42 protein-coding genes, 4 tRNA genes and 1 pseudogene (1 of these 47 only partly in view) are annotated in these 49067 nt (G+C 45.5%); 25 read left to right on the top strand and 22 right to left on the bottom strand.

The window, feature by feature from the left end; translation table 11 throughout:
* Positions 1 to 206: 206 nt before the first annotated feature.
* The 12 genes from A3CS_RS0106620 (at position 207) to A3CS_RS0106565 (ending at position 6364) form a co-directional block, all read left to right on the top strand.
* The gene (locus A3CS_RS0106620) at positions 207 to 863 is read left to right on the top strand and encodes a P22AR C-terminal domain-containing protein (protein ID WP_015971219.1); all 657 of its coding nucleotides are present in this window, start codon (positions 207 to 209) and stop codon (positions 861 to 863) included.
* An 86-nt stretch (positions 864 to 949) separates the two neighbouring features.
* Complete coding sequence (locus A3CS_RS0106615; RefSeq protein ID WP_015971218.1) at positions 950 to 1225, top strand: hypothetical protein; 276 nt, start codon at positions 950 to 952, stop codon at positions 1223 to 1225.
* Positions 1215 to 1469, top strand: coding sequence for a hypothetical protein (locus A3CS_RS0106610; RefSeq protein ID WP_015971217.1), 255 nt, complete (start codon positions 1215 to 1217; stop codon positions 1467 to 1469). Before A3CS_RS0106615 ends, A3CS_RS0106610 begins: the two co-directional genes overlap by 11 nt.
* Before the next feature lie 2 nt (positions 1470 to 1471).
* Positions 1472 to 1771, top strand: a complete 300-nt coding sequence (locus tag A3CS_RS0106605; protein WP_015971216.1) for a hypothetical protein — start codon at positions 1472 to 1474, stop codon at positions 1769 to 1771.
* 11 nt (positions 1772 to 1782) lie between these two features.
* Positions 1783 to 2676 (top strand): ATP-binding protein, encoded by an 894-nt coding sequence (locus A3CS_RS0106600; RefSeq protein WP_015971215.1) that lies wholly within the window; start codon positions 1783 to 1785, stop codon positions 2674 to 2676.
* Positions 2673 to 3296, top strand: coding sequence for a hypothetical protein (locus A3CS_RS0106595; RefSeq protein WP_015971214.1), 624 nt, complete (start codon positions 2673 to 2675; stop codon positions 3294 to 3296). Before A3CS_RS0106600 ends, A3CS_RS0106595 begins: the two co-directional genes overlap by 4 nt.
* A complete protein-coding gene (locus A3CS_RS0106590; RefSeq protein ID WP_015971213.1) occupies positions 3289 to 3471 on the top strand; it encodes a hypothetical protein in 183 nt (60 codons plus the stop codon). The genes A3CS_RS0106595 and A3CS_RS0106590 overlap by 8 nt, the downstream gene beginning before the upstream one ends.
* 32 nt (positions 3472 to 3503) lie before the next feature.
* Positions 3504 to 3989, top strand: a complete 486-nt coding sequence (locus A3CS_RS0106585) for a hypothetical protein (protein ID WP_015971212.1) — start codon at positions 3504 to 3506, stop codon at positions 3987 to 3989.
* Between the two features lie 66 nt (positions 3990 to 4055).
* Positions 4056 to 4712 carry a hypothetical protein gene (locus A3CS_RS0106580; RefSeq protein WP_019518340.1) on the top strand — a complete coding sequence of 219 codons (657 nt, stop codon included), beginning with the start codon at positions 4056 to 4058 and terminating at the stop codon, positions 4710 to 4712.
* Between the two features lie 54 nt (positions 4713 to 4766).
* Positions 4767 to 5081 (top strand): hypothetical protein, encoded by a 315-nt coding sequence (locus tag A3CS_RS0106575; protein ID WP_015971210.1) that lies wholly within the window; start codon positions 4767 to 4769, stop codon positions 5079 to 5081.
* A 15-nt stretch (positions 5082 to 5096) separates the two neighbouring features.
* Positions 5097 to 5444, top strand: a complete 348-nt coding sequence (locus tag A3CS_RS1000000112270) for a helix-turn-helix domain-containing protein (protein ID WP_015971209.1) — start codon at positions 5097 to 5099, stop codon at positions 5442 to 5444.
* On the top strand, positions 5330 to 6364 hold the full coding sequence (locus A3CS_RS0106565) for a tyrosine-type recombinase/integrase (protein ID WP_233112506.1): 1035 nt from the start codon (positions 5330 to 5332) through the stop codon (positions 6362 to 6364). Before A3CS_RS1000000112270 ends, A3CS_RS0106565 begins: the two co-directional genes overlap by 115 nt.
* Before the next feature lie 23 nt (positions 6365 to 6387).
* On the opposite strand, the gene A3CS_RS0106560 is transcribed toward A3CS_RS0106565, so the two are convergent.
* A tRNA-Ala gene (locus tag A3CS_RS0106560) sits at positions 6388 to 6463 on the bottom strand.
* 78 nt (positions 6464 to 6541) lie between these two features.
* Positions 6542 to 7987: a glutamate--tRNA ligase gene (gene gltX / locus A3CS_RS0106555; RefSeq protein ID WP_005547624.1), complete on the bottom strand. Its 1446-nt coding sequence runs from the start codon at positions 7985 to 7987 to the stop codon at positions 6542 to 6544.
* Between the two features lie 285 nt (positions 7988 to 8272).
* On the opposite strand from gltX, the gene A3CS_RS0106550 reads away from it, so the two are divergent.
* From A3CS_RS0106550 to A3CS_RS0106520, 7 genes are all read left to right on the top strand, one after another.
* Positions 8273 to 8348, top strand: a tRNA-Val gene (locus tag A3CS_RS0106550).
* 38 nt (positions 8349 to 8386) lie between these two features.
* Positions 8387 to 8462: transfer RNA gene (locus A3CS_RS0106545), tRNA-Val, on the top strand.
* A 27-nt stretch (positions 8463 to 8489) separates the two neighbouring features.
* A tRNA-Val gene (locus A3CS_RS0106540) sits at positions 8490 to 8565 on the top strand.
* A gap of 109 nt (positions 8566 to 8674) precedes the next feature.
* Positions 8675 to 9463: a glycosyltransferase family 32 protein gene (locus A3CS_RS0106535; protein WP_005547626.1), complete on the top strand. Its 789-nt coding sequence runs from the start codon at positions 8675 to 8677 to the stop codon at positions 9461 to 9463.
* Positions 9464 to 9575: 112 nt separating this feature from the next.
* Positions 9576 to 10952 carry an argininosuccinate lyase gene (gene argH / locus A3CS_RS0106530; RefSeq protein WP_005547628.1) on the top strand — a complete coding sequence of 459 codons (1377 nt, stop codon included), beginning with the start codon at positions 9576 to 9578 and terminating at the stop codon, positions 10950 to 10952.
* A 301-nt stretch (positions 10953 to 11253) separates the two neighbouring features.
* Positions 11254 to 12603, top strand: coding sequence for an NADP-specific glutamate dehydrogenase (gdhA, locus tag A3CS_RS0106525; RefSeq protein ID WP_005547630.1), 1350 nt, complete (start codon positions 11254 to 11256; stop codon positions 12601 to 12603).
* A 488-nt stretch (positions 12604 to 13091) separates the two neighbouring features.
* Positions 13092 to 14546 carry a catalase gene (locus tag A3CS_RS0106520; RefSeq protein WP_019518339.1) on the top strand — a complete coding sequence of 485 codons (1455 nt, stop codon included), beginning with the start codon at positions 13092 to 13094 and terminating at the stop codon, positions 14544 to 14546.
* 672 nt (positions 14547 to 15218) lie between these two features.
* On the opposite strand, the pseudogene A3CS_RS1000000112265 reads toward A3CS_RS0106520, so the two are convergent.
* Both A3CS_RS1000000112265 and dnaE read right to left on the bottom strand, forming a co-directional pair.
* A pseudogene (locus A3CS_RS1000000112265) lies at positions 15219 to 15509 on the bottom strand (transposase).
* Positions 15510 to 15674: 165 nt separating this feature from the next.
* Entirely contained in the window at positions 15675 to 19151 is a 3477-nt protein-coding gene (dnaE, locus tag A3CS_RS0106515; protein WP_005547640.1) for a DNA polymerase III subunit alpha, read from the bottom strand.
* Positions 19152 to 19349: 198 nt separating this feature from the next.
* Here dnaE and A3CS_RS0106510 point away from each other — a divergent pair, with 198 nt between their 5' ends.
* From A3CS_RS0106510 to nrdG, 4 genes are all read left to right on the top strand, one after another.
* Positions 19350 to 21137 (top strand): AMP-dependent synthetase/ligase, encoded by a 1788-nt coding sequence (locus tag A3CS_RS0106510; protein ID WP_005547641.1) that lies wholly within the window; start codon positions 19350 to 19352, stop codon positions 21135 to 21137.
* A 344-nt stretch (positions 21138 to 21481) separates the two neighbouring features.
* Positions 21482 to 27379 carry a trimeric autotransporter adhesin EmaA gene (gene emaA / locus A3CS_RS0106505; RefSeq protein WP_080630362.1) on the top strand — a complete coding sequence of 1966 codons (5898 nt, stop codon included), beginning with the start codon at positions 21482 to 21484 and terminating at the stop codon, positions 27377 to 27379.
* Between the two features lie 253 nt (positions 27380 to 27632).
* Entirely contained in the window at positions 27633 to 29759 is a 2127-nt protein-coding gene (nrdD, locus tag A3CS_RS0106500) for an anaerobic ribonucleoside-triphosphate reductase (protein WP_005547649.1), read from the top strand.
* Positions 29760 to 30360: 601 nt separating this feature from the next.
* On the top strand, positions 30361 to 30828 hold the full coding sequence (gene nrdG, locus A3CS_RS0106495) for an anaerobic ribonucleoside-triphosphate reductase-activating protein (protein ID WP_005547651.1): 468 nt from the start codon (positions 30361 to 30363) through the stop codon (positions 30826 to 30828).
* A 26-nt stretch (positions 30829 to 30854) separates the two neighbouring features.
* Here nrdG and A3CS_RS0106490 read toward each other — a convergent pair whose 3' ends face one another.
* The 4 genes from A3CS_RS0106490 to A3CS_RS0106475 form a co-directional block, all read right to left on the bottom strand.
* On the bottom strand, positions 30855 to 31643 hold the full coding sequence (locus tag A3CS_RS0106490; protein WP_005547653.1) for a TatD family hydrolase: 789 nt from the start codon (positions 31641 to 31643) through the stop codon (positions 30855 to 30857).
* A 2-nt stretch (positions 31644 to 31645) separates the two neighbouring features.
* Positions 31646 to 31927, bottom strand: a complete 282-nt coding sequence (locus tag A3CS_RS0106485; protein WP_005547656.1) for a type II toxin-antitoxin system RelE/ParE family toxin — start codon at positions 31925 to 31927, stop codon at positions 31646 to 31648.
* Positions 31920 to 32078, bottom strand: coding sequence for a hypothetical protein (locus tag A3CS_RS1000000112040; protein WP_005547658.1), 159 nt, complete (start codon positions 32076 to 32078; stop codon positions 31920 to 31922). Before A3CS_RS1000000112040 ends, A3CS_RS0106485 begins: the two co-directional genes overlap by 8 nt.
* 90 nt (positions 32079 to 32168) lie before the next feature.
* The gene (locus A3CS_RS0106475) at positions 32169 to 32681 is read right to left on the bottom strand and encodes a peptidylprolyl isomerase (protein ID WP_005543917.1); all 513 of its coding nucleotides are present in this window, start codon (positions 32679 to 32681) and stop codon (positions 32169 to 32171) included.
* A 99-nt stretch (positions 32682 to 32780) separates the two neighbouring features.
* Here A3CS_RS0106475 and cysS point away from each other — a divergent pair, with 99 nt between their 5' ends.
* Positions 32781 to 34160: a cysteine--tRNA ligase gene (cysS, locus tag A3CS_RS0106470; protein ID WP_025298090.1), complete on the top strand. Its 1380-nt coding sequence runs from the start codon at positions 32781 to 32783 to the stop codon at positions 34158 to 34160.
* 147 nt (positions 34161 to 34307) lie between these two features.
* On the opposite strand, the gene lipA is transcribed toward cysS, so the two are convergent.
* The 10 genes from lipA to rhlB all read right to left on the bottom strand — a co-directional run bounded on the left by lipA (position 34308) and on the right by rhlB (position 43758).
* Positions 34308 to 35270: a lipoyl synthase gene (gene lipA / locus A3CS_RS0106465; protein WP_005547662.1), complete on the bottom strand. Its 963-nt coding sequence runs from the start codon at positions 35268 to 35270 to the stop codon at positions 34308 to 34310.
* Positions 35271 to 35334: 64 nt separating this feature from the next.
* Positions 35335 to 35973, bottom strand: a complete 639-nt coding sequence (gene lipB, locus A3CS_RS0106460) for a lipoyl(octanoyl) transferase LipB (RefSeq protein ID WP_005547664.1) — start codon at positions 35971 to 35973, stop codon at positions 35335 to 35337.
* A gap of 45 nt (positions 35974 to 36018) precedes the next feature.
* On the bottom strand, positions 36019 to 36318 hold the full coding sequence (gene ybeD, locus A3CS_RS0106455; protein ID WP_005544448.1) for a DUF493 family protein YbeD: 300 nt from the start codon (positions 36316 to 36318) through the stop codon (positions 36019 to 36021).
* A gap of 72 nt (positions 36319 to 36390) precedes the next feature.
* A complete protein-coding gene (locus tag A3CS_RS0106450; protein WP_005544450.1) occupies positions 36391 to 37581 on the bottom strand; it encodes a serine hydrolase in 1191 nt (396 codons plus the stop codon).
* 30 nt (positions 37582 to 37611) lie between these two features.
* The gene (locus A3CS_RS0106445; RefSeq protein ID WP_005547666.1) at positions 37612 to 38469 is read right to left on the bottom strand and encodes a septal ring lytic transglycosylase RlpA family protein; all 858 of its coding nucleotides are present in this window, start codon (positions 38467 to 38469) and stop codon (positions 37612 to 37614) included.
* 48 nt (positions 38470 to 38517) lie between these two features.
* Positions 38518 to 39639 (bottom strand): rod shape-determining protein RodA, encoded by a 1122-nt coding sequence (rodA, locus tag A3CS_RS0106440; RefSeq protein ID WP_005547668.1) that lies wholly within the window; start codon positions 39637 to 39639, stop codon positions 38518 to 38520.
* Complete coding sequence (gene mrdA, locus A3CS_RS0106435; RefSeq protein ID WP_005547670.1) at positions 39626 to 41587, bottom strand: penicillin-binding protein 2; 1962 nt, start codon at positions 41585 to 41587, stop codon at positions 39626 to 39628. The genes rodA and mrdA overlap by 14 nt, the downstream gene beginning before the upstream one ends.
* 12 nt (positions 41588 to 41599) lie before the next feature.
* The gene (gene rlmH / locus A3CS_RS0106430) at positions 41600 to 42067 is read right to left on the bottom strand and encodes a 23S rRNA (pseudouridine(1915)-N(3))-methyltransferase RlmH (RefSeq protein WP_005566841.1); all 468 of its coding nucleotides are present in this window, start codon (positions 42065 to 42067) and stop codon (positions 41600 to 41602) included.
* Between the two features lie 59 nt (positions 42068 to 42126).
* On the bottom strand, positions 42127 to 42435 hold the full coding sequence (gene rsfS, locus A3CS_RS0106425; protein WP_005547673.1) for a ribosome silencing factor: 309 nt from the start codon (positions 42433 to 42435) through the stop codon (positions 42127 to 42129).
* Between the two features lie 66 nt (positions 42436 to 42501).
* On the bottom strand, positions 42502 to 43758 hold the full coding sequence (gene rhlB / locus A3CS_RS0106420; RefSeq protein ID WP_019518337.1) for an ATP-dependent RNA helicase RhlB: 1257 nt from the start codon (positions 43756 to 43758) through the stop codon (positions 42502 to 42504).
* 300 nt (positions 43759 to 44058) lie between these two features.
* Here rhlB and rho point away from each other — a divergent pair, with 300 nt between their 5' ends.
* Positions 44059 to 45321: a transcription termination factor Rho gene (gene rho, locus A3CS_RS0106415; RefSeq protein WP_005544463.1), complete on the top strand. Its 1263-nt coding sequence runs from the start codon at positions 44059 to 44061 to the stop codon at positions 45319 to 45321.
* A 124-nt stretch (positions 45322 to 45445) separates the two neighbouring features.
* On the opposite strand, the gene A3CS_RS0106410 is transcribed toward rho, so the two are convergent.
* The 4 genes from A3CS_RS0106410 to fabD form a co-directional block, all read right to left on the bottom strand.
* Positions 45446 to 46681 (bottom strand): MFS transporter, encoded by a 1236-nt coding sequence (locus A3CS_RS0106410; protein WP_005547679.1) that lies wholly within the window; start codon positions 46679 to 46681, stop codon positions 45446 to 45448.
* 234 nt (positions 46682 to 46915) lie between these two features.
* Positions 46916 to 47146, bottom strand: coding sequence for an acyl carrier protein (gene acpP / locus A3CS_RS0106405; RefSeq protein WP_005544465.1), 231 nt, complete (start codon positions 47144 to 47146; stop codon positions 46916 to 46918).
* Between the two features lie 273 nt (positions 47147 to 47419).
* Positions 47420 to 48148: a 3-oxoacyl-ACP reductase FabG gene (gene fabG, locus A3CS_RS0106400; protein ID WP_005547683.1), complete on the bottom strand. Its 729-nt coding sequence runs from the start codon at positions 48146 to 48148 to the stop codon at positions 47420 to 47422.
* A 24-nt stretch (positions 48149 to 48172) separates the two neighbouring features.
* Positions 48173 to 49067: the 3' portion of an ACP S-malonyltransferase gene (fabD, locus tag A3CS_RS0106395; protein ID WP_005547685.1), read on the bottom strand. Its footprint extends 44 nt past the window's final position; 895 of the gene's 939 nt are visible here — the last part of the coding sequence; its start codon lies beyond the right edge, outside the window; the stop codon is at positions 48173 to 48175.

Below are 49067 nucleotides of genomic sequence, written 5' to 3'. Positions count from 1 at the left end.
TAGCCGAAAATCAGCAAATCAAACCCTTTAAAGGGGTACATCAATTTGATACCCCCCTTTCAAAAGTAGTCAATGATGAACTGGTTGAGGGATCGAAAGATCGCCGTTTACACCGTGTTACGGTACGCCAACCTTGATCAGTTCATCACCAGTAATTGGCGTTACTCGTGATGAAGTTTTAAAACTTAAACACGGAGACAGTCAGAATGACTACATTAACTTTTCAAAGCACAACTCTTTCGGCTATTCATCAAAACAATCAAATTTGGCTAACGGTTACAGAGATTGGAAAAGCATTAGGCTATTCAGATCCTTTTAAGTCGGTCAAAAATATCTACGACCGCCACGCCGACGAATTCACCCCACAAATGACCGCACTTATTGATATGCGGACAAATGGCGGAATCCAAAAAGTGCGCATCTTCTCCTTGCGCGGCGCACACCTCATCGGCATGTTAAGCCACACCAAAGTAGCCAAAGACTTCCGCCGCTGGGTGCTGGATATTTTAGACCGCGAAGCCCAACAGCCGAAACAACTTGCCCTGCCGCAACCGGAGAAGACATATACCGTCACGCTAACGGAATATGAACTGCAAACCGTCGCTTGGGCGTGCTTCGCATTCCGACGCAACAACAACCTGCTGCACGAGCTTTACAGCCCGCTTGCTGCCATCGGTTCAAAATTCGCCGTCGAAGCAAGAGATAATGCTGTTGAATATCGCAACACACTACGCCGCTTCAACGAAGTCGTGAAACGTATCACCGTCGACATTGAAGCAGATCCAGAAACAAACTGGCGCGTACTGAAGCATATCCGCAGCTTTAACGAAAAAATCTTCGGCAGGGTCGATACCGACATTTAAAACAACACAAAATCCGACCGCACTTTTTAAGCCTGCGGCGGATTTTCACACCTCAAATTCAGCTTTTAACTAACAAGGAAACTACTATGAAACAAATTATTACAACCGCACTTATAGCAATTATCACCGGCGTGATGATGTTATACGCCGTTGCATTAATCACTATAACCGCTCACGCAGATAACACAACAGATTATTGCGATAACGGTATGGGTCAGCAAATCTCCACCGATTGGGAGGCTAAGGCCAAAGCCGAATGGATAGCCGAATATGGAGACGCCCAGCCGAATTTAACAACCGAAAGTCTAATTTATTTAGAGAAACATACCGAACTTTTACAGGAGAAACGAAATGGCAAATAAGTATATGTTAGAAGTTTTACCAAATGACGGCGGATTTAGAGGCTTAATTATCGACACAAAAACAAAAATTGTGGAACGGCGAACGAGAATTCAAAAAACGAAAACGGATGCGTTTAATGCACTCTCCGAATTAGTAGAAGCGTTTTTAACGTCTTATCCCAAAGCTGATATTTTAGGAGTGTCGATGATAAACCAAGAAACCGCGATTAGTGCCTGCATGGTGCGCGGATTGTTTGAGGGTTAACTATGAACGGATTACAAACGGCATGGGAAAATCGACGTGAGGCTGAATATCATGCACGAATTGAAGCAGGCGAACGTTACGAAGCCGAACTTGAAGCCGAAAAAGCACGAATCGACGAACAAGCCCGCAACGGCGATGAAGTGCTGATTGACGCAATCAACAACGCAATCTCCACTAGCGACGATGATTTAAACCTCCAATGGTTAGCTATCGGCGCCGGCGCGTGGGATAAGTTAGAAACCTTACGCGATAATGCGATTGAGTTTGTGGCAAGAAAACAGTTAGAAAATAAAGTTTATTAGGAGAAGTCAATATGGCACTGAAAATTATTTCATCAGCACAACCGATCGAGGTTAAAAATATTATTGTTTGTTTATACGCTCCCCCGGGGGCAGGCAAAACCTCAACCGCATTTACAGCTTCAAGACCATTACTACTCGACTTTGATCACGGATCTTATCGCTCACAATTCCGCAAAGATACCGTGCAGGTTGATAGTTGGTCTGATGTAACAAACATTACCGAAGACGACTTAGCAACTTACGACACAATTATTGTTGATACCGTGGGGCGCGCGCTGGATATTTTAACGGCAGATATTGTTCGGCGTAATGTTAAAGGAACAACGCGCGGCGGTGGTGAGTTAACGCAACAAGGTTACGGCGCACTAAAACACGCATTCAGTTCATGGCTAACACAATTGCGCAGTTTTGGTAAAGATGTTGTTCTATTGTCTCACATGACAGAACAGCAGCAAAAAGATGAATTCGTAGAACGCTTGGATATACAAGGTAGCTCAAAAACGGAAATTTACAAAGTGGCGGATTTGATGGGGCGATTGCGCTTTGATGACACAAACAAAAGAGTTTTGGATTTTAACCCAAGCTCTACCGGGTTCGGTAAAAATCCAGTGCAATTTGACGCAATTCCGGTACCAAATTTCAAAGCCGAACCCAAATTCCTTGATGGCGTCATTAATAGGGTAAAAGACGGATTAAACAAACAATCCGCCGAAGCTGTACAGTCGCAAAAGGAATTAGATGATATTCACGCAAAATTTAGCGAGCTGATGACAATCGAGCAGTTTAATTCTGCAATCGATCCAAATATGTCGAACCTTCACAAAAAACTGCTATTGGACTATGCGCGGAAAAGCGGATTTAAATTCAACGCCGAAACAAAAGAATTTGAGGAAATTGAATCATGATCCGCATATCTGCTACACAACTTGAATCCTATCGGCGGTGGCTTGAGAACGAGGAAGCGACTATTGAAGAAATGATTGCTTATCTCGAAAAGAAAGTGATACCAAATGAAGCTATGCTTGCCGGTTCCGCCTTTCATAAGGTCTTGGAAGATTATGAAAATATGACACTAGCTTTTGTTGAGAAAGATGGCTTTAAATTCGATTTTAGCGAAATTGATACCGAAATTCACATCCCGCGAATAAAAGAATTCAAATTTGAAATCGCTAAACGCATAAATGATGAACTGGTTACATTCGTTGGCGTAGTTGATGCAATGGAAAGCGACTGTGTTTTTGATCACAAGCTCACTGCATACATTGACGCGGAAAATTACACCGACTCAATGCAGTGGCGGTGTTACTTATCTTGGCTGGGTATGAGTAAGTTTACTTATAACTTATTCCAAAAATACACCCCGGCAGCGGAACCGGATAAGTGCGTCATCAAGAGCGTTACACAGATTTCATTTTACCGCTATCCGGAGATGGAAAACGACGTGCTGCTATTAGCGACGCAGTTAGTGGATTTCATCAAGGCAAACGCTCCACATTTAATACAAATTGAGGTTAAAAATGGCTAACTTTATCAAGTTATCAACAATAAACAGCGTCATATTCATAAACATGGATTTAATTGAAGGCATGTCAAGAGACGACAGCATGACAAGTTTACATTGTTCCGGGGATGCTAATTCATATTACCGAGTGACGGAAACTCCAGAAGAAATTTTAGAAACTATGAAAGCCGCTGAATAAGTGGCTTTTTTATTAAAAATTAAGGTGGAAAAATGAAACTAAGTAAACAAGTAAAAGAAAACATATATAGCAAAATCATTAAAGCTCTTGATATTAAAAATGCGCATCAAATAGGCAAGGAGTTACAGGACGAAATAGACAAAGAGCAGCCGCGATGGTTTGTTGAATGGTACAAATCAACGCTTGAAAAAGCAACCGGACAAAAATTAAATTTTTACACCTATGTTAGCGTAACTATTGGATATTCCAGCGTTTCTTTATGGGTTGAGGTAGATTTCTTAAAAAGCAAAGGATGCAAGGCATTAATAGATAAAGCCAGATCAACTGCCGACGAAATCATTAGAGACCTAAAAAATTTAAAAGATACTATTTTGTCCGTTGATACAGACAAAGCGTTTCTAATAATTTTCCCACAGTGGGAATCGCAGCTACTGGAAAGTTTGCCGCCCCGTAAAGCGGGACTACCTGCTACTCCCGCCGATGTATCGTATCTAGACAAATACAAGCCAAAGAAATAAACAACCCTAACCAACCCCAAGCCCTCCACGTGAGGGCCTTTTTATTACTCAAAAAAGGACAATAAAATGTTGAATGAACAAGAAAAACACGCGTTTTTAAATGGCAATTACGGTATGACGCAATCGGGGGATAAGTGTAAACTGGTGTTAGTGGGCGAAACTCACCGAGATAATCCGTATTTGGTTATTATCACCAGAGGTGACGATTGGTCGTTGCAGTGGACTGACCAGGACCTATCATGTGTTGTCTCGCTTTGGCAAGACAAGCCCGAACAGTTTGATTTAGATCGGGCGCTGGGAGGCGAAGCTTTTGTGCTCGAAGGCGGAAACAAAGCTTTTTTGCTTAAAAAATTAAAAACGTTCAAATGTCATGATTTACTTGGTTATTATGAGTCCGAACCAGACTTAGAGATTGCGGCCGCATGGGATTATAAAGGTAATTTTGACGGTAGTCGTAGAGATTTAGACATTGTCGGCATGTGGCGAGAACCCAAGCCAATTAAGGCGCCTTTACGTGAATTGCCTAAGCCAATCTACGAGATACCGGATGGTGCAGAATATTTATACTATTTGGGGTCGGGTCTAAACCAAAAGCTGCTCGTAAAAAGCGTAAGAGCCAAAGAGCATTATCACTCGGCACTAGAGCATGGCAGATATTACAAATCAAAAGACGACGTAATCCAAGTTATTGAGATGTTAACTGGTAAACGGTATCAAGAGTAACAACAGACCGCGAAAGTGCGGTTTTTTATTTTTATCAAAACAGGAGAAATTCAAATGTTAAAATATTTTATATCTTGGTTATGTTCTTTTATCTATCCACTTAACGGTGTATATCTTGAGCTATGCACTAGCCTTTCTAAGCATAGTGAAGAATGGGATTTTGATGGTTATTACCTTCAGCATAAATCAAAAGAATTAACAATTCGTGGGTTCCAATATTTCTACGAAATGGAAATATCAATTAAAAACGGTCCAAGCACAAATATACCTCTTAAATACAAATGGCGATTGTATAAAGTGATAAATGATTTCATTCAGCAGAAATCAGGTGACAAGATAAGCGAAATATTAAACCGTGATATTGATTAGATAATAAGCGCACAAATGGGCTTTATTTTTGGAGAAATTATGGAATTAATAGGCACAGATAAAGCGGCAAGAATCCTTGATATGCACCCCGTCACACTACGGGAGATGGCAAACAAAGAAGAAATACCCGCTTACAAGATCGGCAGAAAATGGAAATTTGATGTTGAAGAGCTTGAAAAATTCTTGAAAAAGGATAAAGATCACCCCGAGCAAGAGGCGGGGCATAAGGAGAATATATGTCACGTCAAATCATCTCCCTCAAGAAAAGAGGGGAAATCTGGCATTACTCGTTCACGTCGCCAAATGGTGAGCGCGTACGCCGAAGCGCTAGGACTTCAGACAAAAATCAAGCGCAGCAATTAGCCTCAAAGGAATATAACGAATGCTGGCGAGTATTTAAACTTGGTGAGCGCCCAAATTATTCCTGGCAGGAAGCCGTAGTACAATGGCTTGATGAAAAGCCAAAGCGCAAACAAGATAGAAACATGCTTTACGGGTTAGTATGGCTTGATAAATATCTTGGTGATAAAAAACTCAACGAAATTGACCGCACTTTAATAAAATTCATCCAATATGAAAAAGCGAAGGAAGGCGTTAAGGCAAGAACAATTAATGCCGTTTTGCAGCAGATAAGAGTGATATTAAGAGCGGCGGTTGAGTGGGATTGGTTGGATAAATGCCCAGCAATAAAATTCTTACCTGAACCCAAACGACGTGTACGATGGTTGACCCAACACGAAGAAATAAGGCTCATAGAAGAATTGCCGGAGCACTTAAAGCCAATTGTTCAATTTGCTATTTTGACTGGGTTAAGAATGTCGAACATCACCCAGCTAAAATGGTCGCAAATTGACTTATCCAAAAGACAGGCTTGGATAAATTCGGAACAATCAAAAACAGGTAATAGCATTGGCGTACCGTTAAACGACAAAGCTATTGAAGTGATTGTATCACAATTTGGCAAGCACAAAGAAAACGTGTTCACATATAAAGGCAAGCCGGTTCGCATTGCAAACACTAAAGCGTTCCGTGCGGCATTACAACGAGCTGGAATCAAAGACTTCCGTTTTCACGACTTGCGCCATACTTGGGCGACAAGACACATTATGTCGGGAACGCCGTTATATGTGCTGCAAGAGTTGGGCGGGTGGAGTAAATCAGACACCGTGAGAAAATATGCGCATTTATCTGTTGAGCATTTACAAAACCACGCCAACAATGTTCAACTTTTTGCCACAAAATTGGCACAAACACAAAGAGGAAAAAACCTTATCAATAACTAACTAATTGATAAAGCTATAAAATTTGGTGGAGATAATCGGGATCGAACCGACGACCTCTTGAATGCCATTCAAGCGCTCTCCCAACTGAGCTATATCCCCGTAGGTGGCGGCTATAATAGATTCCGCCCCTTTGTCTGTCAATATTAAATTTTCAATTCAATGTTATCAGATTAAATATTAAGCGTTTTGCGCTTTAATAAAATCAATGGCACGTTGAATGCGGTTTAATACGCGTTCGCGTCCGATGCCGACCAGGGTGACATCCATTGACGGCGATTGTCCCGCACCGGTAACGGCAACACGCAAAGGCATCCCCACTTTGCCCATGCCGACCTCTAATTCGGCGGCGGTTTGTTCAATGGCTTCATGAGTGGAATGTAAATCCCAGCCGGAAAGTGCGGTCAGTTTTTCTTTTACTTTTTCGAGGGCCTCTACGGAACCGGCTTTGAAATGTTTTTTAGCCGCTGCTTCATCAAATTCGTCGAATTCTTCAAAGAAATAACGGCTTGCCAGCGCCATTTCCCGTAAAGTTTTGCAGCGATCCGCCAACATGGCAACAATTTCCGTTAATGCCGGACCGTTGGCGGTGTCAATACCAAGATCCTGATATTGCCATGCCAGATGTTTCGCTACATAGTCTGCCGGTAATTCACGAATATAATGATGGTTCAACCACAATAATTTTTCCGTATTAAACGCACTGGCGGATTTGCTGACGGAATGCAAATCGAACAATTCAATCATTTCTTCACGGGTGAAGATTTCCTGATCGCCGTGTCCCCAGCCTAAGCGTACCAAATAGTTGATGAGCGCTTCCGGCAGATAACCTTCGTCGCGATATTGCATGACGCTCACCGCGCCATGGCGTTTGGAAAGTTTTTGCCCGTCATCGCCGTTAATCATGGAAACGTGGGCATACACCGGAATCGGTGCATCGAGCGCTTTTAAGATGTTAATTTGACGTGGGGTGTTGTTAATGTGGTCTTCGCCCCGCACAACATGGGTAATGCCCATGTCCCAGTCATCCACCACCACGCAGAAATTGTAGGTCGGTGATCCGTCGGTGCGACGGATAATCAAATCGTCCAATTCGCTGTTGCTGATTTCAATGCGTCCGCGCACAGCGTCATCAAAAACCACGGAACCTTCCGTCGGATTTTTAAAACGCACAACGTGCGGTTCGTCAGCAGAGTGATAGGCGTGATCATGCAAGCAATGACGGTCATAACGCGGTTTTTCTTTATTTTTCTCTTGTGTATGACGCAACGCATCCAAGCGTTCTTTAGTGCAGTAGCAACGGTATGCCAAGCCTTGTTCAATCATTTGATCAATCACCTGATTGTAACGATCAAAACGTTTGGTTTGATAATACGGACCATGTTCCCATGCCAAATCCAGCCATTCCATCGCTTCTAAAATAGCTTGCGTCGCTTCTGGGGTGGAGCGTTCCAAATCAGTATCTTCGATACGCAACACAAATTCACCATGGTTATGTTTTGCATATAACCAAGAATAAAGTGCGGTTCTGGCACCGCCGACATGTAAATAACCGGTCGGGCTTGGCGCAAAACGGGTACGCACTTTCACATTTGGATCCAAATCAAATAATGCCTCTAATTTCATTTTATAACCCTTTTTCTAATGCAAATAATTGTGCGGTATTGTACTACGGGTTCATTGAATTCATAAGGAAAAATCGTGTTTTATGCCTATTTTTGAAACAACCGACGGATTTTTGGCAAAAATTTGTTGACTGAAATCATTGAGCAATTATAATGCTCGCTCACAACGCTGAGGGCAGTTACGGTTAGCTTAGGTAGGAGAATTCTTGATAGGAAAAGCGCCAAGAGTTCGAAACCGATGTTCTCACCACTTCAAAGTTTCTCAATGTTGTCAATGTAACGACGTGGGCGATTAGCTCAGTTGGGAGAGCACCTCCCTTACAAGGAGGGGGTCACTGGTTCGAGACCGGTATCGCCCACCACTTCTTTACATACTTCCCTAATTTTAAGATTCTAACGTGGGCGATTAGCTCAGTTGGGAGAGCACCTCCCTTACAAGGAGGAGGTCACTGGTTCGAGACCGGTATCGCCCACCACTTAAAATCTTAAAGTGCCGATTCGTCGGGCGATTAGCTCAGTTGGGAGAGCACCTCCCTTACAAGGAGGGGGTCACTGGTTCGAGACCGGTATCGCCCACCACTCACTTCCCCTTTAATTATTTTATTTCAACAGGTTCAGAACATTTATTCTTTTAGCGTAAAGTGATAAAGTACGCCCAATTTTTCAGTTGCATCAACGGATTCATTGAATGAATAAACCAATTAAAAATCAGACCGCACTTTTCATTTCTAACGGCTTGTTACGTTTAGCCGGCAATATTGTCAAAATCCTAAGTTACCCGTTCCACGCGATTTTTCCGAAAAAGCGCTTTACCATTCCGGAATTCAGCCCGGCAAGACACCCAACCAATAAGCCCGGCAAAATCAATAAAGTCATCTGGCAAACCAACTACAGCAACCAAGTTACCTTACCGATTTATTGTAACTATTTGGTCAATCGCCTGTTTTCGCCCGGTTATGATTACCGTTATGTGAGCACCGAAGCGCGCGGCGATTATATTGAAAAAAATGCCGATGCCCGCACATTCGCCGCGTATAGCAAACTTACCGACGGCGCGGCGCAGGCGGATTTCTGGCGTTTATTCACGCTCTACCACGACGGTGGTATTTACATGGACATCGACGGCCATTTGGTCGGCAATTTGGATAAGATGATTGATCCCGAAGACAACGAAGTGCTCATTACGCGCCGTGGTCGTTACACCAATTTCTTTTTAGCCAGTCGCAAAAGCAATCCGTTTTTGAAAGAAACTCTGGACATTATTATTGATAATATCGAAAACCGTCGTATTGACGGCGGCGTGTTTGTCCTCACCGGTCCCGATACGCTCAATAAAGCGCTGGAAAACAAAGATGTCAACACCCGCCGCGATAAATTGACCTGCGCACAAGGCACCTTTGCCAACGAATATTTTCAATATATGGATAAAAAACGCGGCAAATGGATTCACGCGAAAAACGAAGATTTATTAAAATAACCGTCAATTAAGCAAAAAGTGCGGTCACAAAAAGCAGATTTTTGTTGATCGCCTTTTTTGTTTCTGTGATATATTTTTTAACCGATTTCACAAATAACAATCAGAGGGTTCTATGGCACTTTGGGGTGGACGCTTCACGCAAGCTGCGGATAAGCGTTTTAAAAACTTTAACGATTCATTACGCTTTGACTACCGTTTGGCAGAGCAAGACATCGAAGGCTCAATCGGCTGGTCGAAAGCGTTGGTATCCGTGGGCATTTTAGATGTGCAGGAACAACAACAATTAGAACAGGCATTGCACGAATTATTAGTTGAAGTGCGGTCAAATCCGCAAGCGATTTTACAAGATGACGCGGAAGACATCCACAGCTGGGTGGAAAGTAAGCTCATTGATAAGGTAGGCAATTTAGGCAAAAAACTGCACACCGGGCGCAGCCGCAACGACCAAGTGGCACTCGACATCAAAATGTGGTGTAAACAACGGGTTGCCGAATTGCAGCATTCTATCCGTGACTTACAGCGTAAATTGGTGCTCACCGCAGAAAACAATCAGGATGCCGTGATGCCAGGCTACACCCACCTGCAACGCGCCCAACCGATCACCTTTGCCCATTGGTGCATGGCGTATGTGGAAATGCTGGATCGCGATTATTCCCGTTTAGCTGATGCCTACCGTCGCATGAACAGCTGCCCGCTCGGTAGCGGCGCCCTTGCCGGCACGGCATATCCTATCGATCGCGAACGGCTCGCCAAGGATCTGGATTTCGCCTTCGCCACCCGTAACAGCTTGGACAGCGTATCCGATCGCGATCACATTGTGGAACTGCTCTCCGCCGCGTCCCTTAGCATGGTGCATTTATCCCGTTTCGCCGAAGACATGATTATTTTCAACAGCGGCGAATCCAACTTTGTGGAACTCTCCGATCGCGTAACGTCCGGTTCTTCCCTGATGCCGCAAAAGAAAAATCCCGATGCCTGCGAATTGATTCGCGGTAAAGCGGGGCGCGTAATCGGCGCCCTAAACGGCATGCTGATGACACTGAAAGGTTTGCCGTTAGCCTACAACAAAGATATGCAGGAAGACAAAGAAGGCATTTTCGATGCGTTGGATACTTGGCAAGATTGCTTAGATATGGCGTCTTTGGTGTTGGATGATATTAAAGTGAACGTGGAACGCACCCGCGAATCCGCGCTAAAAGGCTACTCTAACGCCACCGAATTGGCAGATTACTTGGTCGCTAAAGGCGTGCCGTTCCGCGATTCCCACCACATTGTGGGCGAGACCGTGGTATATGCCATTAAGCAACACAAGGCGTTAGAAGAATTGACTATTCCGGAATTCCGTCAATTCTGCGAAAAAGTGTCGGACGATGTGTACGATATTCTGTCTCTGCAATCCTGTTTAGACAAACGTGCCGCCAAAGGCGGGGTTTCACCGTTGCGCATTGCCGAAGCCATTGCTGACGCAAAAGCCCGATTTGCGTCGTAAATACGTCGTAAAGTGCGGTCATAAAAAACATCATTTTTTCTGACCGCACTTTTGTTTGTTTTTAGCACCGATTTCACTTACGCGACCAAAAAAACTAAACAGCGTTTAACATAAATATTTTTTTATTAGATAAAATCTAAAACATTTCTATAAAAACAAAATATTCTAATATTTTTCTAGAAAAACATTTGAAATCATCTCCCCGGCTGTTGCATATTGAAAACCGACTTAACAACATAGTTGAGCAACACACAATTCACTCAAATGCAAACAACAACATTCATCTTACAGGAGATTTCTTATGTCTGGTTCGGTCCCTTCCTTAGAAGCATTTTTAGCTAAAGTCGAACAACGCGATGGTAACCAACCTGAATTTTTACAAGCTGTTCGTGAAGTGTTTACTTCCATCTGGCCATTTCTTGAACAAAATCCGAAATATTGTTCCGAAGCCTTATTAGAACGTCTTGTAGAACCTGAACGCGCCATTCAGTTTCGCGTAGCATGGACGGACGATAAAGGTCAAGTGCAAGTCAACCGCGCATTCCGTATTCAATTTAACAGTGCCATCGGTCCGTTCAAAGGCGGCATGCGTTTTCACCCTTCCGTAAACCAATCCATTTTAAAATTCTTAGGGTTTGAACAAATCTTCAAAAACGCCCTAACCACCTTACCGATGGGCGGCGCCAAAGGCGGTTCCGACTTCGATCCGAAAGGCAAAAGCGATGCGGAAGTCATGCGTTTCTGTCAAGCGCTTATGGCGGAACTTTATCGCCATATCGGTCCGGACACCGACATACCGGCAGGAGACATCGGTGTGGGCGGTCGTGAAGTAGGTTATTTAACCGGCATGATGAAAAAACTCTCTAACCAAACCGGCTGCGTATTCACCGGTAAAGGCTTAACCTTCGGCGGTAGCTTAATTCGTCCGGAAGCCACCGGTTACGGCTTGGTTTATTTCGTACAAGCCATGCTGGCGGAAAAAGGTCAGGATTTAAAAGGCAAAACCGTGGCGGTTTCAGGTTCCGGCAACGTGGCGCAATATGCCATCGAAAAAGCGTTGGAATTAGGCGCAAAAGTCATTAGCTGTTCCGACTCTTCGGGCACGGTTGTGGATGAAGAAGGCTTCACCACCGAAAAATTAGCCGCACTGATGGAAATCAAAAATGTGAAACGCGGTCGCGTTAAAGATTACGCCGATCAGTTCGGATTGAAATATGTGGCAGGCGCGCGCCCATGGCACTTAAAAGTGGATGTTGCTCTGCCTTGCGCAACCCAAAACGAATTGGCATTGAGCGACGCGCAAACCCTTATCGCCAACGACGTACAAGTGGTGGCGGAAGGCGCCAATATGCCAACCACCATCGACGCCACCAATGCCTTCATTGACGCCGGCGTATTATTCGGACCGGGCAAAGCAGCGAATGCAGGTGGTGTGGCAACTTCCGGCTTAGAAATGTCGCAAAATGCACAACGTTTAAGCTGGACCCGCGAAGAAGTGGACACGAAATTACACAGCATCATGCTGGATATTCACGCTAACTGTAAAAAATACGGCTCCAACGCCCAAGGCAACATCAACTATGTGGTGGGCGCCAACATCGCCGGTTTCGTGAAAGTCGCCGATGCCATGTTGGCACAAGGGGTGTATTAATCGGTCAGAAAAAACACCGTTGAAAATGACCGCACTTTGATCTGCCCTCCCAAAGAGGACGCCGCCGCCAATCAATTAAAATGCAGGTTTTTATAGGAAAACATTATTTAATCGGAATATTTTTATTCCCGCCGGTTTAACTACATGATGAACCCGGGCGGACGATGAATATATTCGTTATTATTGAGGAGCGTAATTAAGCTTAAGTTAAACAATTTGAGCCCTGTGCAGTGCAGAGCTCAATATTTAACTTAGGTTTAGCTATCCGCCCGGTTTTAGGGTGCAGATCAAAGTGCGATCATTTTCTTTTCTCATTTCTTTTTTCTTGATTAAATCAATTCTAACTATTAATAGTTATTTTTTAATCGTCAAATATTATTAATTTAATAGATTGAGAACTTTTTGCTGGTATTTATAATTTCTGTCAATCGATCATCCATGAAAATGGATATTTTTTACTCTACTACTCAAAAATTAAGGAAACGATTATGTCAGCAAAATGCCCTTTCGATCATAACTCTGCCACATTGACTACCGCTGCCGGCGTGCCGGTGGTGGATAATGACAACACCATGAGTGCCGGCCCCCGCGGCCCGTTACTGTTACAAGATGTTTGGTATCAAGAAAAACTAGCCCACTTTGCCCGCGAGCGCATTCCTGAGCGTGTGGTGCACGCCAAGGGTTCCGCCGCATTCGGTACATTCACCGTCACTCACGACATCACCCAATACACCAAAGCTGCGCTGTTCAGCGAAGTGGGCAAACAAACGGAAGTGCTGTTGCGCTTTTCCACCGTTGCCGGCGAACGCGGTGCTGCCGACGCGGAACGTGATGTACGCGGTTTTTCGTTGAAATTCTACACCGAACAAGGCAACTGGGACTTAGTGGGCAATAACACGCCGGTGTTCTTCATCCGTGACCCGCTCAAATTCCCGGATTTCATTCACACTCAAAAACGCAACCCGCAAACCAACTTACGCGACGCTACCGCCGCATGGGATTTCTGGTCGCGTCATCCTGAATCCATGCACCAAATTATGATTCTGTTCAGCGATCGTGGTATTCCGGCAAGCCTGCGCAATATGAACGGTTACGGCAGCCACACTTACAGCTTTATCAATGCGGACAACGAACGCTTTTGGGTGAAATTCCACTTCAAAACCCAACAAGGTCATAAATTTTTAACCAACGCAGAAGCGGCGAAGGTGGTGGGTGAAGATCGTGAATCCAGCCAACGTGATTTATATGATGCCATTGCCAACGGCAATTTCCCCCGTTGGAACGTGCGAATTCAAATCATGCCGGAAGCCGATGCAGAAAAACACAATTACAGTTTTGACTTAACCAAAGTATGGCCGCACAAAGATTATCCGTTGATTGATGTAGGCGTATTGGAACTGAATCGCAATCCGCAAAACTATTTTGCTGAAGTGGAACAAGCCGCCTTCGCGCCGAACAACAACGTGCCCGGCATCGGCTTCTCGCCCGATCGTATGTTGCAGGGTCGTTTATTCTCTTATCAAGATGCACAACGCTACCGCTTGGGCGTAAACCACCACCAAATTCCGGTGAATGCACCAAAATGCCCGTATCACACCACCCACCGTGACGGTGCAATGCGCGTAGATCACAACGGCGGCACACACCCGAACTATGCTCCAAACCGCTTTGACACCTATGTGCCAACCCACGATCAAGGTCCGTCATTGCAACTGGAACGTGAAGGCGCGCACTTTAATTTCCGTGATTACGACGAAGATTACTACTCACAACCTGCCGCGCTTTACGCCATTATGGACGCCGCCCAACGCGACCGCCTCGCCGGCAACTTCGCCGCCAGCCTGGCAGAAGTCACCGACGATGCCATCGTGGAACACCAGTTGGTACACTTTGAACGCGTTAATACGGAATTGGCAAACGCCATTCGCACAAAACTTGCTTGATTCAAATTTAACTCAAGAACCGACCGCACTTTTGCTTCAAAAGTGCGGTCATTTTTTTTAGCCGAATCCATTATAAAACCAACAAGCTTGATCTAATAATGCCCAGTGTGCAAATGTTGAAATTCACCAAATTATAGTGTTAAATCTGAACTTATTGTGTGGTTATGCTAAGTAAAGGTTAGAAACAGATTTGTGTAGTCTCCTGACATAAACAAATCCTTCTACTACCTCACCGGAAGCATCGATTCTAAAACGGCATTTTGTTACATAGCGGAACAATTAAAAAAACACTTCCATAAAAAAGCAAGTGAAGAACAAATTTTCTAAGCAATTTAATAAATTAGTAATGTACTGACAGAACACGGCACCTTTAATTTTATTTTTCTAACGAAGAATGTCGCTGTGCCACTAAGTACATTGGGAGCTGAGAAAGCGATGTAAGGCCAAATAATACAAATAGAAAGTGATCTGCCCCCCCAAAAAGTTGGACAGGTTAGTTAACTTAAATATTGAGCTCAGTATTGTATCGGGCTCAATCCTTTTAAATCGGTTTAATTCGTTTTTGGTTGTAATACACAAATTTACCCGGCTGTAATCCTGCCTGTTGATAATAAAAGGTTGAATGAGGCATTTCAGACACTTGCAGCAGGTCATTTAAGGCATGTTTTTCCTTTAACTTTTCGATGACTTTTCTTTTTTCTGCCGTCGTTTTTGATTGTCTAATTCCACTAACTTTTTTAGATTATCAATCTCCTCTTTTGCAAGGGCAGGTTCCCGTTTCAGTTTTTTAAAGGCTTGTGGTGAAAAGTCGCTTGTTTCAAGCCACTTCAATCTGCGTTTTTTTCATTTTGGGTTTCAGAATTTTGGAGGTTTTAGGTTTGTGTAAGGTGATTTTACGCCATCAAGCCCTCTTTCACGAAAGGCTTTTCCAATAAATGACTTGAGAACGAGAAATTTAGCCACCTCTCATATACCGAAATCCTGCTCGGTGACTAGCTTGATAATTTTTAAACGAAATTGATAAGAGTAGGACATAATCTGCAACTTAAATTATATGCCGATTTTTTTGGGGTGTAGATCAAAGTGCAGTTGAAAAAACAATCATTTTTTAACCGCACTTTTTCCTATCTATTCAAACTCCAATTCCACCGCACTTTCACCGAACAGTGCCGCCAGTTCGGTGAGCAGTTCGTCCGTCGGGTTGACCGACCATTGCACGCCCATTTTAACCAGCGCTCTGCCCTGCGGGCTTTGGTAGTAAATATGCACCGGCAGCGAATTGCCGCTGTAAGGCTGTAAAATGCTTTTAAATTGTTTAATGAATTGCGGCGTGATTTGTTCTTGCGACAAGCAAATCGCAAGGCTTTTGGCATAACGGGCACGGGCTTCGTCGATGGTCATTAAATCACGCACTGACATACGCAAACCCTGCGAGAAGTCGTCAAAACTTACTTGCCCGGAAACCACAATCACCGTGTCTTTTTGCAGTTTCTCGCCGAATTTTTCCAAGGCTTCGCCAAATAAGGTTAAATCCAACCGGCCGGAGCGATCGTCAATGGTAGCGATGCCGATATGGTTGCCTTTTTTCGTCACCGCAACGCGAGTGTTAATCACCAAACCGCTGGCGGTGCTCATTTGCCCGCGATAATTCGGCACCAGCTCTTTTAAGCGAACGGGGCTGTAATGGGCTAGTTCTTTCAAATAACGGGTTACCGGGTGGCTGCTGAGATACAACCCTAAAGTTTCCCGTTCGCCGTCCAAAATGGTCTTTTCCGTCCAAGGTGCGATGTTGGCATAGGAGTTTTCCACTTCCTCATTAGTTTCCGTCAGCACGCCGAACATATCCACCTGCCCCAAGGCTTCGTCTTTCGCGTGTTGATCGGAAGCGCGCAACGCATCTTCCAAGTTTTGCTGTAACGCGGCGCGATGCGGTCCGAGTTTATCAAAAGCACCGGATTTAATCAGGCTTTCAAAAGTACGACGGTTGATTTTCTTTAAATCTACGCGGGCACATAAGTCGAACAGATTTTTAAAGATCCCGTCTTTTTCCCGCGCTTCCACCAACGCCGCAATAGGGCCTTCACCCACGCCTTTAATGGCGCCGATTCCGTACACGATTTCACCGTTTTCATTCACGCTGAAATGGTGTTTACCGGTGTTAATGTCGGGCGGAACCACTTTCAAGCCCATACGCATACATTCGTCGTATAAGCCCACAATTTTGTCCGTGTTATCCATTTCCGAGGTCATCACCGCTGCCATAAATTCCGCCGGATAATGGGCTTTCAGCCACAGGGTTTGATAAGACACCAACGCATAGGCGGCGGAGTGGGATTTGTTAAAACCGTAACCGGCGAATTTTTCCACCAAGTCGAAGATCTTCATGGCAAGTCCGCCGTCCACGCCGTTTTTCACCGCGCCTTCTTCAAACACGGAACGCTGCTTCGCCATTTCTTCCGGTTTTTTCTTCCCCATGGCACGGCGCAACAAGTCCGCGCCACCCAAAGTATAGCCTGCCAACACTTGAGCGATTTGCATCACCTGTTCCTGATACAAAATAATGCCGTAGGTCGGTTCCAAAATCGGTTTGAGGGATTCATGCTGATAATTGGCATCTGGGTAAGACACTTCCTCGCGTCCGTGTTTGCGGTCGATAAAATTATCCACCATGCCTGATTGCAACGGACCTGGACGGAACAACGCCACCAACGCGATAATGTCTTCAAAACAGTCCGGCTTCAGGCGTTTAATCAAATCTTTCATACCGCGCGATTCCAACTGAAACACCGCCGTGGTTTCCGCATTCAGTAACACATCGAAGGATTGTTGGTCGTCCAACGGAATGGCGCTGATGTCCACCAACAGCTTGCCTTCTTTTTCCATGCGGGCATTAATCATATCCAGCGCCCATTTTATGATGGTCAACGTGCGTAAACCGAGGAAGTCAAACTTCACCAAACCGGCGTATTCCACGTCATTTTTATCGAAATGGGTGACCGGATGTTTGCCTTCCGAATCGCAATACAGTGGCGAGAAATCCGTGATCAGGGTCGGCGAAATCACCACCCCGCCGGCGTGTTTACCGGCGTTACGCGTGACACCTTCCAGTTTGCGCGCCATGTCGATAATGGCACGCACTTCTTCATCCGCGTCATAAATTTCCTGTAATTTCGGTTCTGCTTCAAAGGCCTTAGCCAAGGTCATGCCCGGATCAGGCGGCACCAGTTTGGAAATGCGATCCACAAAGCCGTAAGGTTGCCCCAGCACCCTCCCCACATCGCGAATTACCGCTTTCGCCGCCATAGTACCGAAGGTAATGATTTGCGACACCGCACCATGCCCGTACATTTCCGCCACATGGTCAATCACGCGGTCGCGTCCGTCCATGCAGAAATCCACGTCGAAGTCAGGCATGGAAACCCGTTCCGGATTGAGGAAACGCTCAAAGAGCAAATCGAATTCCAACGGATCCAAATCGGTAATTTTTAGCGCATATGCCACCAAAGATCCCGCCCCGGAACCACGCCCGGGTCCTACCGGAATGTCATTATCTTTCGACCATTGAATAAACTCCATCACGATCAAAAAATAGCCCGGGAAGCCCATTTGGTTAATCACATCCAGTTCAACCTGTAGCCGTTCATCATATTCCGGGCGGCGTTCGGCACGCACCTTCTCATCGGGGAACAACACTTTTAAGCGTTCTTCCAAGCCGTCTTTGGCGCGCTTAACCAGATAATCTTCCGTAGTTAAATCACCGGTCGGAAATTGTGGCAAGAAATATTCGCCCAAACGAATGGTGACATTACAACGCTGCGCAATTAACACCGTATTTTCCAACGCGCTCGGCACGTCGGCGAACAAATCGCACATTTCCTGTTCGGAGCGAAAATATTGTTGTGACGTATAAAGTTTCGGGCGTTTCGGGTCGTCCAAGGTAAAACCGTCATGAATCGCCACGCGAATTTCATGGGCTTCAAAATCCTCCGCCTGCAAAAAGCATACATCATTAGTTGCCACTACCGGCAACTGTTGCTGCTCCGCCAGTTCCAGCGCCGCTTTAATATAGCGTTCTTCGTCAGGGCGACCGGTACGGGTGAGGGTTAAATAGAAATGATCGGGGAAAAATTCACGGTAAAAATCCACCGCACTTTTTAGTTCATCGGGGTTGCTTCTGAGCAATTTCTTGCCCACATCGCCGTTTACCCCGCCGGACAGCACAATCACCCCGGCGCGGTGTTCCACCAGCCACTGCTGATCGATATAAGGCCAATCGGCATAACCGCGTTCATAAGCTTTGGAAAGCAGCAACGTAATGTTTTTATAACCTTCGTTATTCTTCGCCAGCAAGGTTAAACGAAATTTTTCATCGCCGCATAATGCGCTTTGTACCAACACATCCGTCCCGATAATCGGCTTCACACCGGAAGACAACGCCTCGCCGTAAAAGCGTACCAAGCCACAAAAATTGGTGAAATCCGTCAAGCCCACCGCTACCATTCCATTTCCCACACAGGCTTTCACTAACGGTTTCACTTTGGCGATACCGTCAATCATGGAAAAATCACTGTGAACCTGCAAATGAACGAAACGTGGCTGCGACATAAAAATCCTTGGGAAAAATCAGACAAAAGTGCGGTGTATTTTAGCGGTATTTTACGGGGAATTGTAGGGATAATTTGTCTTGATGTCTTGACGTACCGACACAATAAATCCCTACAAAACGCAGTTTTATTGCTAGAGTTTTGATCGTTAATCGGCTATATTAGCGCACAACTGTTAGCTGATTTTGGATTTTTAACCATGGATCTCAATTTTCATTTTATCAATCGCATTCGCCATCAGGCAAAAACGCTGGCAAATCGCACCGCACTTTGCTATTTCAAAGACAATAACCGGCTGGATATTTCCTGGGCGGAGCTGCAACAGCAAGTGGATCACATCTCTTTGGCACTTTTAGCCAATCATATTGATATTCAAGATAAAATCGGTATTTTCGCGCACAATATGCCGCGTTGGACAATCACCGACATTGGTATATTACAGGTGCGTGCGGTGACGGTACCGATTTATGCCACCAACACCGCAAAACAGGCGCAATTCATTATTAACAACGCCGATATGAAGATCATTTTCGCCGGCGATCAGGAACAATACGATCAGGTGATCGACATCGCCGATGAATGCCCTAAGCTTATAAAAATCGTGGCGATGAAAAGCACCATCAATTTGCACGAACACGCCAAAGCCTGTCATTGGCAGGATTTTATTGAAATGGCGGACGAACAATATCGACCGCAATTACAACAGCGGCTGGATGGCAAATCTTTGGCGGATTTATTCACCCTGATTTACACCTCCGGCACCACCGGTGAGCCGAAAGGCGTGATGCTGGATTATGCCAATCTGGCGCACCAGCTGAAGGCGCACGATCAGGCGTTGCAAATAGATGATAGCGATGTGTCCCTTTCCTTCCTGCCGTTATCTCATATTTTTGAGCGGGCTTGGGTGGCGTATGTGCTCCATCGCGGTGCCACTAACTGTTACATTGAAGATACCAACCAAGTGCGGTCGGCATTGACGGACATTCGTCCGACATTGATGTGTGCCGTGCCACGTTTTTACGAGAAGATTTACACAGCGATTCTGGACAAAGTGCATAACGCACCGAAACTGCGCCAATGGATTTTCAATTGGGCAATTGCCGTCGGGCGTAAACGTTTCGATACCCTTGCCAAGCAACAGAAAATCGGCTTCCCATTAAAACAACAATATGCCCTCGCCGATAAATTGGTGCTCGGTAAACTGCGCGCCTTACTCGGCGGACGCATTCGTATGATGCCGTGCGGCGGCGCCAAATTGGAACCGACCATCGGCTTGTTTTTCCACAGTATCGGCTTAAACATCAAACTGGGTTACGGCATGACGGAAACCACCGCCACCGTTTCCTGCTGGAATGATTTCAGTTTTAATGCCAATTCTATCGGTACTTTGATGCCGGGCGCAGAAGTGAAAATCGGCGAAAACAATGAAATTCTGGTGCGTGGCGGCATGGTGATGAAAGGTTATTATAAAAAACCGCAGGAAACCGCCGACACCTTCACCCCTGACGGTTTCCTGAAAACCGGTGACGCCGGCGAATTCGATGCCGACGGCAATTTATACATCACCGATCGCATCAAAGAACTGATGAAAACCTCCAACGGCAAATATATCGCGCCACAGGTGCTGGAAAGTAAAATCGGCAAAGATAAATTCATCGAACAAATCGCCGTCATCGCCGACGCGAAAAAATACGTCTCCGCCCTTATCGTGCCTTGCTATGCGTCACTGGAAGATTATGCCAAGCAGGTCAACATCAAATATCAGGATCGTTTGGAATTGTTAAGAAATTCGGAGATTATTCAAATGTTAGAACGCCGAATTAATGAATTGCAAAAAGAATTGGCGGGCTGGGAACAAATTAAACGTTTCACCCTTTTGCCCCAAGCCTTCAGCACACAATTGGAAGAAATCACACCGACGTTGAAATTACGACGAAAAGTGATTTTACAGCGTTATAAAGAGCTGATTGAGGCGATGTATAACTAAATGATTCATCATAAAAGTGCGGTGGAAAAATAATGTGTTTTTTCACCGCACTTTTTATATTAATTTCTCTTTATTATTCGTCTTTCAAGTGAATTTTAATAAAAAATTTCAAAAAAGACCTTATTTTTTGTAAAACAATGAAAATTTACTTGCATTTAAAATTTATATAGTTAGGATGTACCCCCTTAACTCAGTCTTGCACAAATATTAGCCAATAAAACTCCATTAATATAATCAAGTACCAAATCTAATTTATAACGCCTTAATCTACATTTTTAAGCTGCAGAACCTATTAACATATTAATTATCAATGTAATTTACCCTAACAAAAAGGAAAACATAAGATGAATAAAGTCTTTAAAGTAATCTGGTGTAAAACATCTCAGACATGGATTGCCGTATCTGAACTATCTAAAGCTTTCTCCCTTTCTACCACTACAGATATACCTAAAAAAACTAAAATATTCATTGCTGCAGCCCCGTTATTATTTCTCTCCTTTAATACCAACGCTTACATTGCTATAGGTTCTGTTGAAAACAATTCTGTGAAATCCGAGGGGGCAGAAGCCTCCCCAAACAAGAGAAAGGGAAGCCAAGCATTAAATTATTACAACCCCGGTAGTAAATCATATGATGATAAAGACAAACCGAGCAATCCTGAAAGAAGATACAGCAATGGGGAGGCATATGGTATCGCTATCGGTAAAAATACCGATGTTCGTGACTCAAGTAAGGATTCAAATGGTATCGCCTTAGGCGATTATTCTAAAGCTACCGGTGGGCTTGCCATGGCCTTAGGTTCATTTTCCAGAGCAGAAAAAAATGGCGGTATTGCAATCGGTATAGCTTCCAGATCATCAGGAATTAATTCTCTTGCGATGATGCGTCAATCTGCAGCAACCGGGGATTATTCTACTGCCATTGGTTCTGTCGCATGGGCTGCAGGTCAATCAAGCTTCGCACTGGGGGCTTCTGCTACTGCTAAAGGCAACCAATCCATTGCAATTGGCAGCTTGGAACAAAAAATATCTCCGAATGGTTCTGGTGTGCCAATCACAAAATACAACGGGTTAGACAACACACAAACCAATGGTAACCGTTCCATGGCATTGGGTACGGCAGCTAAAACCAATGGTGATGATTCATTTGCTATTGGTTATAAAGCACACACCGGTGAGTTTAAAGTGGAACATGACAACTATCTAAAAGAGAATGTTACCTCTCCGGATCTGTCTAAAAAAGCTGATAAAGCCATTGCTGTCGGTACGAGTGCACTTGCGCAAAAAGAATCTGCTATCGCATTTGGCTACCAAGCTAATGCTTCCGGCATTAATGCAATTTCTCTTGGCGCAAATGCAAAAGCATCTCAAGATAACGTTGTAGCAATAGGTAAAGATGCTACAGCCACTGAATCTGGTTCAATGGCCATTGGTCAGGGAGCTAAATCTACCTTTAAAAACTCATTGGCATTAGGTACAGGTACCATTGTCAACAGTGTCGATGGCGGGCAATCTAAATTTACTGCACAAAATTATGATGCTAATAATGGTGTTGTAGCTGTTGCAAACGCCGGTAAAGAGCGTCGAATTATTAATGTTGCCGGTGGTCGTAATGATACTGATGCAGTGAATGTTGCCCAGTTAAAATTCGTGAATGATAACTTAGCCAAGTCCATCGCAGGCGCCGGTTATAACGGCTATGAAGCAGACGGACATACTTACAAAGCACCGGTATTTAGTATTAAAAATACCAACTATCACGATGTCAAAACAGCTGTTGAAGCGGCACAAACCAATTATGTAAGTGTAAATAGCACTAATACAGCAGCCGATAGTAATTACGACAATAAAGGGGCTAAAGCAGTAGGTTCTATTGCGTTAGGCGAAAAAGCCACAACAGGAACGGCGGCAATGAACTCTATTGCCATTGGTTTAAACAGCAATGTTAGCGGCCAAAATACCGTTGCATTGGGTGCCAATATCACCGCGACAACCAACGGTTCCGTCATTTTAGGAAATTCCTCCACCACGGAAGGTTCACATCCTGTTTCAAATGTTAGCAGTGCGACTGTTAACGGATATACCTACTCAGGTTTTACCGGCACGGTAAAAGAGTCGGGACATTTTGTGAGCATTGGTTCAAAAGGCAATGAGCGTCAAATTAAAAATGTGGCAGCAGGTAATGTTGCGGCAAACTCAACCGATGCCGTTAATGGCTCTCAATTATTTGCTGTCGCCAGTCGTGTAGAACAAGGTTGGCAAATCACTTCCGGCGTAGAAAATGGTGGTACTCAAAATGGCGCAGCCTCAACAGCAACAATCAAACCGAGTAACCAAGTGAAGCTACTGGCAGGAAAGAATTTAACAGTCAAACAAAACGGCACTAACTTCACCTTCTCAACCCAAGAAAATGTCACGTTCACTAATGTTACGACCCAAGATCTAACTGCAACAGGCAACACCACTGTTAAGAACTTCAGCGTTCAAAATGGCGGAACCATCAATATGGGAAATAATCGCATTACCGGTGTCGCTGAAGGCACTCAAGATGACGACGCGGTTAACTTTAAACAATTAAAAAGCCTTCTTGGTGGCTCCGCATCAACGGAAATTGTTGAGAAAAAAGCAGCTCAAGCCGGAGATGAAAACCTGGCGGATATTAGCGTAGCAAATGGTAAAAACGCCGGCGATATGGGTGCGAAATACGAAGTATCTGTATCCAAAAAAGCCGTACAAAGTGCCGCAAAAGAAGCGGTTAAAGTGACAGGTTCGGCACCGATTAATGTAAACAAAACAGATGTAAATGGCGTTGATACTTATGCCGTAACCTTTAATGGCACAGAAGCGGCGAAATCTATCCCATTAACTTATAAAGCTAACGGTAGCGGTGATAAAACCGTCATGTTGGATAAAGGATTAAACTTTACCAATGGTATGATGACAACCGCTTCCGTGGCAAATGACGGTGTGGTGAAATATGACGTCAATTTATCCACCATTAAAGTAGAAGATGGCAAGGCTGCCGTAGCCGGTACACCGGGCACAAATGGCGCCAACGGCACTGATGGCAAAGATGGCGTAGCGACGGTTAAAAATGTGGTAGAGGCGTTAAATAATGCCGCATGGACAATAACTGCCTCTAAATCTGACGGCGAAGTCGTCAGCAATGCATCTAATTCCGTTAAAAATGGGGATACGGTGACTTATGATGCCGGCAAAAACATCAAAATTACTCAAAGAGATAAAAAATTCTCTTTTGCCACCAAAGATAATGTTGAATTTACTTCTGTGACCACGGGCAATACCAAATTAACCGGTAATGGTGTAGAAATCACCAACGGCCCTAAACTTACCCAATCAGGTGTGGATGCAGGCGGTAAGAAAATCACCAATGTAGCAGATGGCGTTATTGCAGCTAACAGCAAAGATGCCGTGAATGGCGGTCAATTATTCGCTGAAACTGCAAAAGCCAAAACTACGGTTGAGAAAGGTGATGATAATATTCAAATCACATCAGAAACTGCAACGGACGGACATATTAACTATAAAGTGGCATTAAATCCTAGCTTGACCGTCGGACCAAGAACAAATGGTCACCCGATCACCATTGATGGTAATAACGGCTATATTACCGGTTTAACCAATACAAGCTGGACGGGCGCGCCAACAACCGGTCGTGCAGCAACGGAAGATCAATTATCTATAGTCGATAAAAAATTCGATAATAAGGTTTCTTTAGGCGGTGACAACGGTAGTACCACAGAGAAATCCTTGTCTCACAACGGAGGAATCAAATTTAATATCAAAGGCGGAGACAGCCAAAAATATGTGACGACATCAGGATCCGGCGATGATGTCACGGTGGATCTTGCCCAAACCACAAAAAATAAGATCGACAATGCGGCAGATAAAGATCTCGCCAACATTACCGATAATGGTAAAAAAGTTATTACCGCTTTAGGCGCTGTAGTGAAAGCGGCTGATTCTACGATTACGGTAACTGACGAAACCGATAATACGACAGGACAAAAAACCTACAAAATCAAAGCCAATATTCCAACACCGGAAAAAACAGCAATGGCTCCCGGCAACAATACAACCATTGAAGGTGATGGCTCAGCCGCCAATCCGTTTAAAGTGAATCTGAAAGATGATTTAGCGCTAGGTCAAAAAGACGCTAACGGCGTAACCGGTAAAGATTCTTCCATTAAAGTGAACGGCAAAGATGGCTCCGGTGTGGCGATTAACGGTAAAGACGGTTCCATTGCATTAAATGGCAAAGACGGTGCGAATCCTGTCACCATCAAAACGGCGCAAGGTCCTGCCGGTGTGAATGAAACCAATCCCAAAGACCGTTTAATGGTGAATAACGACGCTGTTGCAACCCTTAAAGACGGCTTAAAATTCGCCGGAGATAACAGCACCGAAGTCATCACTAAAACCTTAAATCAAAAACTGGAAATTGTGGGTGGTGCAGATAAAAACAAATTATCTGACAACAATATCGGCGTAAATGCCAATAACGGCAAACTGGAAGTGAAATTAGCCAAAGAGTTGAATGAGTTAACCAGTGCGCAATTCAAGAATGGCGACAACACAACGGTTATCAATGGCAATGGCATAACAATTACCCTGAAAGATCCGACAAAGGCGGTCAGCTTAACGGATAAAGGACTAAACAATGGTGGTAATCAAATTGTGAACATTGACAGCGGATTAAAACAAGCCGACGGTTCAACAGTTGCTTTAAAAGACGCCTCAGGTGATACCTTAAAAAATGCGGCGAATATCGGTGATTTACAAAAATCCATTAACGACATTACCGACGCAAGTAAAAACGGCGGCTTCGGTTTAAGCGATGACAATGGCGCAACCGCTAAAGCCAACTTAGGTGAAACCGTGAAAGTGAAAGGCGATGGCAGTGTTATTACAAAAGTAGTTACCGATAATGGTAAACCGACCTTACAAGTGGGTTTAAGCAACGACATCACTGTAGGAGACGATGCGCAAGCGGGCACCATTAGCGTCAAAGGGGAAAACGGTAAGGATGGCGTATCCATCAACGGCAAAGAGGCTTCCGTCACTTTTGCTAAAGACGGACAACCGGGTATGTCTATTGCCGCTACGCGTAGCGCTGATGGTAAAGACGCGTTGACGCTCAAAGGCAAAGACGGTAAAGATGGCATTTCGTTCCAGGAAGATGGTCGTATTACTCAGGTTGCCGATGGGGTAAATGACAAAGATGCGGTGAACAAATCCCAATTGGATAGAAGTATTGCTCAAGCTAAATCCGGTGTTAGTGCCGGCAAAAACATTACTGTAACGCCTCAAAAGAATGCCGACGGAAGCACCACGTACACCGTTGAAACCCAAAACGATGTTGAATTCAGCACGGTGAAAACCGGTGATACCACCCTGGATAGCAACGGTGTCAATATCAATGGCGGACCAAGTGTCACCAAGGACGGCATTCACGCCAATGATAAGAAAATCACCGGTGTAAAAGACGGTGAAATTTCAGCCCATAGTAAAGAGGCGGTGAACGGTAGCCAATTACATCAAACCAACCAAAATGTGACGAATTTAGCCAACAATGTGGACAAAGGGCTGAATTTCCAAGGAGACAATCAAGAAGTCACGGTTAATCGTAAATTAGGCGATCAACTTAACATTCGCGGCGGTGCGGATCCGAAGAAATTAACACAAAATAATATCGGCGTGACCGCAGATAAAAACGGCACCATGACCGTTCAGCTGGCGAAGGAAGTTAATCTCGGCGCAGATGGCAGCCTTACTGTAGGCAATACCACGGTCAATAACGACGGTGTTACGATTAAAGACGGTCCAAGCATGACAAGCCACGGCATCAACGCCGGCGGCAAACGAATTGCTAACGTTGCGAAAGGGAAAGCACCGACGGATGCAGTAAATATGAGTCAGCTTCAAGACGTCGGCAGTGCCATTAATAATCGCATTGATAACATTGATAAGCGCGTGAAAAAAATGGATAAACGTCGCAAAGCCGGCACCGCTTCCGCCCTCGCTACGGCGGGTTTGATGCAGCCTCATAGAGACGGGCAATCCGCCTTAGTCGCCGCTGTCGGTCAATATCAAAGCGAAACCGCTGTAGCTGTGGGTTACTCACGCATTTCCGATAACGGAAAATACGGCGTGAAAGTTTCTTTCAGCACCAACTCACAAGGTGAAGTTGGCGGTACGGCAGGCGCGGGCTATTTCTGGTAAAATGCGCTTATTCAGCTAACCTGAAACAAAAGTGCGGTGGAAAAATAATGTGTTTCTTCACCGCACTTTTTTATTTTCGCCCTCTCATTTCTCCCCGAATGAAATTCCTAACGAAACCAATCACTAAACTTTGCTCATAACAGAACGTTAACAAACAAGCCACAAAAACACTACATCTTGTGTCTTGAAATCCTAAAAATATCTATATATAGTATTATCCAATTTTTTATAACACTAAATATGGACATCTCTCATGGGTACATTCTTTGTCATTAAGCGTGATGGTTCACGCATTAGCTTTGAACTTCAACGTATCGTAAACGCCATAAAAAAGGCAGCGCAGGCGGTCGGTATTACGGATGATCGTTATTGCTATGCCGTGGCGCAGAAAGTCAGTGATGACATTTTCAGCCATTACCAACAGGAAATCGACATTAGTCACATTCAAAAAATCGTGGAAAATCACCTGATGGCTAGCCAATACCCGCAAGTGGCACGCGCTTATATTGAATATCGCCACGATCGTGATTTGGCGCGTGAAAAACGCAGTCAATTAACCCGGGAAATTGAGGGATTAATTGAACAAAGCAACGTGGAATTACTGAACGAAAACGCCAATAAAGACGCCAAAGTGATCCCGACCCAACGGGATTTGCTGGCGGGTATCGTGGCGAAACATTATGCCAAACGTTACATTCTGCCGCGCGATGTGGTGGCAGCCCATGAGAAAGGCGAAATCCATTATCACGATTTGGACTATTCGCCCTTCTTCCCGATGTTTAACTGTATGTTGGTGGATTTAAAAGGCATGCTGACCCAAGGCTTTAAAATGGGCAATGCGGAAATCGAACCGCCGAAATCCATCGGCACCGCCACCGCCGTGACTGCGCAAATTATCGCGCAGGTAGCAAGTCACATTTACGGCGGCACCACTATTAACCGTATTGACGAAGTGTTGGCGCCTTACGTTCAACTCAGTTACGACAAACATCTGAAAAATGCCGCGCAGTGGAATGTGCCCGATGCGCAAGGATACGCGCAGGCACTTATCGAAAAAGATTGTTTCGACGCCTTCCAATCCCTTGAATATGAAGTGAATACCTTGCACACCGCCAATGGTCAAACCCCATTCGTGACCTTCGGTTTCGGTTTGGGCACAAGCTGGCAGGCGCGCTTGATTCAAAAAGCGATTTTGCAAAACCGAATTCGCGGTTTAGGCAAAAACCACAAAACACCGGTGTTCCCGAAACTGGTTTTCACCCAACGCAAGGGCGTAAATCTGGAACCTAATGATCCGAATTACGACATCAAACAGCTTGCCTTGGAATGCGCCAGCAAACGTATGTATCCGGATATTCTGAATTACGATCAAGTGGTCAAAGTCACCGGTTCCTTCAAAGCCCCGATGGGCTGCCGTAGCTTCTTGGGCGCGTACGAAGAAAATGGCGAACAAATCCACGACGGACGTAACAACCTCGGCGTGGTGAGCCTCAACCTGCCGCGTATCGCCATTGAAGCCAAAGGGGATGAAAAACGCTTCTATGAAATTTTGGATCAACGTTTAGCCTTGGCGAAAAAAGCACTCATGACCCGCATTGCCCGCTTAGAACACACCAAAGCCCGTGTGGCACCGATTTTATACATGGAAGGCGCCTGTGGCGTGCGTTTAAAAGCGGACGACAACGTGGCACAAATCTTCAAAAACGGACGCTCCTCCATTTCCCTCGGTTACATCGGCATTTATGAAACCGTCAATGCGCTCTATCACCAAGGACACATTTACGATAACGACATGCTACGCGAAAAAGGTCGTGCCATCGTGGAATACCTCAGCAACGCCACCAAACAATGGCGCGCTGAAACTGGTTATGCCTTCAGTTTGTATTCCACTCCAAGCGAAAACCTGTGCGATCGCTTCTGCCGTTTAGATACCAAACAATTCGGCGTCATCGACGGCGTGACCGACAAAGGCTACTACACCAACAGCTACCATTTGGACGTGGAGAAAAAAGTCAATCCATACGACAAACTGGACTTTGAAATGGCGTACCCGCCACTTGCCAGCGGCGGTTTCATTTGCTACGGCGAATACCCAAACATCCAGCACAACCTCAAAGCACTGGAAGACGTGTGGAATTACAGCTACGACCGCGTGCCTTACTACGGCACCAACACGCCTATCGACGAATGCTACGAATGCGGTTTCACCGGCGAATTTGAATGCACCAGCAAAGGCTTCACCTGCCCGAAATGCGGCAACCACGACAGCGAAAAAGTCTCCGTCACCCGACGGGTTTGCGGCTACCTAGGAAGCCCAGACGCCAGACCGTTTAATGCGGGGAAACAGGAAGAAGTGAAGCGCAGAGTTAAGCATATGTAGTTACTCCTACTTTCTTGCTTGTGCAAGAAAGTAGCAAAGAACACACCCCGGATAAGCCGCTGTTCTTCGCTTGGTTGCAATTTTCTTCACGGAAATTTTCGAACTCGCTACGCGCAAACAGACGAAAATTTCCTAAAAATTGCAAGTCGCTCAGGCGTCTTATACGGGGACCCCATTTATTTGAGCGTTATTCTAGAAAAGTGCGGTTATTTTTTTGAGTGTTTTTTTATAGAAAATACCACAAAATTTCACCGCACTTTAAAAGTCAACGTTGGGTTCCCTTCTTTACCGCCTTTGTGAAATTGAATTTGTAGGGAATTTTGTACTGTTTGAGCGTAGCAAGTTTACAAAATTCCCGTAAAGCAAATTCAATGGAACAAAGGACAAAATGCAACGCATTTTAAGCGTTGGCTATGCCAACGACCCCGAAGGGGTGAGCAAGTCAGCTGTGCTGAGTTGCGAATAAACAAGGCAAAGCAGGGGCGCCTTTCTTTTGGTTACTTTTCTTTGACGACGCAAAGAAAAGTAACTCGCCATCGGCGAAATCCGATATATCAACAAAAACCATAGCGGGTTAAACAATCTAAAACATAAGTAACTAATGAACTACCTCCAATACTACCCCGTCGACATCGTCAACGGCGAAGGCACTCGCTGCACCCTTTTCGTCAGCGGCTGTACGCACGCCTGCAAAGGTTGCTACAACCAAAAAAGCTGGTCGTTTAGTGCGGGCGTGCCGTTTGGTATTGAAATGGAAGAACAAATTCTCAAGGATCTCAAAGACACCCGCATTAAACGCCAAGGTTTGACCCTCTCCGGCGGTGATCCGCTTCATCCGCGCAATGTAGAAACGCTGTTGCCGTTAGTGCAACGGGTGAAACGGGAATGCCCCGATAAAGACATTTGGGTATGGACCGGGTACAAATTAGATGAATTGGACGACTATCAACGCCAAATGCTGCCTTATATCGACGTGCTAATTGACGGCAAATTCATTCAGGCGCAAGCGGATCCGAGCCTGATTTGGCGCGGTTCGGCGAATCAAGTGATTCACCGGTTTAAGATCTGATTTCGCACAAAAGTGCGGTACTTTTTTCAAGCGAATTTTGCCACGCTGTTGTGCCAAATGGTCTCGGCGATTTGCGCCGGCGTTTCGCTTCTTAATTCACACAAGGCATTGAACACCTGCACCACGCGTTCCGGGCGATTAGGCTGCCCTTGAAAACCAAACACCGGCATATCGGGCGAATCCGTTTCCAACAGCAACGCGTTTAAAGGCAATTTGGCGATGGTTTGACGGGTTTTATTGGCGCGTTCATAAGTAATGGTGCCGCCTACGCCGATTTTGTAACCTAAATCCACAAAGCGTTTCGCCTGATCATAACTGCCCGCAAAACCATGCACCACACCACATTTTGGCACGGCGATGCGTCTTAAAAAGGAAAACAGTTGCTCATGAGATTTACGGGAATGCAGATTTACCGGCAGGTTGTGTTTTTTCGCCAAGTGCAACTGCGCTTCCAAGAAATCACATTGCTTGCGCCATAATGCTTCCGTTAAGAGTTCAGGCAAGGCACGCTCCAAACCGATTTCCGCCACCGCCGTACAATTTGCCGGACGACTTGCCAATGCCTGATCCAGCAAACCCAAATCGTCGATTTGATGCTCTTGGATATACAAAGGATGCAACCCTAAGCCGTAATACAACTGCCCGGGATAAAGTGCGGTCATTTTTTCAATCGTTTTGAAATCCCGCTGCAACACAGCAACAATCAAAATCTTTTGCACTCCCGCCGCCTGCGCATTTTGCATCAGCTGCACCAACCGCTCGCCGCTAAATTGTTGCAGGTAATCAAGGTGGGTGTGGGTATCAAAAAAAGGCATGATTAGAAATTGGGATAAAGTCTTTTACAATGAATGATGGTGCTGATTTGAATTTCTGCAGAAGAAACACGATAAACAATTCGATAGCCTCTGACATAAATTTCACGAGTTCCCTCAACACTACCGACAACTCCCATCAGAGGCATATAGGCAAGCAATTCAATCGCTTGTTTAATATCTTCAAAAATAGTTATAGCACTGCTAAATCCGGCATATTCGGTTAAATCAAAAACAATATGCTCAAAATCCTGAACGGCGTTTTCTGAATAAATAATTTTATGCAACGTCCTTCATTCCTTCTTTAGCTTTTACCGCCGCTTGAATCACGCGTTGGTACACTTGTTCAGGCTCAAATACGCGATTATTTTTAAAATCTTCATCAGATTTTGCCACTTTTTGTTGCAAAAACTGCTTATATTCCTGTGTCATCATCATAACCTCCCTCGATTTTGGTTAATTTTAGTACAAACCAATCCATTAAGGAACCAATAACCGCCCAATTATTTAGGCGGTTATTATGAAAAATTACTCATCCACAGTAACCGAAGTAATCACCACATCCTCATTCGGCACGTCTTGATGAAAACCTTTGTTGCCGGTTTTAACGCCTTTGATTTTATCGACCACATCCATGCCTTCAACCACTTCGCCGAATACCGCATAACCCCATTCTTGCACCACTTCGCGCCCGTGCAACTCTTTTGCGCGGTAATCCAGGAAGTTGTTATCGGCAACATTAATGAAGAATTGCGCTGTCGCGGAATGCGGATCGGAGGTGCGCGCCATGGCGATGGTGCCGCGTTTGTTACTTAAACGGTTATTGGCTTCATTTTTAATCGGCGCGTTGGTGGCTTTTTCGCGCATACCGCTTTCCATACCGCCGCCTTGAATCATAAAACCGTCAATCACGCGGTGGAAAATTGTGTTATCATAAAAACCGTTTTTACAATAAGTTAAGAAATTTTCCGCCGTTACCGGTGCTTTCTCGTGATTTAAGGCAATTTTAATATCGCCGAAATTTGTATGTAGTGTAACCATTGTGCTTTTCCTCTACGAATTAAAGAGCGTCATTATTTCACAATCCGCCCCAAATCGCCATAAAGTGCGGTGCGTTTTCAAAAAGATTTGGATCCCAATATGTTAAAACTTTTCAATACCCTAACCCGCGAAAAAGAAATTTTTAAACCGATTCACGCCGGCAAAATCGGAATGTATGTGTGTGGCGTGACCGTGTACGATCTCTGCCACATCGGGCACGGGCGTACGTTCGTGTGTTTCGATGTAATCGCCCGTTATTTGCGTTATTTAGGCTACGATTTAACCTATGTGCGTAATATTACCGACGTGGATGACAAAATTATTAAACGTGCCTTGGAAAATAAAGAAACCTGCGATCAGTTGGTGGATCGCATGGTGGTGGAAATGTATAAAGATTTTGACGCGCTGAATATTTTGCGTCCGGATTTTGAACCGCGCGCCACCCACCATATTCCTGAAATCATTGACATTGTACAGAAATTAATCCAACGCGGACACGCCTACGTAGCGGACAACGGCGATGTAATGTTTGATGTGGAAAGCTTCAAAGATTACGGCAAATTGTCCCGTCAGGATTTGGAACAATTACAAGCGGGCGCGCGCATTGAAATTAACGAAATCAAGAAAAATCCAATGGATTTCGTGTTATGGAAAATGTCTAAACCGAATGAACCGAGCTGGGACTCGCCTTGGGGCAAAGGGCGCCCAGGCTGGCACATCGAATGCTCCGCCATGAACAGCAAACAATTAGGCGAGCATTTTGACATTCACGGTGGCGGCTCCGACCTCATGTTCCCACATCACGAAAACGAAATCGCCCAATCCTGCTGTGCCCACGGCAATCAATATGTGAACTATTGGCTACACTCCGGCATGATCATGGTGGATAAAGAAAAAATGTCGAAATCCCTCGGCAATTTCTTCACCATTCGCGACGTATTAAACCACTACGACGCGGAAAGCGTGCGCTATTTCTTATTGACCGCGCACTACCGCAGCCAATTAAATTACAGCGAAGAAAACCTTAACCTCGCTCACGGCGCATTAGAACGGCTCTACACCGCATTACGCGGCACAGATAAAAGTGCGGTGGCTTTTGGCGGTGAAAATTTTGTGGATGCCTTCCGTGAAGCCATGGATGATGATTTCAACACGCCGAATGCCCTTTCCGTACTGTTTGAAATGGCGCGTGAACTGAACAAGCTGAAGACCGAAGACATGGCAAAAGCCAACGGCTTAGCCGCACGCTTACGCGAACTCGCCGCCATTCTCGGTCTGCTTCAACTGGATCCGGAGCAATTCCTGCAAGCCGGTTCCGATGAAGATGAAGTGGCGAAAATCGAAGCGCTTATTAAGCAACGCAACGAATCCCGAGCCACCAAAGACTGGGCAGCCGCTGACGCCGCGCGCAATGCCTTAACGGAAATGGGCATCATATTGGAAGACGGACCGAACGGCACCACCTGGCGTAAGCAATAATTTAAGCTATTCAGAAAAGCAAAAGGAAAGTTATCATTAACTTCCTTTTTTGTTATCACGACACGGGGTTCATCGTAAAGTGCGGTGGTTTTTCCAAGCGTTTTTCAAGAGAAAAAACGTTCGTGAAAACCACCGCACTTTTCGCGATTATTTCACCAAGCCGCCGCTTGCTTGTAAATCGGCGTGATAAGAAGAACGGACGAATGGGCCGCAGGCGGCGTGTTCGAAGCCCATGTTTTGGGCTTTGTCGCGGAACATATCGAATTCTGTCGGTGGAACATAGCGGGCAACCGGAAGGTGGTGACGACTCGGTTGTAAATATTGCCCCAACGTCAGCATCGTCACACCGTGATCCCGCAGATCCTGCATCACTTCCAAGATCTCGTCATTGGTTTCGCCTAATCCCACCATAAGTCCGGATTTGGTCGGAATATGCGGGAACATGGCTTTAAATTCCTTCAACAAACGCAGTGACCATTGATAATCAGCGCCCGGGCGGATTTCGCGGTATAAGCGCGGTACGTTTTCCAGATTATGATTGAACACATCGGGCGGATTGTCTTTTAATTTTTCCAATGCCAGTTCAATGCGACCACGGAAATCCGGCACTAAAATTTCAATTTTAATATTCGGATTCAGGGCGCGGATTTCCCGAACGCAATCGGCAAAATGCCCGGCACCGCGATCCGGTAAATCATCGCGGTCAACGGAGGTAATCACCACATAACGCAATTTCATATCCTGAATGGTTTCCGCTAATTTACGCGGTTCTTCCGGATCCGGCGCCAACGGTTTACCATGCGCCACGTCGCAGAACGGACAACGGCGGGTGCAAATAGCACCAAGAATCATAAAAGTTGCCGTACCGTGGTTGAAACATTCGTGCAGGTTCGGGCAGGAGGCTTCTTCGCAGACGGAATGCAAGCCATGGCGACGCATACCGGATTTGATACTTTGAATGCGCGCACCGTTTGCCGGAATTTTAATTTTCATCCATTCCGGCTTTTTGAGCAGTTCTTGCTCAGGATCGATATTTTTCACCGGAATAATGGAGGTTTTGGCGGCATCGCGATATTTAACGCCGCGCTCCATTTTAAAAGGTGTTCCCATTGATATTCCTTAATTTTCTGTGCAGATTTGCAGAGATAATGAACGTAAAAAACGATTGTTGATGTTAACAATTTGTTACATTATACCCTAATTGCACGGCGAAATGTTGAACTAATTGTGGGGAAACCTTGTCGCAGTCCGCCTCTGGTGCGGGAATAAAATCTGCCAGCTGACACATTTCCAAACCCGCGTAACCGCAAGGATTGATTTGATGAAACGGGGTCAAATCCATGTTGATGTTAAATGCCAAGCCATGGAACGACCGACCGTGGCGAATACGCAAACCGAGGGAGCAGATTTTTTTGCCGTCAATATAAACGCCTGGCGCATCAGGTTTCGCATAGCCTTCAATGCCGTAATCTGCCAAGGTTTTCACCACTGATTGCTCAAGTGCGGTTACTAATTGGCGCACATTTAGATTCTCGTGGCGTTTCACATCAATCAGCACATACATAATTTGCTGCCCCAAACCGTGATAGGTAATCTGCCCACCACGATCGGACTGCACCACCGGAATTGCACTTTGTTGCAATAGATGTTCCGGCTTGCCCGCCTGACCTTGGGTGAACACAGATAGATGCTGCACCAACCAAATTTCATCAGGAGTCTGCTCCGTACGATTATCGGTAAACGCCTGCATCTCGTGCCAAACGTCCTCATAATCACGAATGCCGAGTTGTCGTACAATTAATTCGGGTTGCATGATAGTTTCCTAAAAACGCTGTTTTTTCTGACCGCACTTTAATGGTTAAAGCACCATTCTCACGCCGTCGATTTCCGCCAATTCTTTATACAGTTTTTCAATTTGTTCGATATTTTCAGCGCGCACGGTGATGGACACGGAATGATAAGTGCCTTTGCCACTCTCTTTCATGCTCGGGTTGTAATCGTCTTTGATGGTTTTATGCACCACCTGAACCACATCATCCACTAAATCGGGACGGGCGGCACCCACCACTTTAAAAGTGAAATCACATGGGAATTCCAGCAAGTCTTTTAATTTTTGTTGTGGAATGTCGGCTAAATTTACCGTTTTTTTATCTGTCATTGCATTCTCCTAAAAAAGTGAACCGCACTTTCATGAAAAAGTGCGGTCAGTGTTGAGTGTGTTTTTTAAAGGCTAGTCAAATAAACTTTTGATGGTCAGCACCAGCCAGTCCCAGATTTTGCCGAAGATACCGCCTTCTTTCACTTCTTGCATCACTTGTAAGTTTACACTGGCGATGTCTTTGCCGTCTAATTGATACACCACCTTGCCCACAACTTGCCCTTTGGCAAGGGGCGCTTCAAGGTATTTTTTCTCTAATTCGTAACGGGCTTTGAGCTCGGCGCTTTTGCCTTTCGGAATGGTGATGAAAGCATCTTGTAACACGCCTAATTGGATGTTACTTTCATCGCCGTAATACACCCGTTGTTCGGAAATGGATTTGCCTGAATCCAAGGTTTTGAAGGTCTCAAAATTAGCAAAACCCCATTGCAATAATTTTTTGCTTTCCACTTCGCGACCTTTATAAGTCGGCACGCCCATCACCACAGAAATCAAACGCATATTGTTCGGGCTGATGGCGGAAGCCACCAGGTTGTACCCCGCTTTATCCGTGTGACCGGTTTTCATACCGTCAACGTTAATGGTTTTGTCCCATAACAAGCCGTTGCGATTAGGCTGTTTGATTTTGTTAAAGGTAAAATCTTTTTCGGCGTAAATTTTATATTCTTCCGGTAAATCACGAATAATACGCGCGCCGATAATCGCCATATCGCGGGCGGAAGAGTATTGGTTATCTTCATCTAAACCGTGCACCGTGGTGAAATAGGTATTTTTTAAACCGAACTGTTCCACATATTTATTCATGGTATCAACGAAGTTCATCACCGTGCCGGAAACATGCTCCGCCATTGCCACGCAGGCGTCATTACCCGAAACAATGATGATGCCGCGATGTAAATCCGCAACGGAAACCTGTTGATTTAAGTTTAAGAACATTTTGGAAGAACCGGGGAATTTATGCCCCCAGGAGCTTTCGCCGATGGTGACCATATCCGTATTACGGATTTTACCTTGCTTAATCGCCTGCCCGACCACATAGCTGGTCATCATTTTGGTCAATGATGCCGGATATTGGCGCTGATCAGGGTTAAGGGACGCCAACACGGCACCGGAGTTGTAATCCATTAAGACGTAGGTTTGTGCATTAATTTCCGGCACGGCGATGTTAAATTGTACGTCTTCCGCCGCCATAGCACCGAGCGATACCGCCAATACCCCTGAGACGATGGCAATCTTGCTGTTTTTTACTGCTTTATTAAACATAATGTTAAATATCCTGAAATTATGTACTTGTTATTGATTATAAGAATACACAATCAACGGTTCAGAATGATTTAACCGTCTTAATTGTGTTTTCAATTCGTTGATTTCCTGTTTTGAATTAAAAGGTCCCAAATGGATATGGTATTTTTGACCATGTGCGGCAATTTCCGTTTTCACATTATTTAACGCTAAATCCTGAATGATCTGCTCGGCGTTTTTCTTGCTGGCGACATTGACCATTTTAATTTCATAGCGTTCGGCACTTGCCACTTTACGATTTTGTCGCGGCGCCGGCGTGGAAGCGATTTCATTATCCACCAGGCGTTTTAGCCCTTCTTCTGTTCTACTTGCTTTCGCCAATGTGGAGGTGCCTGCGCCGGAAAGCTCACCGTTAGCGTCCACATGCAACGCTTCCACCTTAACCAATCCCATACCGTAATTTACAATACCGATCTCTTTTGCCGCCGCGTGGGACAAATCAATAATACGATCTTTAGCAAAGGGCCCACGGTCGTTGATTCGCACAATGACTTTGCGTTGGTTATACATATTGGTGACCACTGCGTAGGAATTCAAAGGCAAAGTTTTATGTGCCGCCGTATATAAAGTGGAATCGTAAATATCGCCGTTGGAAGTTTTCCGCCCGTTAAATTTATGATGGTAATAGCTGGCAATCCCCTGTTTGGAATAATTTTTTGCCGTTTGGTGCGGCTTCGTGGTGTAAGTTTCCCCTTTTACATTATAAGTCTGCGCTTTATCGGACATCGGACGGTAAGTCAACGACGGTCCCTGAATGCCGTATAATTTTTTTGTTTCGGCTTGCACGGAAAGTGCGGTGCAAAATGAAAACAAAATTATCATATATTTTACAGCTTGCTCTAGATTCATTGAGTTTTCTCCCTCTCTGTAAAGCTCACAATTAAGAAAACTGAAAACTTAGTTAGTTCCTTTCAGAAAGTGTTCTTTGTGAGTATGAATTGACATGATTAAACCGAAGCCCGCCATAATTGCCACATAGGATGTACCGCCATAACTCACCAATGGTAAAGGCACGCCCACAACAGGCAAAATGCCGCTTACCATGCCGATGTTAACAAAGACATAAACGAAGAAAATTAACGTTAATGCCCCCACTAAAATACGCCCGAAAGCGCTTTGCGCATTAACGCCAATCATTAAACCGCGCGCAACAATAAATAAATAAATGGCTAATAAAACCAAAAAGCCAATCATGCCATATTCTTCACTCAACACGGCGAAAATAAAATCCGTGTGCGGCTCGGGTAAAAACTCCAGCTGGGATTGCGTTCCCTGTAACCAGCCTTTGCCCCATAACCCACCGGAACCGATCGCAATTTTGGATTGCCAAATATGGTAGCCCGCGCCCAATAAATCTTTTTCCGGATCAAATAAGGTCAACACACGGGCACGTTGATAGTCGTGCATTAAATAGAACCACATAACCGGAATAAATCCCGCAAGCGCAACCACGGCAATTAAAATGAGCCACCAGCTCATGCCGGCTAAAAATATCACAAATAAGCCGGAACCGCTAACCAAAATTGCGGTGCCCAAATCGGGTTGAATCGCCACGAGTAAGGTCGGTACAATAATGGTGATCAGTGCGATAAACGTTTCCTTTAACTTAATGGGTTGTGGGCGATTGCCCAAATACACCGCCACCATCAGCGGCACTGCCAATTTTACGATCTCGGACGGCTGAAAACGTACCACGCCCAAATCCAGCCAACGCTGTGCCCCCTTACTGGTTGCGCCGATAAGATCCACCAAAATAAGCAATACGATGCCGATTCCAAATAAATACGGCGCAATGCGCTGGTAAAATTTCGGCGGAAATTGCGCCATGACCAACATTACGACAAACCCGAGCGCCACCTGCACAATACGGCTACGAAACATGGCTTCATTGGCACCGGAAGCGCTATATAACACCAACATGCCGTAGCCGGTAACCACCACCAACCCGATAAACAGCCACAAATCGATATGCAGACGCCGCCACAGTTCCAGCCAAATATTACGATCATTCATTTTCATTCGGCTCGTCTCCTGTTGCGGGTTCCGATTCCGGCGATTCAGGCTCATCGAATAGCGACATCACGGCTTGCGGGGTATTTTGTTTAAAATAATAATCCATAATTTTTCTGACGATCGGCGCCGCATTACTGGAACCGCCGCCGGCATTTTCCAAAATCATCGACACCACGATTTGTGGGTTATCATAAGGTGCGAAAGCGGTAAACCACGCGTGATCGTGCAATTCTTTTTTCAAGCTGCCGGCGTTATACGTTTGATTTTCTTTCAAACTGAACACCTGTGCCGTACCGGATTTACCGGCGACACGATAAGGCGTGCCGATAAAAGCTTTACGCCCCGTTCCGCCGGCACCGTTTACCACGTTGTACATACCGCGTTTCGCCTCATCCCAGAAATACTGTTTCGGTTCGGTAATATCTTCGTACAACAACGGATCTTTATAGGGTTCTACTACCGAACCTTCCACGCTCTTCATTAAGTGCGGTGTGTTTACCTTGCCGTTATTCACTAAAATGCTGGTGGCTTTTGCCAGCTGTAACGGCGTCGCCGTCCAGTACCCCTGCCCAATGCCTACGGAAATTGTATCGCCCTGCACCCAGGCTTTTTTATAGCGTTTTTGCTTCCATTCACGGGTCGGCATATTGGCACTGGTTTCTTCCTGAATATCAATCCCCGTCGGGACACCGAAACCAAAGCGTTTCATCCAATCGGACAGGCGATCGATGCCGAGGTTATAGGCAGTTTGATAAAAATACGTATCGGAGGATTCGGTAATGGCCTTGTTTAGATTGATCATGCCGTGCCCGCCTTTACGCCAGTCACGAAAACGCTTGGTACTGTTCGGCAACATCCAATAGCCGGGATCATAAATGGTCATGTTCGGCGTAATCACATTTTCCTGCAATGCGGAAACAGCGATGAACGGTTTCACGGTTGATGCCGGCGGATAGGCGCCTTGGGTCACGCGGCTATAAAGCGGGCGATTTGAGTCATTGAGCAAGCGACGGTAATCCGCCCCGGAAATACCATCCACAAAAAGATTATTGTCATAACTCGGTACGGAAACCATGGCTAAAATACTGTTGTCTTTCGGATCCATCACTACCACGGCGCCTTTGTGTCCCGCCAATAAATCGGTAACGTAAAGCTGTAAATTTAAGTCAATGGTCAAGTGAATGCTTTTGCCGGCAATGGCGGGTTGTGCGCGCAATTTGCGGATCACTTTACCGCGACTGTTCACTTCTACTTCTTCAAAGCCTGTGGTGCCGTGTAAAGCATCTTCATAATAGCGCTCAATGCCGAGTTTGCCCCAGTCGTGCGTGCCGGAATAATTGGCGTACTTTTCCTCTTTTTTCAAGCGTTCTACATCACGATCGTTAATTTTTGACACATAGCCCAAAACATGGGTCAGCGGTTCGCCGTATAAATAATGGCGCTTAAAGTAGGGTTTCACATCCAAACTCTGGAAATTGTATTGATTCACCGCAAAACGGGCAATTTGCTCTTCCGTTAGATTTCGTTTCAGCATAATCGGCATATAACGGGAGGAGCGACGCCGTTCCTTGTTAAAATTCGCAATATCTTCATCAGTTAAGCCTACCAACACCCTCAGCTCCTCAAAAGTGCGGTCTAAATTTTCCACCTTTTCAGGCACGATATAAAGCCCGAAAAAGGTCAGATTTTCCGCCAGTAGTTTGCCGTTGCGATCATAAATCAACCCGCGAGTCGGCGGCAGCGGCAACAACTTAATACGATTGCCGTTGGAACGGGTTTGATAACCGTCATAATTGACCACCTGCAAATCATACAAGTTTAAAATTAACACCACCGACAACACCAACACGCCGATAAATGACACCAAAGCGCGACGGGCAAATAAGTTGCGCTCGGCTTTTTTGTCACGAATCGGATCGTATTGCGGCTGATTTAATAATATTTTTAAACTCATCTTATTATTGATTTATTCTCGATGATATGGATGATTGGCAGTGAGCGACCACGCGCGATACAGGCTTTCCGCCACCACCACGCGCACCAACGGATGCGGCAAAGTAAGCGGTGAAAGTGACCAACTTTGTTCGGCGGCGGCTTTACATTCCAGTGCCAAGCCTTCCGGCCCGCCGATGAGCAAACAAACATCGCGCCCGTCATTTTTCCAGCCTTCTAATTGTTGAGCCAGCTGTTCCGTGGTCCAGGGGTTACCTGGAATGTCCAGTGTCACCACCTTGCCTTTTCCGGCAGCCGCCAACATGGCTTTGCCTTCCTGTTCCAAAATACGTTTGATGTCGGCATTTTTACCCCGTTTACCGGCAGGAATTTCAATGAGTTCAAAAGGCATCTCTTTCGGAAAGCGGCGTTGATATTCCTCAAAGCCCGTAGTCACCCACCCCGGCATTTTGGTTCCAACGGCAATTAACTGAATTTTCACCTTTCGATCCTCAACAGCACCTAAAAAATAGCGGGAAAAACAACCGCACTTTTTGGCGTCTATGCCCAAAGTTTTTCCAGCTGATACATTTCGCGGCTTTCTGCCTGCATGATATGTACGATGGCGTCACCCAAATCCACTACCACCCAATCGGCGGTTTCCTTGCCTTCATCGCCGAACACGTCGATACCGGCAAGTTTGCATTCGGTAATTAATTTTTGCGCCAAAGAAGACACATGGCGGGAAGAGGTGCCGGTGCAAAGGATCATGGTATCGGTGACGGAGGATTTTCCCTTCACGTTTAACGATAAAATATCGGTGGCTTTTAAATTGTCCAGTTTATTCACCACGAAATCGACTAATGACATTATTTTTCCTCAATTGACAAAAGGTGCAAATTTTACCATTGAATAAAATACACGCCAATCTGTTGGCTAGCGTTTTGCGCGAAACGGTTTGCGGCGATTGTTATTCTGTGCGCTGAAATTGGTTTGCCGTTTTAATCGATAAGGCTTCGGCAAATCCTGTAATAACGCGTTCGGATCGTATTGGCTCACGGTAATGCTGTGTCCGATATATTCTTCAATCGCCGGCAAATTCATGGCGTATTGCTCGCAGGCGAAGCTGATGGAAATGCCGCTTTCGCCGGCACGTCCGGTACGCCCGATACGGTGCACATAATCTTCCCGATCGTCCGGCAAATCGTAATTGAACACATGAGTCACTTCCGCAATATGCAGCCCGCGCGCCGCCACGTCCGTCGCCACTAAAATATCCAAATCGCCGTCGGTAAATTTTTTCAATAAGGAAAGCCGTTTTTTCTGCGCCACATCGCCGGTTAATAAGCCCACGCGATGCCCGTCCGCCGCCAAATAGCCCCAAATTTCCTCGCATTTATGTTTGGTGTTGGCAAACACAATACAGCGCTCCGGCCATTCTTCTTCCAAGAGCGTCAGCAACAACGGCATTTTGTCCCGATTGGACGGGTAAAATAATTCTTCTTTAATTTGCTGCCCGGTTTTTTGTTCAGGTTCGATTTCCACATATTCCGGGCTATTCATATCTTCAAAAGCCAGTTCACGCACTTTGTAAGACAAGGTGGCGGAGAACAACATGGTCAAGCGTTGTTGTGGCGGCGGGCATTTGCGTAACAAATAGCGAATGTCACGGATAAAACCCAAATCGAACATACGATCCGCTTCGTCCAGCACCACCGTTTGAATCTGATCCAAACGAATCACGCCCTGTTTCACATAATCAATTACGCGCCCCGTGGTGCCGATAAGCACGTCCACGCCGTTTTCAATGGCTTTGAGTTGCTTGTCATAGCCGTCACCGCCGTAGGCAAGTGCGGTCTTAAATTTGGTTGTTTTTAAGAAAATCTGCGCGTCGTGTTCAATTTGCACCGCCAATTCGCGGGTTGGTGCCAGAATCAAAGCGCGCGGTTGATTGGCTTCCGTTTTTTTCGGGTAGGTTAATAAATGATGGAAAAGTGCGGACAAAAACGCGATTGTTTTTCCGGTGCCGGTTTGTGCCTGTCCGGCAACATCTTTGCCTCGTAACGTAATGGGCAGCGAGAGCGCCTGAATCGGCGTACAAAAATCAAATCCTTTGTCGTTCAACGCCTGTAACACCAAAGGATGTAGGGCTAAATCGGCGAAACGTGCCGAACTTAAATAATTCTGTTGCATAGTCTCAAATTTATCGTAAAAAATTGGCGCTAAGCATAGCACAAACAGGGAAAATCCCCAAAAATTAGACACAACAAATTTAGGGAATTTTGTAAACGAACATTAAAGGTGGACCTGAAAAACGCCCGCAAAAAACACCACACTTTTCTGCAATCCGGGGTTGGATCAAACAAACACAGAAAAAAAACGTTAAAAACTAGACAGTGCCTAAATTTAATGCTAAGTTACGCACCAATTTCAAATTGGCCTCCATTCATTTATTTCTTAAACATTCAACTCTAAACAAACTTCAAATAAACTATGCATCTTACAGAACTTAAAAATATGCCGGTTTCCGATCTGGTGAAACTGGGCGAAGACCAAATGGGTTTGGAAAATTTAGCCCGTTTACGCAAACAAGACATTATTTTTGCGATTTTGAAACAGCACGCCAAAGGTGGGGAAGATATTTTCGGCGGCGGCGTGTTGGAAATTTTGCCGGACGGTTTCGGTTTCCTGCGTTCCGACGACAGTTCCTATTTAGCCGGCCCGGATGATATTTATGTCAGCCCGAGCCAGATTCGTCGTTTCAATTTACAGACCGGGGACAAAATCGAAGGGAAAATTCGACCGCCGAAAGAAGGCGAACGCTACTTTGCCCTCCTTAAAGTTGACCAAGTCAACGACGACAAACCGGAAGTATCCCGCAGCAAAATCCTTTTCGAAAACTTAACCCCATTACACGCCAACTCCCGTTTAAGAATGGAACGCGGCAACGGTTCTACCGAAGATTTAACCGCCCGTATTTTAGATTTGGCCTCCCCGATTGGTAAAGGTCAGCGTGGTTTGATCGTGGCGCCGCCAAAAGCGGGTAAAACCATGTTGCTGCAAAATATCGCACAAAGTATCACGCACAATTACCCTGATGTCGAACTTATCGTCTTGCTGATTGATGAACGTCCGGAAGAGGTAACGGAAATGCAACGTTCCGTGAAAGGCGAAGTCATCGCGTCCACCTTCGACGAACCGGCGACCCGTCACGTCCAAGTGGCGGAAATGGTTATTGAAAAAGCCAAACGTGCCGTCGAACACAAAAAAGACGTAGTGATTTTACTCGATTCCATCACTCGTTTAGCGCGCGCTTACAACACCGTGACCCCGGCTTCCGGCAAAATTTTATCCGGTGGTGTGGACGCCAACGCTCTACATCGCCCAAAACGCTTTTTTGGTGCGGCACGTAACGTAGAAGAAGGCGGTAGCTTAACCATTATCGCCACCGCGCTGGTGGATACCGGTTCGAAAATGGACGAAGTGATCTTCGAAGAATTTAAAGGCACCGGTAACATGGAATTGCATCTTTCGCGTAAAATCGCGGAAAAACGCGTGTTCCCGGCAATCGACTTTAACCGTTCAGGCACCCGTAAAGAAGACTTGCTTACTACCCCTGACGAGTTACAAAAAATGTGGATCCTGCGCAAAATCCTTAACCCAATGGGCGAAGTGGAAGCCATGGAATTCCTTATCGACAAACTCGCCGTGGCAAAAACCAACGAAGAGTTTTTTGAAATTATGAAACGCTCGTAATTCCCACCGCACTTTACCTTGAAAAAGTCGCTTTTGACATCATCAAAAGCGGCTTTTTGTTTAAGGTTATTGTCTAAAAAGTGCGGTTAAAAAACACATCATTTTCTCACCGCACTTTAGTTTGCTAATTTAACGCTTTGCCCTTTAATTCCGGTACCAGGAACACGGTCGCCAACATATCAATCACATAAATCACTGCCAATAAGGCAATGGCGGTTTGGAAAGAATATGCGCAGACGATCGCACCGACCACAATCGGTCCGAATCCGCCGACGGCGCGCCCTAAGTTAAATAGTACATTTTGTGCGGTAGCACGGGCTTGAGTTGGGTAGGCTTCCGCCATTAAGGCACCGTAACCACCCATCATGCCGTTCACAAACATCCCTAAAAATGCGCCGGCAATCAGCATCGCCGTCGGGTCCGCTAATTGAGAATAGGCGAAAATACTCACCACGGCACCGGCTTGGAATAACAGAAAACTCGGTTTGCGCCCGATATGATCCGCCAAACGTCCGAAAATCCAGATGCCGACCATCATGCCGCACACGGTGACCGCTGTCCAAATGCCGGATTTCGTTAAGCTGAACCCCAGTTGATTGGAGAGGAAATTCGGCATCCAAATCATGATGCCGTAATACCCGAAATTTTGTACGGAAGTCAGCACCACAACGCCTAAACTGATTTTGATGGTGGCTTTGTCTTTCACCAGTAATTTGAACGATTCCAACTTGGAAGACCAACCGCTTTTTTCCGCTTTGCGCTCAGAAAGTGCGGTTTGTTTTTGCACAAAAATTTCAGGTTCATGTAAGTGAGCGCGTAAATACCACGCCACAAATGCCGGGAAGATGCCCACCATAAACATTCCGCGCCAGCCGATATGCGGTAATAATACCGGTGTCAGCAACGCCGCCCCCAGCACGCCGACTTGCCAGCCGAGCGCCACATAAGATGCCGCTTTGGCGCGATGACGCGCCGGCCAGGCTTCTGCCGCCAATGCCATGCCAATACCGAATTCGCCGCCTAAGCCGATTCCGGCAATGGTGCGGTAAATGAGCAAATCCCAATACCCTTGCGCTAAGGCACATAAACCGGTGAACACGGCGAATAGGATAATCGTCCACATGAGCACGCGTACGCGCCCGTATTTGTCACTTAACGCACCGAATAGGATGCCACCGACTACCGCGCCGACTAAGGTCCAGGTGACCAAAGAACCGCCCTGTGCCGGGGTTAAACCTAAATCGGCGGAAATAGCGCTTAACATGAAACCGAGAATGAGAAGATCGAAACCGTCCATGGCATAACCCACGGCGGAACCCAGCAAGGCTTTCCAGCCATAGCTATTTACGTTTGTTGTCATTTTGAATTGTCCTTCTGTTACTCACGGGTAACATTTAAAGTTAGAAGAGAAGAGATTTTTTAGGCTGTGTACAAGGCTAAAAAATTGTGCGCCAGTCTACTGCTTTCAGGGAAAATTTCAATAAGCAAAGCACAGAAAGTGCGGTCGGTTTTGAATGTGTTTTTTACGGCGGGAATGTAGAATTACCAGAAAAAATTTAGGCGGTGATGAAAACCGCCTAAATTAGCAAATCAATTATTGATTGTTTTGAACGTAATCAATCGCTGATTGAACTGTTGTGATTTTTTCAGCTTCTTCATCCGGAATTTCGATATCGAATTCTTCTTCTAAAGCCATCACCAATTCAACAGTATCTAAAGAATCCGCACCTAAATCTTCAACGAAAGACGCTTCAGGTTTTACATCTTCTTCTTTCACGCCTAATTGTTCAACGATGATTTTTTTTACGCGTTCTTCAATGCTCATTTGTTTCTTCCTATGTTTAAGTTTTCGCTCATTGCGATAAGTTAAGTAGTGTATGTACTTACCGAAAATTTACAACGTTTTTGGCAAGAGGTCAAACCTCAAAAAACATTGAATTTTCACAAAGACATACAGTGAAAAAAAATAGTTACGTCTTTCACGAACCCTTGAACGACCTAACCAAGTTACATTGCGGAGGCGATTTTAACACTAAGCCGAACGTTTGGCTATTGCTTTTATCCTATTTACCGCACGTAACCTTTCGCCAAATACCGCCTAGCTCATGTACATTCCGCCATTAACGTGCAACGTTATACCGTTGATGTATGCCGCATCGTCGGAGGCTAAAAATGCCACGGCTTTAGCAATGTCTTTCGGTTCGCCCAAACGTCCCGCCGGAATTTGGGTCAGCAGGTTGTTTTTTAATTCTTCGCTTAATACTTCGGTCATATCTGTTGCGATAAAGCCCGGTGCCACAACGTTTACGGTAATCCCGCGGGAGGCCACTTCTTTCGCCAAGGCTTTACTAAAACCGACTAAACCGGCTTTTGCCGCGCAGTAGTTACTTTGCCCCGGGTTACCGGAGGAACCTACGACGGAACCGATGTTGATGATACGTCCGAAGCGTTTTTTCATCATGCTGCGTAACATGGCTTTGGAAAGATGATAAACGGAGCTTAAATTGGTTTGTAAAATATCGAACCATTCTTCATCTTTCATGCGCATTAACAGATTGTCACGGGTAATCCCGGCGTTGTTGACTAAAATATCAATGTCGCCGAATTCTTTTTTGATGCGCTCCAATACGCCTTCGATAGAGGCTTGATCGGCAACGTTTAATACCAATCCTATGCCTTTTTCACCTAAATAGGCGGAAATTGTTTCCGCGCCTTTTTCAGATGTTGCCGTGCCGATCACAAACGCACCTTTCGATGTCAATTCTTCCGCCACCGCACGACCGATACCGCGTGTTGCGCCTGTCACGAGTGCAATTTTGCCCTGCATAGTTTTACTCCTTTTTACTCATTATTATGCGAATAATTCTTCAATTGAATCGAGGGATTTCACATCGTTCACCGAAACCGCCTGCAATGAATCCACAATACGTTTAGTTAGCCCGTTTAACACTTTGCCCGGACCGATTTCCACTAACACTTCCACGCCGTTGCCCGCCATTTTCTGCACGGTTTCAGTCCAACGCACCGGGCTATAAAGCTGGCGAACCAAGGCGTGACGAATGGCTTCCGCCTCGCTTTCCCCTTTCACGTCCACATTATTTAATACGGCAACGCTCGGTGCTTTTAAGGTAATACTTTCTAAGGAAACGGATAATTGATCCGCCGCCGGTTTCATTAATGCACAATGGGAAGGCACGCTCACCGCTAACGGTAACGCACGTTTCGCGCCGGCTTCTTTACACAATGCTGCCGCACGTTCTACCGCCGCTTTCGCACCGGCAATGACCACTTGTCCCAGTGAATTAAAGTTCACTGCAGACACCACTTCCCCTTGTTCCACCTGTTTACAAGCATTAATAATCGCTTCATTATCTAGCCCGATAATGGCATACATGGCGCCGGTGCCTTCCGGTACAGCTTGTTGCATGAGTTTACCGCGCAATTCCACCAATTTAACCGCATCTTGGAAATCCAACACATCGGCACATACTAACGCGGAATATTCGCCTAAACTGTGTCCCGCCATCACTTCCGGTTTTAATTGCGGATATTTTTCCTGCCACACGCGATAAATCGCCACGGATGCAGCTAAAAGCGAAGGCTGGGTTTGCCAGGTTTTATTCAACTCTTCTGCCGGACCTTGTTGTACCAATTGCCATAAATCATAGCCCAACGCCTCGGATGCCCGTTTGAAAGTGTCTTGCACCACAGGATATTCCACCGCCAATTCGGCAAGCATACCCACG

It is taken from the genome of Aggregatibacter actinomycetemcomitans DSM 8324 (assembly GCF_000372365.1).
Classification (GTDB): domain Bacteria; phylum Pseudomonadota; class Gammaproteobacteria; order Enterobacterales; family Pasteurellaceae; genus Aggregatibacter; species Aggregatibacter actinomycetemcomitans.
Note: the sequence above shows the minus strand (reverse complement) of the source record. Positions and strands in the feature narration are given on the sequence as shown.

Coding starts and splice junctions, on each gene's coding strand:
- A3CS_RS0106610 (WP_015971217.1), top strand. CDS start 1,215: ATGGCAAATAAGTATATGTTAGAAGTTTTACCAAATGACGGCGGATTT.
- rodA (WP_005547668.1), bottom strand. CDS start 39,639: ATGAAAATGAATGATCGTAATATTTGGCTGGAACTGTGGCGGCGTCTG.
- A3CS_RS0106595 (WP_015971214.1), top strand. CDS start 2,673: ATGATCCGCATATCTGCTACACAACTTGAATCCTATCGGCGGTGGCTT.
- dnaE (WP_005547640.1), bottom strand. CDS start 19,151: ATGTCGCAGCCACGTTTCGTTCATTTGCAGGTTCACAGTGATTTTTCC.
- cysS (WP_025298090.1), top strand. CDS start 32,781: ATGTTAAAACTTTTCAATACCCTAACCCGCGAAAAAGAAATTTTTAAA.
- A3CS_RS1000000112040 (WP_005547658.1), bottom strand. CDS start 32,078: ATGATGATGACACAGGAATATAAGCAGTTTTTGCAACAAAAAGTGGCA.
- acpP (WP_005544465.1), bottom strand. CDS start 47,146: ATGAGCATTGAAGAACGCGTAAAAAAAATCATCGTTGAACAATTAGGC.
- ybeD (WP_005544448.1), bottom strand. CDS start 36,318: ATGACAGATAAAAAAACGGTAAATTTAGCCGACATTCCACAACAAAAA.
- A3CS_RS0106605 (WP_015971216.1), top strand. CDS start 1,472: ATGAACGGATTACAAACGGCATGGGAAAATCGACGTGAGGCTGAATAT.
- A3CS_RS0106520 (WP_019518339.1), top strand. CDS start 13,092: ATGTCAGCAAAATGCCCTTTCGATCATAACTCTGCCACATTGACTACC.
- A3CS_RS1000000112270 (WP_015971209.1), top strand. CDS start 5,097: ATGGGCTTTATTTTTGGAGAAATTATGGAATTAATAGGCACAGATAAA.
- A3CS_RS0106475 (WP_005543917.1), bottom strand. CDS start 32,681: ATGGTTACACTACATACAAATTTCGGCGATATTAAAATTGCCTTAAAT.
- rhlB (WP_019518337.1), bottom strand. CDS start 43,758: ATGCAACAGAATTATTTAAGTTCGGCACGTTTCGCCGATTTAGCCCTA.
- A3CS_RS0106575 (WP_015971210.1), top strand. CDS start 4,767: ATGTTAAAATATTTTATATCTTGGTTATGTTCTTTTATCTATCCACTT.
- argH (WP_005547628.1), top strand. CDS start 9,576: ATGGCACTTTGGGGTGGACGCTTCACGCAAGCTGCGGATAAGCGTTTT.
- A3CS_RS0106450 (WP_005544450.1), bottom strand. CDS start 37,581: ATGTTTAATAAAGCAGTAAAAAACAGCAAGATTGCCATCGTCTCAGGG.
- lipB (WP_005547664.1), bottom strand. CDS start 35,973: ATGCAACCCGAATTAATTGTACGACAACTCGGCATTCGTGATTATGAG.
- mrdA (WP_005547670.1), bottom strand. CDS start 41,587: ATGAGTTTAAAAATATTATTAAATCAGCCGCAATACGATCCGATTCGT.
- gltX (WP_005547624.1), bottom strand. CDS start 7,987: ATGAAATTAGAGGCATTATTTGATTTGGATCCAAATGTGAAAGTGCGT.
- A3CS_RS0106410 (WP_005547679.1), bottom strand. CDS start 46,681: ATGACAACAAACGTAAATAGCTATGGCTGGAAAGCCTTGCTGGGTTCC.
- A3CS_RS0106580 (WP_019518340.1), top strand. CDS start 4,056: ATGTTGAATGAACAAGAAAAACACGCGTTTTTAAATGGCAATTACGGT.
- A3CS_RS0106490 (WP_005547653.1), bottom strand. CDS start 31,643: ATGCCTTTTTTTGATACCCACACCCACCTTGATTACCTGCAACAATTT.
- A3CS_RS0106615 (WP_015971218.1), top strand. CDS start 950: ATGAAACAAATTATTACAACCGCACTTATAGCAATTATCACCGGCGTG.
- A3CS_RS0106445 (WP_005547666.1), bottom strand. CDS start 38,469: ATGAATCTAGAGCAAGCTGTAAAATATATGATAATTTTGTTTTCATTT.
- fabG (WP_005547683.1), bottom strand. CDS start 48,148: ATGCAGGGCAAAATTGCACTCGTGACAGGCGCAACACGCGGTATCGGT.
- A3CS_RS0106535 (WP_005547626.1), top strand. CDS start 8,675: ATGAATAAACCAATTAAAAATCAGACCGCACTTTTCATTTCTAACGGC.
- rho (WP_005544463.1), top strand. CDS start 44,059: ATGCATCTTACAGAACTTAAAAATATGCCGGTTTCCGATCTGGTGAAA.
- nrdG (WP_005547651.1), top strand. CDS start 30,361: ATGAACTACCTCCAATACTACCCCGTCGACATCGTCAACGGCGAAGGC.
- emaA (WP_080630362.1), top strand. CDS start 21,482: ATGAATAAAGTCTTTAAAGTAATCTGGTGTAAAACATCTCAGACATGG.
- A3CS_RS0106510 (WP_005547641.1), top strand. CDS start 19,350: ATGGATCTCAATTTTCATTTTATCAATCGCATTCGCCATCAGGCAAAA.
- nrdD (WP_005547649.1), top strand. CDS start 27,633: ATGGGTACATTCTTTGTCATTAAGCGTGATGGTTCACGCATTAGCTTT.
- A3CS_RS0106620 (WP_015971219.1), top strand. CDS start 207: ATGACTACATTAACTTTTCAAAGCACAACTCTTTCGGCTATTCATCAA.
- gdhA (WP_005547630.1), top strand. CDS start 11,254: ATGTCTGGTTCGGTCCCTTCCTTAGAAGCATTTTTAGCTAAAGTCGAA.
- A3CS_RS0106590 (WP_015971213.1), top strand. CDS start 3,289: ATGGCTAACTTTATCAAGTTATCAACAATAAACAGCGTCATATTCATA.
- lipA (WP_005547662.1), bottom strand. CDS start 35,270: ATGGGAACACCTTTTAAAATGGAGCGCGGCGTTAAATATCGCGATGCC.
- rsfS (WP_005547673.1), bottom strand. CDS start 42,435: ATGTCATTAGTCGATTTCGTGGTGAATAAACTGGACAATTTAAAAGCC.
- A3CS_RS0106600 (WP_015971215.1), top strand. CDS start 1,783: ATGGCACTGAAAATTATTTCATCAGCACAACCGATCGAGGTTAAAAAT.
- A3CS_RS0106585 (WP_015971212.1), top strand. CDS start 3,504: ATGAAACTAAGTAAACAAGTAAAAGAAAACATATATAGCAAAATCATT.